The organism is Pseudomonas sp. KT_2_4 (genome assembly GCF_041410225.1).
Classification (GTDB): Bacteria; Pseudomonadota; Gammaproteobacteria; order Pseudomonadales; family Pseudomonadaceae; genus Aquipseudomonas; species Aquipseudomonas paracarnis.
Map to the genome: position 1 here is coordinate 5,783,821 of NZ_CP166962.1, position 53,834 is coordinate 5,837,654.

The following is a 53,834-nucleotide window of genomic DNA, read 5'->3' on the forward strand; positions in this document are numbered from 1 at the left end:
AAGGGAAAGGACGTTGATGGGGCAGTCGAGCACGGGCAGCAGTTCCAGTCGTGCGGCTACCTGCGCCACCTGGCTGCGTTTTTCCATCCCGCTCAAGCCGCGAATGGCGGCAATGAAATTGAGCATGTTTTTGACGGGCATCGTGTGATGGTCGAGGCCGTTTTGGAGCTGATAGCCAATGACCTTTTTGGCTTGAATTGAGTGGGTATGGGTATTGAAGCCTTGAATACTGATGTGCCCGGCCGTCGGCTTGATCGTCCCGGCGATCAGGCTCAACAGTGTTGTTTTTCCCGCCCCACTCTCTCCCAGCAAGCCCACACACTCCTGGCGCTGGGCACAGAAGGACAAGTTGCTGATTACGCGTGTTTTGCCCAGGTGTTTTGTGAGGTTGCTTATCTCGATCATGGTTTTACCGAATAAGTTTTGCAGGGCGTGTGAGAGAGGCCGGCGGTATGGAAAAGTGCTTTAAAAAGGGTACGTTCAATATGAAGACTTGGGAACGCGAAGTGTGATTAATAAGAAGAATCCTACGTTCGGCCCGATAATCCGCTGAAACAATTGTTTTGTTTTGAATACTTATTAATGTCCAGATGTTTATCTGATGTTTATATAAAGTTTTCTCCTTTGTAACGAGGCCAGATTGCCATGATGCTTCTACGTACTCTTGTTCTTGAGCGCAACGATGAAGGGACGCCCGTTAACGGCGCCTTGTTGTGCGGGTTTGCTGTGACGCAAACGGCGTCCAACTTTCTGGTGTATAGCCTGGATGAGGAGGCAGAACCCGGCCACTCCAGGGTCTATATCGCGGCACTGCGTAAAAAGATTGACCGGTATTTCCTGGGAGGCGTTGACTCCAAAGAGGACCTGCAATTAGCCATGCAAGTCTTCAAACAGATCCTGACGATGGCAGCGGCAGCCGGCTCGAAGACAACGCCGATTGCCGAACCCCAGGTGCCCTTTCATTTCGTTGATTTGAAAGGCTGCCGGTTGCCGCCTGCCAGGCCAGAGGATCATCACTCGGTGATCATCAAGAAAGCTTTGGTCATGAAGGTCATCACCTTGGGCATGTCGGCCCCGGCGTTGCCTGCGATCGAAAGCAGCGCAGTGATCGTGCCGTCCATTCGCTTCTCGTCGCAAATGGTTGCGCCGCCGCGAAATCCGCGCTCAGCCACGACTGCGCCGCAACCTATGGATGAAGGCACCCTTGAAGAACCGGCGCGGTCGCTGGTCGCGATACCGCAGGAGCAGGTTGAGCCCAGTGCGTCGTCTGTTCCTGTTGAACAAGATGACAGTCACTTTGAGTCAGACAACCTACGGTTGGCGCCACCCGAGCCTGAGCCTGAGCCTGAGCCCGAACCCTTGGACCCGCCTGCCCAGTTGGACCATACCTCTTTGCTCGAAATGGACAGCGCGCTGAGCAATCTGGCCAAAGTCGCCCAGGAACTGACGCAAAAAAAATGCGCGGTCCTAGAGAAGGAGCAAATGCTTGAACAGTGGCAGGCGCGATTGCAACAGCAGCAGAGCCAGTTGGAAGAAAAAGGCCGTGAACTCGAGCAGCGCCATACCTATTTGCAGGAGCAGGGCTTGGAGGTCAGCCAGAAGGCCGAAAAGCTGGCGATGATGATGTTGCAGTTGTCGGGTATGCGCCAGCGTATGCAAGGCACGTTGCTTGAATTGGACCAAGTGCTGGAGGGGCATGGGTGAGGTAATGGGGCGCCGGCCTGGATACTTTCCAGGGTTCATTTATCATCAGTCCCAGCCGGCCGCTGCCTGGGCATGATGCCCTGGCATAACGGCACCATTGGACATTGCCTGGGGATGCAAGCGTTTGAGTACCAAGCTGATTACCAAAGAAGGTCATGAAGCGCTGAAAAAAGAGCTGGATTACCTGTGGCGAGAGAAACGCCCGGATACCACACGCAAAGTGACCTGGGCCGCCTCCCTGGGAGATCGCAGTGAAAATGCGGATTACCAGTACAACAAGAAGCTGTTGCGGGAGATCGACCGACGGGTGCGTTACCTGCGCAAACGCCTGGAAGACATGCGGGTGGTGGAGTACATGCCCGAGCAGGAAGGAAAGGTATTTTTCGGTGCATGGGTCGAAATCGAAAACGAACAGGGCGAGACCAAGCGTTTTCGCATCGTCGGTTATGACGAGATCTACGATCGCATGGATTACATCTCCATCGACTCACCCATGGCACGGGCCCTGCTGCGCAAGGAGGTGGACGACGAGGCAATCGTACAGACCCCCGGCGGAGAGGTGTGCTGGTGGATCACCAAGATCGAATATGTGACGACCGCCTGATGGCACGTACCCTTGGCTGGGGGCGTGCCATCCAGGTCTCAGCCTTCGCGCAATACGGTCAGCGGGCTGGCATTCAGTGCACGGCGCGTGCCGAATACCCCGGCAGCGCCAATCAGCACGGCACCGATCACGGGCAGCAGTAACAACCACGGGTGGGGATGCCACGCCAGGTCAAAGGCATAGCGGTACAGCACCCAGGTCACCAGTTCGGTGCCCAGTGCTGCCAGCAAGCCACTGACCGCCCCCAACAGACCGAATTCGATGCGTCGGGCCTTGACCAGCAACTTGCGCTCGGCGCCCAAGGCTCGCAGCAATGCACCTTGGCGGATTCGTTCATCCAGGGTGGCCTGCAGGCCAGAGAACAACACTGCCATGCCCGCCGCGAGTACAAACAACAGCACGTATTCGACCGCCAACGTCACTTGGGCGAGGATGCTGCGCAACTGCTCCAGCAGGGCCTCGACCTGCAGGATAGTGACCGCCGGGAAGGCCCGTGACAGGTCGACGATCTGTTGGTCATGGCCGGGAGCCAGATAGAAGCTGGTGAGGTAGGTCGCGGGCAGATCCTTCAAGGTGCCCGGTTGGAAAATCATGAAGAAGTTGGGCTGGAAGTTATCCCAGTTGATGGTGCGCAGGCTGGTGACCCGTGCTTCACGGTTTTCCCCACCGATGGTGAACAATAAATGGTCGTTGAGCTTGAGCTTCAAGCTCTCGGCCACCTTGGCTTCCACCGACACGCCTGGAATCCCGTCGTTGGGTTGCGCCGACCACCACGTACCTGCCGTCAGGACGTTACCCGCTGGCAAGTCGGCTGCCCAGGTCAGGCTCAGGTCGCGTTGAGTGGCCCGGTCGCCACTGGAGTCCTTGCTGACAATCTCCTGCACGGGTTCGCCATTGATGCTGATCAGGCGCCCCGGCACCACCGGGTAGAGCGGCGCCGCTTGTGCCTGGACGTCCAGCAGACGGGCGCCAAAGGCGTCCTTGTCGGCTGGCAGGATATTCAGGGCGAAGTAGTTGGGCGCATCCTTGGGCAACTGGTTTTGCCAGGTGTCGAGCAATTCGCCTCGCAACAGCGCGATCAACCCCATGGACAACAGGATCAAGCCAAAGGCCAGGGATTGGCCTGCCGCCGCCAACGGGTGACGCAACAATTGGCCCAGGCCCAGGCGCCACGGCAGGGAGGCACGAGCCAGTAACCGCCGCAGGCTCTGTAGCAACAACAGCAGCAAGCCACCCAGGAGCAGCGCAGCGACTACACCGCCGCCGAGTAACGCGAAGGTCAATACCAGGTCCAGGCTCAGGCGCCACATGATCAGGCCCAAGGCAAACAGTGCCGCGCCGTAGACCATCCAAGTGCTTGAAGGAATAGGCAGCAAATCGCGGCGCAATACCCGCAGCGGCGGTACCCGGCCCAGTGCGGCCAGCGGCGGGAGGGCGAAGCCGGCGAGGGCGACCAGCCCGGTGCCAATCCCCGCGACGGCCGGTAGCAGCCCGCCTGGCGGTACGTCGGCGGGTAGCAGGTCGTGCAGGAAGTAGAACAGGCCAAATTGCGCCAGCCAGCCGAGCAGGGCGCCGGCCAGGCTCGCCAGCAAGCCCAGTACGCTCAGTTGCAGGCTGAACAGCAGCATGGCTTCACGGCGCGACAAGCCCAGGCAGCGCAACAACGCGCTGGCATCGAAACGTCGACTGGCGAAGCGGTTGGCTGACAGCGCCACGGCGACGCCAGCCAGCAGCACAGCCACTAGGCTGGCCATGTTCAGGTAACGTTCGGCCTTGCCCAGTGCGCCGCCGATTTGCTGGTTGCCATCGCGGGAGTCCTGCAGGCGCTGGTTGGCAGCCAGGCCCGGTTTGACCAGGTCGCGATAAGTTTGCAGCGCTGTGCTGCCTTGTGGCGCACGCCATAGTTCGCGGTAGCTGACACGGCTGCCTGGCTGGACGACACCGGTGGCGTCCAGGTCCGCCAGGTTGATCATGACCCTGGGCGTGAGGCTGTAAAAGTTGCCGGCGCGGTCGGGCTCATAGTTCAGGATGCGCGCCAGGCGCAGGGTCTTCATGCCGACATCGATGCTGTCGCCGACTTTCAGGTCCAGCGCCGTCAGCAACCGTGCTTCTACCCAGGCTTCACCAGGTTTGGGGCCACCGCCCGGGATTTGCGTACCGAAGGGCTCGGTGCTGCTTTTAAGCTCGCCGCGCAAGGGGTACTGCTCGTTGACCGCCTTGATGCTGGAGAGCTGGATGCCGTTATCGGTGGCGATAACGCTGGAGAACTCCACGATGCGAGCGTGATCCAGGCCCAATTCGGTCCCAGATTTGATTTGCTCGGCACGGGCCGGCGAGCTGCCTTCGAGCACCAGGTCGGCGCCGAGGAATTCGGTGGCGCGCAGCAGCATGGCGCCGTTGAGGCGCGCACCAAAGTAGCCGATAGCGGTGCTGGCGGCCACGGCCACCAGCAGGGCAAAGAACAGCACGCGCAATTCGCCGGCGCGGGCATCGCGCAGTAACTGACGCATGGCAAGACTGAACAGGCGCAACAGCGGCAAACGTGCCATCAAGGCTCCAGGGGCGCGACCATCAGGCCGGCTTCAAGGCGGATCAGGCGCCGGCAGCGGTGGGCCAGGCGCTCGTCGTGGGTGACCAGTACCAGGGTCGTACCGCTCTCTTTATTCAACTCGAACAACAGGTCGCTGATGCGCTCGCCAGTATGGCTGTCGAGGTTGCCGGTGGGCTCGTCGGCAAACAGCACGTCCGGTTCGGCGGCAAACGCGCGGGCAATCGCCACGCGTTGTTGTTCGCCACCGGACAGTTGGCGGGGCGAGTGGGTCAGGCGCTGGCCCAGGCCTACGCGCTCCAGCAGGTGTTTGGCTCGCTCGCGGGCGTCCTGGCGACCGTCCAGCTCCAGCGGCAGCATCACGTTTTCCAGAGCATTCAAGCTGTCGAGCAATTGGAAGGATTGGAATACGAAACCCACATGCTCGGCACGGATGCGCGCGCGCTGATCTTCGTCGAGGGTGCTCAGGGCTTGCCCGGCCAGGGTCACTTCGCCGCTGCTGGGCAGGTCGAGGCCGGCCAGCAGGCCCAGTAGTGTGGATTTACCGGAACCGGAGCTGCCGACGATAGCCAGGCTATCGCCCTTGTTCAGTTCCAGGCTCAGTTCGTGCAGGATAGTCAGTTCACCTTCCGCGCTGGGAACCACTTTGCTAAGGTTTCGCGCGGTGAGAATGCTTGCGCCCATGGAGAATCCGATGCGAGTGTGGTTTTTGAGTGCTGGCCTGGCCTTGATGTGCATGGCCCAGAACGCAGCGGCGGGTACAGTCCTGATCGTTGGCGATAGTATCAGTGCCGGTTTCGGCCTGGATACCCGCAAAGGGTGGGTCGCGTTGCTGGAGCAACGGCTCAAGCAGGAGGGTTTTGACGACAAAGTGGTCAATGCTTCCATCAGTGGCGACACCAGTGCAGGAGGCCTCGCGCGGCTGCCCGCGGCGCTTGCAACGCACAAACCGGACGTGGTGGTGATCGAGTTGGGTGGCAACGATGGCTTGCGCGGCCAGCCGCCTGCGCAATTGCAACAAAATCTTGCTTCGATGATTCAGCAGTCCCGGGACAGCGGCGCCAAGGTGCTGCTGTTGGGTATGCAGATTCCGCCCAATTACGGCAAGCGCTATGTCGAAGCTTTTGCCAAGGTATTCGGTGATGTGGCACAGAAAGAAAAGGTGCCGTTTGTGCCGTTTTTCCTCGAGGGCGTGGGTGGCCATCCGGAGTTGATGCAAGCTGACGGGCTGCACCCGGCGGTCGCGGCGCAAGACAAGTTGCTGGAAAATGTCTGGCCGGCGCTAAAACCGCTGCTATGACGCTTTTCTACCGGCAGGCTTTCGGCTAAGGTGGCGCCCCCCTGATTTGGAGCCCTCGATGTCGCGCCCTGCCTGGTCCCTGTTTAACTACCAACTGATCGAGCCGGACGAGCAGCTGGACCTGTTCGCCTGCCAGGAAGTGCGAGTGCATTTGGTGGCGCGTCAATTGGAACTGGGCGGCTCCATCGACCGCACGCTCTGCGGCACTTTATTGCCCGCACAGCCACGCTGGTCATCGGTCAACCGCTCGATTTTTCAAGACCAGCGACTCTGCCCGTTATGCCGGGCGATTCTAGAATCGCAAAAGCGCGGCACGCCGCCGATCTGGCCGGAGCTGCGCTTCGAGCTGTAAAACAGCTTGAAGCTTGGCGCTGCGAAGCCGTATACAATCAATTTTTCCCTACCCGTCGTCTTGCGAAGGATTTTCCGGATGTTGTCGCGCGTTTCCGTCGTCACCTGCTGCCTGTCTCTTGCTGCGCTTTGTGCGGCGGGTTCGGCGGCGGCCTTGCAGTTGCCCTTGCCACCGCCCGGTGAGGACATTGTTGGCCAGGTCCAAGTGATCAAGGCCAAGTACGAAGACACTTTTGCTGACCTTGGCACCACCTACGACCTGGGCTATTCGGAAATGGTCGCGGCCAACCCGGGTGTCGATGCCTGGTTGCCGGGTGCGGGCACTGAGATTGTGCTGCCGACACGCTTTATCCTGCCGCCCGGGCCGCGGGAAGGCATTGTGATCAATCTGGCGGAATACCGGCTCTACTACTATCCAAAAGGCCAAAACGTTGTCTATACCTTCCCTCTGGGCATTGGCCGGGAAGGCTGGGGTTCGCCGATCGCCCATACCAGTATCATCGCCAAGACGCCGAACCCGACCTGGACGCCACCGGCCTCGATCAAGGCCGAGCACGCCGCCAACGGTGACCCGCTCCCCAACGTGGTGCCTGCCGGCCCCGACAACCCACTGGGGCCGTTCAAGTTCACCCTGGGCACGCCGGGTTACCTGATTCACGGCTCCAACATGAAGTTTGGTATCGGCACGCGTACCAGCCACGGGTGCTTCCGCATGTTCAATAACAACGTGTTGGAAATGGCAGGCATGGTGCCGGTAGGCACGTCAGTGCGCATCATCAATGACGCGTACAAGTTCGGCAGCAGTGGTGGCAAGGTCTACCTTGAGGCCCACACGCCGTTGAATGATGACGGTACGCCATCGGTGGTCGACAAGCACACCGCGGTCATCAATGCGTTGCTCAAGCGCGAAGACCTGTCCAATAACCTACGCGTCAACTGGGACCAGGTGCGTGATGTGGTCGCCGCCGAGGATGGCTTGCCGACCGAAATTGGTGTGCCAGGCGGCGCACCTGTGGCGTCCAGCACCCCGCTCGATCTTCAATAATAAGCCTGAGCGAACATCCCTGTGTGAGCGGGCTTGCTCGCGAAGACGTCGGCCCGGCAAACATTGATGTTGACTGATCCACCGCTTTCGCGAGCAAGCCCGCTCCCACATGCCAAATCATAGGCAAAAAAAAGCCGACCCATAAATGGATCGGCTTGATAACAACCCCGAAGGATTATTACTTGCGGCTTGCTTTTTCAAGCATGCGTAGAGCGCGCTCGTTAGCTTCGTCAGCAGTCTGTTGTGCTTTTTGAGCAGCAGCCAGAGCTTCATCAGCTTTACGGTAGGCTTCGTCTGCACGGGCCTGGGAGCGAGCTGCTGCGTCTTCAGTTGCAGTCAGACGAGCTTCGGTTTCTTTGGAGACGCTGCTGCAACCGGTAGCCAGAACTGCGGCCAGAGCCAGAGCAGAGAATTTCAGAACGTTGTTCATCGTGTTCCCCTTCAAGGACTTTCAATTTAATGGCTACTTTCTCAGAGTGAGCTAATAGCCGGCGTACATACTACCCATTACTTGTAGTAAGTAAACTGACGTTGCGCAAGAAGCAAAAAAATTTCTTGTGCCGAATCTATTTTGGCTAATCTTTTGGCGGTTTGTATGAAAACTGTCCAATTTTTTGCACCTGGACGCACATTGGATCCAGGCTGAAAGGGCCGGCCCGCATGTGTTAAGCCTTGTAAATAGATGAAATTTTATATAACGAAGCGGGGCACTTTGGTTACGCTTGGCTTTACTGCGGCGGGCATCTTTTGCGCATCTAGAGGTGACTTTAAGAGCGCCAGTTCGTCTCAAGGTTCAACTGCCGGCAATGTTCAGGCTATCGGTCACCGGTTGATCGAGGCCCTTTCTATATCCACCAGCGGCGGGGAATGACGAGTGCGCCTTGAGCAATTTCAGGATTGGTGCCTACTATTCCCTATGTGCTGGTTGTGAGCGCTCACGGTTTTCTCGCTGTCGAAACCGGCACGGGGTGGCGTAGATGTTCCTTCGCCGGAAAAACATCGGTAAGGTAGGGTCGTTAATTCAGACCCGCGAGGAGTAGTGATGAGCGAGGCGTTGTCCATCCACCATGACCAGGCTGGTCATCAGTTCGAGACCAATGTGGACGGTCATCGTGCCTACCTGACCTACATGGACCTCGGGAAGCAGACCCTGGATATCTATCGCACCTTCGTGCCCAACGCACTGCGGGGGCGAGGCATTGCGGCTGCGTTGACCGAGGAAGCCTTGAAGTTTGCCGAAGAGGCTGGCTACACGGTGATCCCGTCGTGCTCCTATGTCGAACGCTATATGGAGCGCCACCAGCGCCATGCTGCGAAGCTGTAACTGACCAGTTGCCAATAAAAAACGCCGGGCTTAGCCCGGCGTTTTTGGGTGCGCGAAACCGGTACGGACTCAGGTGCGCTTGCGCTGGGGCAACACGTCCTTGAGCTTGGCGTGCATGCTGCGCAGGGTAGTTTCGGTGGCGGACCAATCGATACAGGCATCGGTGATCGACACGCCGTACTGCAAGTCGGCCAAGTCTTTTGGAATCGCCTGGCAACCCCAGTTCAAATGGCTCTCGACCATCAAACCGATGATCGACTGGTTACCTTCCAGAATCTGGTTGGCAACGTTCTCCATCACCAATGGCTGCAAGGCCGGGTCTTTGTTGGAGTTGGCGTGGCTGCAGTCGACCATGATGTTTGGCTTGATCTTGGCCTTGTTCAGCGCCTGTTCGCACAGCGCGACGCTGACCGAATCATAGTTGGGCTTGCCATTGCCGCCACGCAGCACCACGTGACCGTAGGCGTTGCCCTTGGTCGTCACGATGGACACGCCGCCTTCCTGGTTGATACCCAGGAAGCGATGAGGGCTGGAGACCGATTGCAGCGCATTGATCGCCACGGTCAGGCCGCCGTCAGTGCCGTTCTTGAAGCCTACGGCCGAAGACAGGCCGGACGCCATTTCGCGGTGGGTCTGGGATTCGGTGGTGCGTGCGCCGATAGCCGACCAGCTGATCAGGTCCTGCAGATATTGCGGGGAGATCGGGTCGAGGGCTTCGGTGGCGGTGGGCAGGCCCATTTCAGCCAGGTCCAGCAGCAGTTTGCGACCGATGTGCAAGCCATCCTGGATCTTGAAGGAGTCGTCCAGGTACGGGTCGTTGATCAAGCCTTTCCAGCCGACGGTGGTACGCGGTTTCTCGAAATACACGCGCATGACCAGGTACAAGGTGTCGGACACTTCAGCCGCCAGCACTTTGAGGCGCTCGGCATATTCGTGGGCGGCCTTGAGGTCGTGGATAGAGCAGGGCCCGATCACCACGAAGAGACGGTGGTCGGTGCCGTCGAGAATGTCACGGATGACTTCGCGGCCCTTGGTGACGGTCTGCAGGGCAGCGTCGCTCAGGGGGATTTCGCGCTTGAGCTGATCGGGGGTGATCAGGGTCTCGTTGGATTCAACGTTAAGGTCATTGATCGGTAAATCAGCCATCGTGTTACTCGCCAGGGTCACGGGTGCCGGCCGCCAGCTATCCCCGTGCGGCGGGCACAGCATGATTTGAATGCAGGGGGGAGGAACCTTAGCGCGTAACACGGGCCCGCGACAATGGGCAAAGCCCGGTTTAATCCAGCGCTGGCTGCACAACCGCCTCATGGGAGAACTCGCCGGCATGACGCGACACCCACTCACGGGCCATGGTTTCAAGTTGTGCAGGCGTTGGCTCGGCGTCTTCGTGCAGGCGGCAGTAACGCTCGATCTGGCACACTTGCTCGCCCATCCGTGCACCGAACAAGGCGTGTTCGTCGGTAAAGCAAATACCAATGCGATAGCCCTGTTCGACTTTGCGGCACCAGGCGACATAGCCTGGATAACGGGCGCTGGGCCCTAGGGAAGGGATATGCAGGTCTACCGCCGTGCCGGCGCGCCAGGCACGTGGCCAATTGCAGGCGACGCCGCCGCGGCCGATAGTGTGCAGGCGTTGGCGGGGAAGGGCGGGAGAGGGACGTTGGATCAACTCGACAGCGACATCATCAGGGTGAGGTAAAAAACGACCCATGTACACGGACTCCGAGCGCCGTCCAGTTGACGGCAATGGCAGCAGTATAGTGAAGGAACTGGAATTGACCGACCTGGATATTGACCAGCAATTGCTGGGATTGCCAGGTATTTCGCTGGTAGTGTTCACCAGTGTCGGTTGTGCCAGTTGCCGCTGGGCACGCCAGCAGTTGCCCAGCTGGCACTTGCCGGTGGACCGCGTGTGCTGGGTGGATGCCGGGCACAACGGCGGTGCGGTGGAACGCTACCGGATCTTTCATTTGCCGGCGTTGTTCCTGGTGTGCGAGGGTCAATTCTTTGGGCAATTACAGACACGTCTTACAGCATCCGACCTCGCCGAATGCCTAAACCAGGCGCTCAACCGAACACCAGAGGATTTGCCATGACAGCAGTTGCAGCCCCGTCGCCACGCATTGGCATTATTGGCACCGGTGCCATCGGCGGTTACTACGGACTGATGCTGGCGCGTGCCGGCTTCGATGTGCATTTCCTGTTGCGCAGCGAATATGCCGCGGTGAGCAGGCATGGCCTGCACGTCAACAGTACGGTGCATGGGCAACTGCACCTGCATCCGGTGCAGGCCTATGCCAGCGCCGCCGACATGCCGCCGTGCGACTGGCTATTGGTGGGCACCAAGTCCACCGGTAATGTGGACCTGGCGCCCACCATCGCCCAGGTGGCGGCGCCGGATGCCAAAGTGGTGCTCCTGCAAAACGGCCTCGATGTCGAAGACAGCCTGCGTGAACACCTGCCGCCGTCGCTGCATCTGTTGGGCGGCCTGTGCTACATCGGTGTGCACCGCTCGGCCCCCGGTGTGGTCGAGCATCAGGCGTTGGGCCGGGTCAACCTGGGCTATCACAGTGGCACGGCGGCCAACGATGAGGTGCAGCAACAGGCGATTGTCGAAGCCGGTGCCGGGCTGTTTCATCAAGCTGGCATCGAGTCCCAGGCCATGGCCAATGTGCATCTGGCGCGTTGGCACAAGCTGGTCTGGAACGTGCCGTTCAATGGCCTCTCTGTGTTGCTGGGCACGGGCACCACGGCCATGATGGCCGATGAGTCCAGCCGCGAGTTGATCCAGGCGCTGATGGCCGAGGTGGTGCAGGGCGCTCATGCCTGCGGGCATGAAATCCCTGCCAGTTACGCTGGGCAGATGTTCGCCATGACAGAAACCATGGACGACTACCTGCCCAGCATGTATCACGACCACCTGCACAAGCGGCCGCTGGAGCTGGCGGCCATCTATGCCCGTCCCTTGGCCGCTGCCAAAGCGGCCGGTTGCGAACTGCCACGCATGCAGGCGCTGTATCAGGCCTTGAGTTTTATTGATCGGCACAACCGCTGATTGGGGGGAACCACCATGGTGAAGGGATTGGCTGACAAACTGGTGCTGGCGATTTCCTCACGAGCGCTGTTCGACCTGAGTGACAGCCACAAGGTTTATCTGGCTGAAGGGGTCGAGGCTTACCGCAAATACCAGATCGAGCACGAGGAAGAAACCCTCGAGCCTGGCGATGCCTTCCCGCTGGTCAAGAAGCTGCTGAGCCTGAATGCCAGCCTGGGGCGTGCGCGGGTCGAGGTGGTGTTGGTGTCGCGCAACAGTGCCGATACCGGGCTGCGGGTGTTCAACTCGATCCAGCATTACGGCCTGGATATTTCCCGCGCCGCGTTCGTAGGCGGGCGTAGTCCCTATCCCTATTTGGCCGCCTTCGGTTGTCATCTGTTTCTCTCCACCCATGCTGAAGATGTGCGCAGCGCCCTCGATGCCGGGTTTGCGGCCGCGACGATTCTGTCGGGCGGCCCGCGCCGCGCTTCCAGCGAAGAGCTGCGCATCGCATTCGACGGCGATGCCGTGCTGTTCTCCGATGAGTCCGAGCGCGTCTACCAGGCCGGTGGGCTGGCAGCCTTCCAGGCCAGCGAGCGAGAGTCGGCGCGCCAGCCTTTGCACGGCGGTCCGTTCAAGGGCTTCCTGGCGGCACTGAACCTGTTGCAACGCGAGTTTGCCGATGAGGCCTGCCCGATTCGTACCGCGTTGGTCACCGCACGTTCGGCACCGTCCCATGAGCGCGTGATCCGCACCTTGCGCGAGTGGGATATCCGCCTGGACGAATCGCTGTTCCTCGGTGGCCTGGAAAAATCCGCGTTTCTGGAAGCCTTTGCCGCCGATGTGTTTTTCGATGACCAGGCCGGCCATTGCGAGAAAGCCAGGGAGGTAGTGGCCACCGGGCACGTGCCCCATGGCATCAGCAATGAGTTGAGAATCCAGACCGAGCGCTAGCTGCTAAGCTCATTCAATTCCCGCCATCCTGGCAGTCCAGGAGGTTTTATGATTCGCTCGATGCTGTTTGCCACGGACCTCGGTCTGTATGCACCCTATGTGATGCAACATGCAGTGGCGCTGGCGCGAACGTTCAAGGCTGACCTGTATGTGATCCACGTGGTCGAGCCCATTGGATTGTTCGCCGAATCGGTGTTGCAGAGCTACCTTGATGAAACCGCCTTGAGCGAATGGCAGAGCAAGGGGCTGAGCACGGTGATGGCGACGATTGAACAGCGTGTGCTGGACAGCTTTCGCGAGGAGTGGGAGGAAGGGGAGCAGGACCTGCAATGGATTCGCTCGGTCAAGGTGATCCAGGGGGATCCTTGCGAGGTGATTCTCGACCAGTTGCGAAAACTGTCCGTCGACTTACTGATCGTCGGGAGTCATAGCCAGGCAACCGGTGTGGCCGTCCCCCTTGGACGTACCGCCGCACGGGTGTTGCAGTTGTCCCCCGTGCCGGTTTACCTGGTGCCGTCGCTGCAGCGTCGGCGCAGTGACGATAGTTGATCGGCAAAAACGATAAAAAGTTCTAGATTTATCCGTCAAACCTTTAATATAGTTATATACCGTCGCTGATACCCGTGGCGTCTATCTGCTTTGAGGGATTCATATGAAGCTTCAACAACTGCGCTACATCTGGGAAGTGGCGCACCACGACCTCAACGTTTCCGCTACCGCTCAAAGCCTCTATACCTCGCAACCTGGTATCAGCAAGCAGATCCGCCTGCTCGAAGACGAGTTGGGCGTCGAAGTCTTCGCACGCAGTGGCAAACACTTGACCCGCGTCACTCCAGCTGGCGAGCGCATCATCACCACCGCCGGCGAGATCCTGCGTAAAGTCGAAAGCATCAAGCAGATCGCCCAGGAATTTTCCAACGAGAAGAAAGGCACCTTGTCGATCGCCACCACTCACACCCAGGCGCGCTATGCATTGCCGCCGGTGATCCGTGATTTCATCAAGCAATACCCGGACGTAGCCCTGCACATGCACCAGGGTTCGCCGATGCAGATTGCCGAGATGGCCGCTGACGGCACCGTCGATTTTGCCATCGCCACCGAGGCCCTGGAATTGTTCGGCGACCTGGTAATGATGCCCTGCTACCGTTGGAACCGCTGCGTGGTTGTGCCCCAGGGGCACCCTTTGGCCAAGCTGCCGAAGCTCACCCTGGAAGCCTTGGCTGAATACCCGATCGTGACCTACGTGTTCGGCTTTACCGGCCGTTCCAAGCTCGACGAAGCGTTCAGCCATCGCGGCCTCACGCCCAAGGTGGTGTTCACTGCTGCCGATGCCGACGTGATCAAGACCTACGTGCGCCTGGGCCTGGGCGTCGGGATCGTCGCCAAGATGGCGGTCGACACCAACCTCGACAAAGACCTGGTGGTGCTGGATGCCAGCGAACTGTTCGAGTCCAGCGTGACCAAGATCGGTTTCCGTCGCGGTACCTTCCTGCGCGGCTTCATGTGCGACTTCATCGAGAAGTTCGCACCGCACCTGACCCGTGAAGTGATGGCCAAGGCGATCCAGTGCCACAACAAGCAAGAGCTGGAAGAGTTGTTTGACGGCGTTGAATTGCCCGTCCACTGACCGCGATTACCCTGTAGGAGCGAGCAAGCTCGCTCCTACAGGGGTGTAGGTTATCGGGCCTCGGTCACCGTAAAGTGCTGCCGAGCGCCGGCCACCAGAATCTCTACCTCTTCATCGATACGCTTGCCCAGCAGGCCTTTGCCCAGGGGCGAGCGTGGCGTGATGACCGTCACCGGTTGCCCCACCACATCCACTTTCAAACCCGCCGCATCCGGCGCCAGGAACAGCCATTGCTGGCGACCGTCCTCGTCTTCCAGGCCCACCAGCGTGCCTATCTCTATCCCGCGTTGATCATCGTACGCACGTAGCTGCAGTTGCTGGCACAGCACCAGCGATTGCTTGATCTCCTCCACTCGTCGGGCCTGCCCGGTGGCCAGGTACGAAGCCTCCAGGCCGAGGGTGTCGTATTTGTTTTCGGCAATGTTTTCTTCGTGGGTCGCGGTTTCGTAGGCGGTCTGCGCGGCGCGTTGGACGACGTCGATGTCGACGGTGAGCTTTTCCAGGATCAGCTGGAGCACGGCGTGTTTATTCATGGCGGTATCTGGCATCAATCGCAGAATTGCAGGACATTGGCCCGCGTCTTTTCATTGGGGGCGTTCTGGTCTTGTTGCAGCCAGAACTGGCATTTGGGGTTGGACAGGTTACGCGCGTTGCTTCGGGCCTGGTCCAGGGCCTGTTGTTGTTCCTGTTTTTGCAGGTTCTGTTGGTACTGTTCGAACAGACGGTTCGGTGGCTGCGGCTCAACCATGGCCGGTTTGCCCAATTGCTCAACCGCCTGTGCCACCGGCGCCAGGCTCTGGGGGAACAGGTAGCGAGACGCCAGCCAGGCGGTCAGCGCAATGGCGATAAACCCTAGCCACACGCCGGCGGCAATCGCGATGCAGAGCTTGAACAGCGATAACGGACGGTCAGACATAAGGGCCTCCTGGCAGGCATTGACGGCATGACGGTGATTGTCGCACAGCCTCCGTGCAGAATAATCGCGATCAAGCCTTCTGCATCCACGCATTTATGCGGACAATCGAACCTTTGATCGATGGAGCCCGGAATGAAAGCCCGCTGGGATATTTTTTGCAGTGTCGTCGACAACTACGGCGACATCGGCGTGACCTGGCGCCTGGCCCGGCAGTTGGTGGTGGAGCATGGCTGTGACGTGCGCTTGTGGGTCGATGACCTGCGCGCCTTCGAACGCATGTGCCCGGACATTGATGTGCAGGTGGGCCAGCAATGGCAAGAGGGCGTCCAAGTGCGCCACTGGCCGGCCGAATGGCCAGGCGCACACCCGGCGGATGTGGTGATTGCTGCGTTCGCGTGCCAGCTACCGCCCGAGTACATGGACCGCATGGCCGAGTGTGAACGTGCGCCGTTGTGGATGAACCTGGATTACCTCAGCGCTGAAGACTGGGTGGTGGGCTGCCATCGCTTGCCTTCGGTGAAGTACAAGGGCGTGCAGAAGTACTTTTTCTTCCCCGGGTTTCGCCCTGGTACTGGCGGCCTGTTGCGCGAAGCCGGCTTGTTGGAGCGACGCCGGGCGTTTCAGCAGGACGCGGCCGCGCAACAACGGTTCCTGCAAAGCCTGGGCGTTGCTCCGACGGCCGGCGCGCGTTTGATGTCGCTGTTTGCCTATGAGAATGACGGGTTGGCCGGCTGGCTGGACGTATTGGCGGCCGATGGACGGGGGACGCACTTGCTGGTGCCGGAAGGGCGCATTCTGGGGGACGTGCAACGCTGGCTGGGGGTGAACAGCTTGTCGGCGGGAGACATCCAAGTACGTGGTGCGCTGACCGTACAGGTCATTGCATTCGTACGTCAGGAGCAATATGACCGATTGCTATGGTGCTGCGAATTTAACGCCGTACGTGGCGAAGACTCGTTCGTGCGTGCCCAGTGGGCGGGGAGGCCATTGCTGTGGCACATCTACCGCCAGGACGAAGACATCCACCTGGACAAGCTCGATGCCTTCCTGGAACTGTACACAGCCGCACTTTCACCGGCCGCCAAAGCTGCCGTCGTCACGCTCTGGCAAGCCTGGAACGCTGATGGCGATATGGCACAGTCCTGGAAAATGCTGCTGGAACATTGGCCCGAGGTCAGCCAGCACGCGCAGAACTGGTGTCTGGAACAAGGCTTGCAGGCCGATCTTGCGACGGCGCTGGTACAGTTTTATGAAAGTTGGATATGATACGCCACCTTGATTTTTGTCAATCCCATCCAAATTTCGGATATACGCAATGAAAACTGGTAAAGAACTGAAACCCGGTACAGTGATCCGTCTCGAAAACGACCCTTGGCTGGTTCAGAAAGCTGAGTTCACCAAGTCTGGTCGTAACAGCGCAATCATGAAGACCAAGCTGAAGAACCTGCTGACCGGTTACAAGACCGAAATCGTCTACAGCGCCGATGACAAACTGGACGACGTGATCCTCGACCGCAAAGAAGCGACCCTGTCCTTCATCAGCGGCGACACCTACACGTTCATGGACACCACTGACTACACCATGTACGAGCTGAACGCTGAAGATATCGAAGCCGTTCTGCCGTTCATTGAAGAAGGCATGGAAGACGTCTGCGAAGCTATCTTCTTCGAAGAGCGCCTGGTTTCCGTAGAGCTGCCGACGACCATCGTGCGTAAGGTTGCTTACACCGAAGGCTCCGCTCGCGGCGACACTTCCGGCAAGGTGATGAAGCCTGCCAAACTGAGCAACGGTACCGAACTGCAAGTGGCCGATTTCATCGAAATCGACGACCTGATCGAGATCGACACCCGTGAAGGTGGTTCGTACAAAGGCCGCGCCAAGAAGTAATTCTGGCCCCGGCTATACGAAAAAAGCCCGACCTTGAGTCGGGCTTTTTCATGGGCGTCTGTTTTTCAGACCGTTACATGCAAGCGCACCTCAACGTTGCCACGGGTGGCATTGGAGTACGGGCACACTTGGTGCGCAGCGTCGACCAGGCTTTGCGCCTCATCTTGGGCCAGGCCCGGCAGGCTGATATGCAGGTCGATATCCAGGCCGAAGCCGCCCGGGATCTGGCCGATGCCCACGTGGGCGGTGATCGAGGCGTCATCCGGGATTTTGCGTTTGGTCTGGCTGGCCACGAACTTCAGTGCGCCGATAAAGCAAGCGGAGTAGCCGGCAGCAAACAATTGCTCTGGGTTAGTGGCCTGGCCACCGGCGCCACCCAACTCCTTTGGAGTCGACAGTTTGACGTCGAGAATATTGTCGCTGGAAACGGCGCGACCATCACGGCCGCCAGTGGCGGTGGCTACTGCGGTATAGAGCGTTTGCATGGGGCGTTCCTCTGTGTGGTTAGCGCTAAACATTTGTGCGCTAAGTAGTTGGTGAGGTGAATGTATAACGCTAATGTTTAGTGCGCAAGTTAATTTTTCAGCGTTGAAGAATTTAAGGGTGTCGCAGAACAAAAAGTGGGAGCTGGCTTGCCTGCGATGACGGTGTATCAGTCACTGCATGGTTGACTGATGAATCGCAATCGCAGGCAAGCCAGCTCCCACTTTTGAGTATGTTTAGTGCTGGGGCCTAGCGTGTCAGATGCTGGTTTGCAGATTGGCGCGCAACGCGATCAGGTCGCCTTGCAGATTGCGCAATTGCTCCAGCGCCATCCCGCTGGCGCCCAGGATGCATTGCGGAACATCCTTGGCCTTCTCCTGCAAGGCGCGCCCGGCGTCGGTCAGTTTCACCACCACCACCCGCTCGTCTTCGCGGCTGCGCGTGCGGCTGAGCAGGCCCTCGGCTTCCAGGCGCTTGAGCAGTGGCGTCATGGAGCCTGGGTCCGTCAGCAGGCGGCTGCTGATTTCACTGACGGTCAACTCATCCTCTTCCCACAGCACCATCATGGCCAGGTACTGCGGGTAGGTCAGGCCGATGGCCTGGAGCAGGGGCTTATAGACCTTGGTCATTAGCAGTGAGGTGGAGTGCAGGGCGAAGCACAGCTGGTTGTCCAGCAACAGCGATTCGCAAGGATCAGGGTTTTTGCTCATGGTGGCGTCTCGAAAAAGCATGTCTGGGCTGGAATCTAGCGGGCAAATCTTTAATGCGCCAGGTAATTCTTGCCGTAGGCGTCAGACCAAGCCACTTTGCAATGCCAGATCCCAGGGCGGCACCGGGCTGAAACGGGATTTGAGGTATTCAAGCAACAATCGGCTGCGTGCATTGGGCTGTTGCTCCAGGCGCAGCGCATAAATGCCTGCGGTTTCCGGACTGGGCAAACCGTCTTCACAAAACAGCGGCAACAATTCGCCGCGCACCAGGTATTCACTGGCCAACCAGGTCGGCAAGTGAGCGATGCCCAGCCCGGCCAGTGCGCCCGAGAGCAGGGCTTCGGCGTTGTTGGCACTCATGCGGATGCGTCGCGGGCGATAGGTGGTGCGGCGCCCGTCCAGTTCGAAGCGCCAGGCGAACATTGGCGCCAGCCCGTCCCAGTCCAGGCCGTCATGTTCGCTCAGCTCTCGAGGATGGGCCGGCGTGCCACGGCTTTTCAGGTACGCGGGGCTGGCACAGGCGATACGCACGATACTCGCCAGCGGCGTAGCGACCAGTCGGGTGTCGACAATATGCCCTGCGCGCAGAACCAGGTCGACCTTGCCCAGATGCGCGCCCTGCATATCGACAAAGCTGTCGATCAAGTGCAGGTGCACGTCCAGGCCTGGATACAGGCTCAAAAAGTCCGCAATGACAGGCGCCAGGTGCCGGCGGCCGAATGCTGCGGGCGCATCGACCCGGATCAACCCCTCCGGCGCATGGCTCAGCGAGACCGCCTCTGCCCGTGCCAGCTGCAACTCGCTGACAATCCGTCGCGCCCGCTCGGCAAAGGCCAGGCCTGCGGAGGTGGGCACCACCGCATGGGTGCTGCGTTGGAACAGGCGGCTACCCACGGAGCTTTCCAGGCTGTCGATGCGCCGGGCCACGGCTGAAGGTGTCAGCGGATGGAGGCGCGCGGCGGCGGAAAAACTGCCGGCTTCCATTACGTCGAGAAACAGGCTCAGCTGGTCGGTCAGGGTGTTGGGGTTCATAGCTCAACGCTTATGCGAGATTGGCACAGCCATTGTGCGTTGCTGTGCGTTTCCGCGCCAGGGTCGACTGCGTAGCATGCCAAGCATGAAATTGCGGAGTACCGAGCGGTGTGGGATTTAGTGATGTACTTGGCATTGGGTGCGGCGTTGGGCACTGTAGGTGGGCTGTTTGGCATTGGTGGTGGGCTGATTGCCATCCCGGTGCTGGGCGTGTTGTTCGGCCTGGATCAGCAGATTGCCCAAGGTACCGCCTTGGTGATGGTCGTGCCGAATGTGATGCTCGCGCTGTGGCGCTATCATCAGCGTAACCGCATCGAGTTGCGTCACGCTTTACCCCTGGGTGTGACCGGCTTTTGCTTTGCCTGGCTGGGATCGATCTGGGCGGTGGGCCTGGATGCGGGCGCCATGCGCATCGGTTTTATTGCGTTCTTGGTGGCGTTGTCTGCCTACAACCTGCTGCGCATGTTCACTCGCAATGCGCCGCCCACCGCACAAATGCGTTATTCCTGGCCCTGGCTTGGCGTCTTGGGCGCGGCATCCGGTTCCATGGGCGGGCTGTTCGGGGTCGGCGGCGCGGTGGTCGCCACGCCGGTACTCACCAGTGTCTTCGGCACTACTCAAGTGGTCGCCCAAGGCTTGTCGTTGGCCTTGGCGTTGCCCAGCACCGGTGTGACCCTGGTCACCTATGCCTGGCACCACGAGGTGGACTGGATGATCGGCCTGCCACTGGCGGTGGGGGGCCTGCTGAGTATCAGTTGGGGCGTGAAAGTGGCGCATGCCTTGCCGGAACGTCTGTTGCGCGGCCTCTTCTGTGGCTTCTTGGTGGTGTGCGCGCTGATGCTGACCTTTAAAGTTTGAAGCCTTCGACGATGTAGTCCGCCAGGCATTCGGTGATCGGCGAGGTCATCTGCGGGTTACGCAGCAAGCGCAGGTTCATCGACGGTAAAGGCGGGAAGCCTTCGTCGCTGCCGAGCACTCGCAGGTCGTCGGTGACCAGGCTTTCCATGCTGACCATCGCCGCCAGGCCTGCACTGACCACTGCCAGGATCGCTGCTCCGTTAGAGCTGTGATAGGCCAGGCGATAATCTCGCCCGGCCGCCTCCAGTGCGGCCCGTGCCCAATGGGTGTACAGGCACTCGTCGCCGGACACCGCCAGGGGCAGGGCATCGTGCTCCTCCACACAAAAGCACGGTGATGCTGCCCACACCATGCGCTCGGTACGCAATAACTCACCCAGATCATTGCCGGGCTCGCGGCTGATTACGGTCAACGCCAGGTCCCGCCGTTGCATCAATACGGTCGATGCTTCGCAGTGCATTTCGATCTGGATCAGTGGGTAGGCTTTGGAAAATTGCTTGAGGATGCCTGGCAGAAAGCGCATCACGTAGTCATCCGGCGTGCCGATACGCACCAACCCCACCATATGCGGCTCGCGCAGGGTATTGAACACTTCGCTGTGCAATTTCAGGATGCGCCGCGCATAACCCAACAGCACCTGGCCTTCGGGCGTGAGCCGTACCTGGCGACCATCGCGCTCGAACAGTTTGCGCTGCAACACGTCTTCTTCCAGGCGCTTCATCTGCATGCTCACCGCCGATTGAGTGCGGTTGACCTGCTCGCCGGCGCGGGTGAAACCGCCCTGGTCGGCAATGGCGACGAAGGTGCGCAGCACATCAGTGTCGATGCTGGGATAGGCGGACAATTGATCAATCTCCGAGATGTAATGCATAAGAAACATTCGTTGGATTGATCATAATGCCGGGCACACACTGTCGTCATCCCCACTGGAGGGCGAGAAGATGAAAGGTCAAAAAGGTTTCATATCGACGGATAAATGGCCGTTTGCCGGGCTGTTTCACACATTCGCGCGTTGGCAGCTGTTGCATCAGGAGCGCCAGATGCTGGCGACCCTGAGCGATGACGCCCTCAAGGACATCGGGCTCAATCGCGCCGACGTCGCGCAGGAAAGCCATCGGCATTTCTGGGAAGACCCGCTGCGAAAATAAGCGCGGATGCAGTAGGGTAGGGGGCGAGCTTCTATGGAGATTGCCATGCCCGCCGACCTGTGTTTTTCACTCAAGCAAGCTCGACGCATGGCGCTGGCTGCCCAGGGATTTTCCGGGCGCCAGGCGCCTGCACAGATAAAGGCTGCGCACCTCAACCGCTTGATCGAACGCCTGGGCGTTTTACAGATCGACTCGGTCAATGCGCTGGTGCGTTCTCACTATCTGCCGGTGTTTTCCCGCCTTGGTTCTTATTCCCCGTCGATCCTTGAGCAGGCCGCCTGGAGCCAGGGGCGGCGACGCTCACTGTTCGAATACTGGGGGCATGAGGCATCGCTGCTGCCCATGGCGCTGTATCCGATGATGGGTTGGCGCATGGAGCGCGCCCGGCAAGGGCGGGGGATTTATGCGCAAATGGCACGTTTTGGCCGTGAACAGCAGGCGACGATCCAACGCGTGTTGCGCACCGTCGAACAGCAGGGCGCCTTGGGGGCGGGTAGCTTGTCGACCCGCGAGGAGCGTGCCGGACCCTGGTGGGATTGGAGTGATGAAAAGCACGCGCTGGAATGGCTGTTCGCCGCTGGCCTGGTCACGGTTGCCGGTCGTCGAGGGTTTGAGCGGCTTTATGATCTCCCCGAGCGTGTTATTCCCGCAGAGGTGCTCAGGGTCTCCATGAGTGAAGGTGAAGCGCAGCGTGGCTTGCTGTTGCACAGTGCGACTGCATTGGGTGTCGCCACCGAAAAAGACCTGCGCGATTATTTCCGCCTCGACCCCGCCGACAGCCGCAACCGCTTGGCCGAGCTGGTTGAGGATGGGCAACTGCTGGCGTGCCAGGTGCGGGGCTGGAAACAACCAGCGTATTGCCTGGCGGCGCCCAAACTGCCGCGCAACGTGCCGGCCAGTGCATTGTTGTCGCCGTTCGATTCGCTGATATGGGAGCGCAGCCGCACCGAGCGCTTGTTCGACTTTCGCTATCGCCTGGAGATCTACACGCCGCAAGAAAGACGCGTGTACGGCTATTACGTCCTGCCGTTTCTCCACAACGAACGCATTGCCGCACGCGTCGACCTGCGGGCCGAGCGTGCCCATGGGCGCCTGGCCGTGCATGCCGTGCACGAGGAAGAACCTGGGCTGGATGAGGAAGGTATGTTGGCGCTGGCCTTGAACCTGCGAAAGATGGCCGACTGGCTAGGGCTGGAACAGATCCAGCTCAATTGCCAGCGGCCCAGTGCTGCTCGGTTAAGGGCAGCGATGCCGAACCGGGATACCAACCTTTAAACCTCTATCGCGGGCAAGCCCGGCTCCCACAGAGAAACGCGTTCAAATGTGGGAGCCGGGCTTGCCCGCGATGGCGTCATCCCCGTCGCTAAAACGTCAGCGCTTTACCTGTTTCAAGGTCTCTGCAATCAGAAACGCCAACTCCAGCGATTGATCGGCATTCATCCGTGGGTCGCAATGGGTGTGATAACGGTCCGACAGGCCATCTTCGGTGATCGGCCGTGCGCCGCCGATGCATTCGGTGACGTTCTGCCCGGTCATCTCGATATGGATCCCGCCAGCATAGGTGCCTTCTGCCTGGTGCACTTGGAAGAAATCCTTCACTTCGCCAAGGATCTGCGCAAAGTCGCGGGTCTTGTAGCCGCTGCTGGCCTTGATGGTATTGCCGTGCATCGGGTCGCAGCTCCACAGCACTTGCTTGCCCTCGCGCTGCACGGCGCGGATCAGGTTGGGCAAATGGTCGCCGACCTTGCCTGCCCCCATACGGGCGATGAGGTTGAGGCGGCCAGGGTCGTTATCCGGGTTGAGGATGTCGATCAGGCGGGTCAGGTCGTCCGGGTTCATGCTAGGTCCGACTTTCACGCCGATCGGGTTGTTCACTCCGCGCAGGAACTCGACATGGGCGCCGTCCAACTGACGGGTGCGGTCGCCGATCCACAACATATGCGCCGAGCAGTCGTAGTAGTCGTTGGTCAGGCTATCGCGGCGCACGAAGGCCTGTTCGTAGTTGAGCAGCAACGCTTCGTGGGCGGTGAAGAAGCTGGTTTCGCGCAATTGCGGCGAGCTGTCCATGCCACAAGCGCGCATGAAGGCCAGGGTTTCGTCGATGCGGTCGGCCAGTTGGCTGTACTTCTCGGCGAGCGCGGAGTTGGCGATGAAATCCAGGTTCCACTTGTGCACCTGGTGCAGGTCAGCGAAACCGCCCTGGGCAAAGGCGCGCAGCAGGTTGAGGGTGGCGGTGGACTGGTGGTAGGACTGCAACAGGCGGTCCGGATCTGGCACGCGGCTTTTTTCGTCGAAGCCGATGCCGTTGACGATATCGCCCCGGTAGGCGGGGAGGGTGATGCCGTCGATGGTTTCATCGTTGGCCGAGCGTGGCTTGGCGAACTGGCCGGCCATGCGCCCGACTTTCACCACCGGGCAACCGGCAGCGAAGGTCATGACAATGGCCATCTGCAGCAGCACCTTGAAGGTGTCGCGAATCTTCGCGGCGGAAAACTCGGCAAAGCTCTCGGCGCAATCACCGCCTTGCAGCAGGAACGCACGACCTTGGGTCACTTCGGCAAATTGACGGCGCAATTCGCGGGCTTCCCCGGCAAACACCAGGGGCGGGTAGCTCGCCAGGCTCTGCTCCACTTGCAGCAAGTGTGCAGCGTCCGGGTATTGGGGTTGCTGCTGGATCGGCAGGGCTCGCCAGCTATCGGGGCTCCAGGGTTGGCTCATCATGAACTCGTTTGCGGGTGGATGTTCGGGCGTCAATGTTAGCAGCAATTAGTGCGTGACCTGTTGCTGCCGCTTGGCCGACAATCGCGCCTTTGCCGTGCAGCAGACCCTTTTAGGAGTAGTGATGAGCGAGGAGCGTGTCGAGCACCTGCTGGCCGAAGTCCATGATGAATTCGGCATGATCCGTGTGCTTGAAGTGGCTGATTACCGCTTTCTCGAATTTGGCGACGCCATCGAGCAAAGCTGTGTGTTCACTGCTGACCCGAGCTGGCTGGAGTACGACTACACCCGCGCCATGCTGATCGGCGCGTTGTGCCATGAACAGCCGGAGAGTGCATTGTTTCTCGGCCTGGGCGCGGGCACATTGACCCAGGCGTGCCTCAAGTTCCTGGCGCTGGAAGATGTCGAAGCCATTGAGCTGCGCCCTGATGTGCCGCGCCTGGCCATCGAATATCTGGGGCTGGATGACGACCCGCGCTTGTACATCCGCATTGGCGACGCGTTGCAATTGCTCGACAGTGCCGAATCGGCCGATCTGATTTTCGTCGACCTCTACACCGATGTCGGCCCGGGCGTGGGGCATCTGGCCTGGACCTTCCTGGAAAACTGTCAGAAGAAACTCAACCCCGGCGGCTGGCTGGTGATCAACCAATGGGCCACCGATGATGGCAAGCCGTTGGGGGCGGCGTTGTTGCGTGGGTTGTACCACCGGCATTACTGGGAGCTGCCGGTGAAGGAGGGCAATGTGATTCTGTTGGTGCCTTCGGAGCTGGATCAGGTGCTGGACCTGGAGGCGCTGTCAGCCCGCGCCGAAGCTTTGGCGCCGCGCTTGGGGTACTCGTTGCAGCCGTTGATCAAGGCGATTCGGCCGGCAACTTAGTTGCCAGTTCGGACGCTTTCGCGGGCAGGCCCGCTCCCACAGATTGCATTTCAACAGAGCATGCATTTCAACAGAGCATGCAATTCAACTGTGGGAGCGGGCTTGCCCGCGAAGAGGCCCTCACTGCCGACCGCTAATTCAGTTCGTTCAAATCCCCTTGAACACCCCCGGCCGCTTCTCGACCATCGCCCGAACACCCTCCTTGGCATCTTCACTGTTGAGCAGTTTATCCACCATGGGCGGCAGCGCGGCGGCTGCGACAGCCTCACCCTCCATACGCGCCAGCCGTGCCGACATCAACGTGGCCTGTACACCCAGCGGTGCCTGGCGCGCAATGCGGTTGGCCAACTCGATGGCGCGGGGCAACAGGTCTTCACTGGCCATCACTTCCTGCACCAACCCCAGGCGCAGGGCTTCATGGGCGTCGAACTCGTCGCCGGTGAGCAGCCAGCGCATTGCATTGCCCCAGCCGGCAATCTGATGAAAGCGCAATGTCGCGCCGCCAAACGGGAAGATCCCGCGTTGCACCTCCATCTGGGCAAAGCGGGTATTGCTGGCGCAGAGGTTGATATCCGCCGCCAGCATCAATTCGATACCGATCGTCAGGCAATAACCCTGGGCGGCGACGATCACCGGCTTGCTCACGCGCGGGCCTGCAAATACCCCCCACGGGTCGCACCCTCCCAGCGGCGGTTGCCAGCCACCCGCCATCACGCTGCTGACATTGGCCAGGTCCAGCCCGGCCGTGAAGTGGTCGCCATGGGCAAACACCACGGCCACCCGTGCGTCATCGTTTCGATCAAATTCGCCATAGGCCAGGCTCAGCGCATTGAGCAAATCCAGGTCGAAGGCGTTGCGCTTGGCCACACGGTCCAGGCCCAGCAATAGAACATGACCCTCAAGTGCGCGGCTGACACGGCTACTGCTGGCTTGATTCATGGGGTGTGCCCTCGGGGCGCGGGTAAGGTTTCAGACCAAAGGGTCTCAGCGGGTGGGTGAACCGTTTAAGCTCGATGACCAACAGGGCCGGGCCTTTGAAAAATAGACCCTGGCGCACGGATCTGCAAAGCGCGTGACGCAGTGCGGTTTATCGGTGCCTGGCGATAAAAAAAGCTCCCTTTTTCAGCTATTTCCGGTATAGTGCGCGCCGGCCTTTAACCGGGCCGCGTTTAGGTAGCGCAATTCCCCGAAGTCAGCTTCGGCTGCACGTCCGCACAGCGGACTCTTCCTTGACGAATCTTTTTCATTCATTCGTTTTCGCAAATCCCCGCCGACAAAGCAGCCAGGGCGACTCTTGAGTCTCAACACGGCATGCGCAGCTTTGGAGCATGGGTCTTTGCGGATGCACTTAGAGGCAGACCCATGACCCAGGAAACCGGCGGCTTCGCCGCTTTTAATCTTAACCCGAATATTCTTGCAGCCGTCGCAGCGACCGGCTACGAAGAACCTTCGGCGATTCAGCAGCAATCGATCCCGATCATCATGGCCGGTAAGGACATGATTGGCCAGGCGCAAACCGGTACCGGTAAAACCGCCGCGTTCGCCCTGCCTATTCTGCACTGCATCGATCCTGCCAAGCGCGAGCCGCAAGCCCTGATCCTGGCGCCAACCCGTGAGTTGGCGCTGCAAGTAGCAACCGCCTTTGAAACCTACGCCAAGCAAATGCCGGGTGTAACTGTTGTGGCCGTTTACGGCGGCGCGCCTATGGGCCCACAACTCAAGGCAATCCGTAATGGCGCACAGATCGTTGTCGCCACTCCGGGCCGTCTGTGCGACCACCTGCGTCGTGACGAAAAAGTCCTGTCGACCGTGAACCACCTGGTTCTGGACGAAGCTGACGAAATGTTGAAGCTGGGCTTCATGGATGACCTGGAAGTCATCTTCAAGGCGCTGCCAGCGACCCGTCAGACCGTACTGTTCTCGGCTACCCTGCCGCAGTCCATCCGTGCCATTGCCGAACGCCACCTGCGCGATCCGGAGCACGTGAAGATCCAGACCAAGACCCAGACCGTTACCGCGATCGAACAGGCTCACCTGTTGGTTCACGCTGACCAGAAGACCTCGGCTGTATTGAGCCTGCTGGAAGTCGAAGACTTCGACGCGCTGATCATGTTCGTGCGCACCAAGCAAGCGACCCTGGACCTGGCCAGCGCCCTGGAAGCCAAAGGCTACAAAGCCGCTGCGCTGAACGGTGACATTGCCCAGAACCAGCGTGAGCGCGTGATCGACTCCCTCAAGGATGGCCGTCTGGACATCGTTGTGGCGACCGACGTTGCCGCCCGTGGCCTCGACGTTCCACGTATCACCCACGTGTTCAACGTTGACATGCCTTACGATCCAGAGTCCTACGTTCACCGTATCGGCCGTACCGGCCGTGCCGGTCGCGAAGGCCGTGCATTGCTGCTGGTGACTCCACGTGAGCGTCGCATGCTGCAAGTGATCGAGCGTGTTACCGGCCAGAAAGTTGCCGAAGTCCGCCTGCCGGATGCCCAGGCCGTTCTCGATGCGCGCATCAAGAAACTGACCAACAGCCTGGCGCCACTGGTGGCTGACGCTGAATCGACCCACGGCGACCTGCTGGACCGCCTGACTGCCGATATCGGTTGCACCCCGCGTGCCCTGGCTGCAGCTCTGCTGCGCAAAGCTACCAATGGTCAGGCCCTGACCCTGGCAGCCATCGAAAAAGAACGTCCACTGGTTCCGAACAGCGCGCCACGCGGTGATCGTCCAGAGCGTTCCGGCGACCGTCCAGACCGTGGTGATCGCGAGCGTCGCGCTCCAGTGCCTTTGGCTGAAGGCCGTGCTCGTTGCCGTACCGCGCTGGGTGCGCGTGATGGTATCGCGGCCAAGAACCTGCTGGGTGCTATCCTCAACGAGGGTGGCCTGGCACGTGAAGCCATCGGTCGCATCCAGGTGCGTGACAGCTTCTCCCTGGTGGAGCTGCCGGAAGACGGCCTGGAAAAACTGCTGGCCAAGCTCAAAGACACTCGCGTTGCCGGTAAGCAGCTCAAGCTGCGTCGCTACCGCGAAGATTGATCTGCCCTTGGGCTGATTGATCGCACATAAAAAATCCCCGACTGGTTCGGGGATTTTTTTTGCCTCATGTTTTAGTCTCCGAGGCGATCAACTGTGGGAGCTGGCTTGCCTGCGATAACGGTGAGTCAGCAAGCCAGTGTGTGACTGATACACCGCTATCGCAGGCAAGCCAGCTCCCACAGATGTGGCGGTGTCAGCCAAAACGATAGATATCCATGCCAAGGGCGCCCAGAGTGAAGCCCTGATGCGCCACACTGAAATCACCCCCGGCACCCCGCGCAAAGTACAGCGGCAGCAAATGCTCATCGCTGGGATGGCTGCGCACGGCATGTGGCGCCTGGCGCCGATAGTCATGCAAGGCGGCGTCGTCATTGGTCGCCAGTTTGTCGACCACCCAGTCGCGAAACTCCCGCGCCCACGGGGTGATCGTTTCCGGCCCGGCGCGCCAATCCAGTTCGCCCAGGTTATGAGTGATGCTGCCGGAGCCGATCAACAGCACGCCCTGTTCGCGCAGGCTGGCGAGCGCATGCCCGACCCGGGTTTGCAGGGCGGGGCCCAGGCGGCTGGGCAAGGAAACTTGCACCACTGGAAGGTCTGCTGCCGGATACATCAGCGACAGCGGGACCCAGGTGCCGTGGTCGAAGGGACGTTGCTCGTCAATACGTGCAGCCAGACCGTCGGCGTGCAGCAGCTCGACGATCTCACTGGCCAGCTGTGGGTCACCCGGCGCGGGGTATTGCACCGCAAACAACTCGCGCGCAAAGCCGCCAAAGTCGTGCCAGGTTTCCGGTGCAGCACCGCCGCTGACCAGCAGTTCCGGGCTTTCCCAATGCGCCGACACCACCACAATGGCTTTGGGGCGGGGTAGCTCGGCAGCCAGGCGCTGTAGCGCGGGGCCACTGGCGCCGGGTTGCAAGGCCAGCATGGGCGAGCCGTGGGAGATAAACAGGCTGGGGAGCATGAGCGGGTCCTGAGGGTTAAGATAACGCCATCTTCAATCAGATCATTGATCTAAATCTAATATAAGTTTTAGCGCCTTTTGATCGAATTTTCGGAGTGATTCATGCAGCCTGAATTTTGGCAGGACCGCTGGGCGAGCAATCAGATCGGTTTCCATCAGCGCGAGGTTAATCCCTACTTGCGACGGCACTGGCCCGTGTTGGGGTTGCCCGAGGGGGCAAAGGTGCTGGTGCCGTTGTGTGGCAAAAGCCTGGACTTGGTATGGCTCGAGAGCCAGGGGTACCCGGTAATGGGCGTGGAGCTGTCGGAGCAGGCGGTTGAGGCGTTCTTCAGCGAGCAGGGGCTGGTGCCGCACGTCAGTCATAAGGGCGTCTTCAAGGTCTACCAGGCGGGCCAGATCGAACTGTGGTGTGGCGATTTCTTCAGCCTGGATGCGCAGGCGCTGGTCGGTTGCCGCAGCATATATGATCGCGCCGCGTTGATTGCATTGCCTCCGCTGATGCGTGCGCAATACGCCGAGCACCTGAATGCCTTGCTGCCGTCAGGCTGCCAGGGGTTGCTGGTTACCCTCGATTACGACCAGGCGCAGAAAGCCGGCCCACCCTTTGCTGTCTCGGACGAGGAAGTGCAGGTGCTGCTAGCACCGCATTGGGCGTTGGAGCGGCTGGAGGAGCGAGACATCCTGGGGGAGAGCTGGAAGTTCGTGCAGGACGGAGTGACTCGCCTTGAAGAGCGTGCTTATCGGCTGACCAGGCTCTAAAAGGCCTTTTCCTTTTGTAGGCGTGAGCGGGGAAATCAGCAGGCACAAAAAAGGGGCGATTAGATCGCCCCTTGTCGAGTCATCCGGCTATCAGCCGCGGCGACGCAATGCGTCAATCCGCTCTTCCAGCGGCGGGTGGCTCATGAACAGGCGAGCCAGGCCCTGCTTGATGCCGCCGTTAATGCCGAAGGCGGTCAGGCTGTCGGGCATATGCACCGGCAGGCCCTGTTCAGAGCGCAAGCGTTGCAGCGCGCCGATCATTGCGCTGGTGCCCGCCAGGCGTGCGCCGGCTTCGTCGGCGCGGAACTCGCGTTTGCGCGAGAACCACATCACGATGGCGCTGGCCAGGAAGCCCAGGACCAACTCGGCGAAAATGGTCGCCACGAAGTAGGCAATGCCGCGGCCTTCTTCGTTCTTGAAGATGACCTTGTCGACGAAGTTGCCGATGATCCGCGCGAAGAACATCACGAAGGTGTTCACCACGCCCTGTACCAGCGCCAGGGTGACCATGTCGCCGTTGGCCACGTGACCGATCTCGTGGGCCAGCACCGCCTTGACTTCATCGGGCGAAAACCGCTCCAGCAGGCCCTGGCTCACGGCCACCAGCGCGTCGTTCTTGTTCCAGCCGGTCGCAAAGGCGTTGGCCTCATAAGCCGGAAAGATCCCCACTTCGGGCATTTTGATGCCGGCTTCTTGAGACAACTGTTCCACGGTTTGCATCAGCCATTGTTCATGGCGAGTGCGGGGTTGAGTGATGATCTGGGTGCTGGTGCTCATCTTCGCCATCCACTTGGAGATGAACAGCGAAAACAGCGAACCGGCAAAACCAAAGACCGCACAGAAAATCAGCAGCTGATTGAGGTTCAGATCAACCCCATTGGCCGCCATGAACCCGTTGAAGCCAAAAAGGCTCAGGGTGACGCTGGCAATCAGTACGACCGCCAGGTTAGTGGCCAAGAACAGCAGGATGCGCATCATGGTTGTAGAATTCTCCTCATGCTTAATATGTCGCTCACTGCGGGGTATATAAGGTGCGGCATGGGGTGATTCAACCGGGGGACTATTTCAAACTGTGTCCTACGCCTCGGGCGTAGGGCCTTGAAGGGATTTTCCGACCTGTATCGTCAGCCCTTATCAACCCGATACTACCTCGCCGCCCCGTGATTATAAGGGGTACGTCCTCGGCAGGGGCCAAATGAAGTACAACCGCAAGTAAGTGACGCAGAAGTGTTGCCAGATAATCGCTGTACGACCCCAAGTGAGTCGTACAGCGTCAATGGCCTTACTGGCGATAGGACTTCAGGAAGTTGCCGATGCGACCAATGGCCATTTCCAGGTCATCCACGCGTGGCAAGGTCACTACGCGGAAGTGATCCGGCCATGGCCAGTTGAAGGCGGTACCTTGCACGACCAGCAGTTTTTCCGACAGCAGCAGGTCGAGCACGAACTTCTCATCGTTGAGGATCGGGCAGACTTTCGGGTCGATCCGCGGGAACGCATAGAGCGCACCCATGGGCTTCACACAGCTCACGCCGGGGATAGCGTTAAGCAACTCCCAGGTGCGGTTACGCTGCTCCAGCAGGCGGCCTTGAGGCAAGACCAGGTCATTGATGCTCTGGTAGCCGCCGAGGGCGGTCTGGATCGCGTGCTGGCTCGGTACGTTGGCGCACAGGCGCATGTTGGCCAGCATGTCGATGCCTTCTATATAGCTTTGCGCATTGTGCTTGGGCCCGGAGATGGCGATCCAGCCGGAGCGGAAACCCGCCACGCGGTAGGACTTGGACAGGCCATTGAAGGTCAGGCACAGCAGGTCCGGGGCCAGGGAGGCGGTGCAGATATGCACGGCGTCATCATAGAGGATCTTGTCGTAGATCTCGTCGGAGAACACCACCAGGTTGTGCTGACGCGCCAGTTCCAGCATGCCCAGCAATACTTCCCTGGAGTACACGGCGCCGGTGGGGTTGTTCGGGTTGATGATCACCAGAGCCTTGGTGTTGGGAGTGATCTTGGCCTTGATGTCGGCCAGGTCCGGGAACCAGTCGGCGCCCTCATCACACAGGTAATGCACCGGGTGGCCGCCCGCCAAGGTCACGGCGGCGGTCCACAGCGGGTAATCCGGGGCTGGCACCAGGACTTCATCGCCGTTGTTGAGCAATGCCTGCATGGACATCACGATCAGCTCGGACACGCCGTTGCCCAGGTAGATGTCCTCGATGCCGACACCTTCGACCTGCTTCTGCTGGTAGTACTGCATCACCGCCTTGCGCGCGCTGAACAGGCCTTTGGAGTCGCTGTAGCCCTGGGCGGTCGGCAGGTTGCGGATCACATCCTGGAGGATTTCGTCCGGCGCTTCGAAACCAAACGGCGCCGGGTTGCCAATGTTCAGCTTGAGGATGCGATGGCCTTCCTCTTCCAGGCGTTTGGCGTGCTTGAGCACCGGGCCGCGAATGTCATAGCAGACGTTGGCGAGCTTGTTCGATTTGCTGACCTGCATGGCGATGTGATCCTGAAAATGAACGATCCCGACGGCGTAGGCACTACCGTAGGGTGAAGCCTGCACGGCCCGCACCCATAAATACGTTTGAATGCCGATGGCGCGGGTGCCAGACTGGCGTTTTGAAGAGGCGCAATCATACGTGCCGTCTGATCCATGGAAAAGACACAGATCAGGGTTTTTCAGTTGCCGAGGTGTACCGATGGAAAAGTTGCAGAAAACTGTAGATGAATGGAAGGCGATGCTCGATCCGGAGCAGTACAACGTGTGCCGTCTCAAGGGTACCGAGCGACCGTTCAGCGGCAAGTACAACGCCACCAAGACCGACGGCGTCTACCACTGCATCTGCTGCAACGAGCCGCTGTTCGATTCCAAGGCCAAGTTTGATTCCGGCTGTGGCTGGCCCAGCTTCTATGAGCCGATTGCCGACAGCGCGATGGTCGAGATCCGCGATGTCAGCCACGGCATGATTCGTACCGAAGTCACCTGTGCCAAGTGTGACGCACACCTGGGGCATGTGTTCCCGGATGGTCCGCCGCCGACGGGCCTGCGCTACTGCATCAACTCGGTATGCCTGGAGCTGGTGCCGCGCTAGGCTTGCATGGTCCCTGCAGGAGCGAGCGTGCTCGCGAAAAACGTCAACAATAACGCGGGCTTCCTGAATGAACGCGGCGCCTGATGGTTTTTCGCGAGCAAGCTCGCTCCTAAAATAAGGCTCTTTTTTCCTGACTGAGGCATTGCCATGAGCGACTCCCTGCTGAGCATCCCTTGCACCACCATAAAGGGTGAACAAAAGACCTTGGCCGATTTTGCCGGCAAGGCCATTTTGGTGGTCAACACCGCCAGCAAATGCGGCTTCACCCCGCAGTACAAGGGCCTTGAGCAGCTTTGGCAGCAATACAAGGACCAGGGCCTGGTGGTGCTCGGCTTTCCCTGCAACCAGTTCGGCAAGCAGGAACCGGGCAACGAAGGCGCGATATCCGAGTTCTGCGAGCTGAATTTCGGCGTCAGTTTTCCGCTGTTCAAGAAAATCGACGTCAATGGCAGCGATGCCCACCCGCTGTTCGTGCAGTTGAAAAAACAGGCCCCGGGACTACTGGGTTCCAAGAACATCAAGTGGAACTTCACCAAGTTCCTCATCGGCCGTGATGGCCAGCAGGTCAAGCGCTTTGCGCCAACCACCAAGCCCCAGGACTTGACCCAGGAGATCGAAGCCCTGCTCAAATGACCTAAGCATTGCGGGTACCCCTCAGAGGCTGATGGTCTTCGGTACCCACAGCTCCAGCAAGGCGTTGAGTTCTTCCCGGCGAAACGGCTTGGCCAGGTAATCGTTCATTCCCGCGGCCCGGCAACGCTCGCGTTCTTCGGCCATCGCGTTGGCGGTCAAGGCCACGATGGGCAAGTCCGGCCACCGCCCGCTGCGACGAATCTGTCGGCTGGCCTCATAGCCATCCATCACGGGCATGTTGCAGTCCATCAACACCATATCGAAGCGCTGATCCTCCAGCAGCTTGAGGGCTTCGCCACCGTGGGCCGCGACGATCACCTCGCACCCGAGCTTGCTGAGCATGCCCTTGGCCACCAGTTGGTTGACCGCGTTGTCCTCCACCAGCAGGATGCGCGCGCGGTGCGCAAGCGGTGCGGCTTCTATCTGCACCGGATCGAGGACCAGTTGCGCGTCGCTGCGCAGGTTGCGTTGCAGGATCTGGTACAGCGCGTTGCGGCTCAACGGGCGGGCTTGTTGCTGCAGCGGCGCCAGGGCCGCGACTTCAGCGCTGGGCAAAAAGTTGCCGTAGGCGGTGACCAGCAGAATCGGCGCGCTGATGCCCGGGCGCAAGCGGAACAGGCATTCAGGGCAGTCGGTGATCAACAGGTCGGGCGCCAGCCCGCTCAGATCATCGTCCTGGGAATAGCAGCGCGGCGTCAGCCCCCAAGAGGGCAGCAGGGTGGTGAGCAGCTCCGTCAGCCCGCCGCCGGCGTTGGTGATGGCGATCACCTCGCCGGTGAGCGGTGCATAGCGTGTGGCAGGCAAATGCGCGGGCAGCGGGAGGTCGGCGCAGAACTGGCTGCCAAAGCCCACCTCCGAGCTGATACTCAAACGACCTTGCATGGCTTCGCACAGGTTATGGGTCAACGCCAGGCCCAATCCCGTTCCACCAAACTGGCGGGTGATGCCAGCGCCGGCCTGGGTGAATGGTTGGAAAATTTTCACTTGGGCTTCCTGAGCGATACCAATGCCGGTATCGCACACTTCGATGCTGACCCTGCCTGCCGAGGCGCGCAGGCGCACGTCGACGCGGCCAAAGCGGGTGAACTTCAAGGCATTGGAGAGCAAGTTGCTGACGATTTGCCGCACACGGGTTGGGTCGCCGATCACCTGGGCGGGAAATCGCGGGTCGATCAGGCAGGTCAACTCAACACTCGGCGCCGCGTTTTGCGACAGCAGGTTGGCGGTGTCCTCCACCAGGGAGCCCAGGTCGAACGGAATATGCTCCAGCTCCAGTTGCCCAGCGTCGAATTTGGACAGATCGAGGATATCGTTGAGCAACTCCACCAGCACTTTACCTGAGTCATGGGCAATGGACAGTTGCTGGCGCTGTTCGGCAGTCAGCGGGCTGTCCAGTGACAGGGCAATCATGCCCAGCAGCCCATTGAGTGGCGTGCGGATTTCATGGCTCATATTGGCCAGGAATGCCGCCCGCGCCTGGGCCATGCCCAACGCCGTCATTTTCGCTGCTTCCAGCTCATCGTTGGACTGGCTCAAGCGTTGGTTGCTGGCCTTGAGTTCAAGGGTGCGCGCCGAAACGATATTTTCCAGCTGCCCCAGGTACTCCGTGAGGCGGTCTTCGGCGTGGCGCCGTTGCTGGATCTCGGTTTCCATGTTTTCAAATTGCTGGTTAGCGACATTGACCAGCACGCCGATTTCATCGTGTTCATGCCCCGCGGGGCAATCCAGTCGCGCCTGTTTGCGTGTGCTCAGTTCGCGAATAATGCGCACCAGCGGTTGGGTGAGCATCACATAGAACAGGCCCAGCAAAATCCCGGTGAGCAGCAGGCTGCGGGCGAAGCCGTTGAGCAGGGTGATCTCGGCGCGATGCAGGAAACGGCTGCCAAAGGCATAGGTATCGACGTCCAGGCGTAGCACACCCAGGGAGTCGTTGGGCATATGGCTGAGAAACAGCCGGTCTTCAAACTGGCGATTGGCCCCAAACAGAAAATCGCTGACGGGCCGATAGTTGCTTTCTTTGCGCGGGCGGTTGACGTCGGCCAGCACCACGCCATTGTTGTCGATCAACTGCGCGCGGATGATGGCAGGGGAGTGCAGCAGGCCCAGGGTCAGTTCCTGGGCGAGTTCGGCATCGATGTTGTAGGCGATGCGTGACGCCGGGTTATGGCTGATTTCAATCAGTGAGCGTATTTCACGGTTGATGGATGCGTCTTCGCTGGCATAATCAATGCCGATTTGGATCAGGCTGAGCAAGGTTCCCAACACGAAACCGACCAGCACAGTCAATCTGGCTTGTTTATAAGACAAGCGGTGGGCGAACTTGATATCCATCGAGTGTTGAACCACTTAGCGTTTCCCTTCGCCCGGCAAGCATAGCTGAACATCCACAAGCTTTGGCTTGCCCGGCATGAATCGTTTGTTTGATGCAGCCCATGCAGTGTGCCGCAGGGTTGCCAATACGCCATCTTTTGCAAGAACTTGCCAGAGGAATAGCTGTGGATTCTCGATTGAATGCCTTTCTTGAGCGTGCCGATGCGGTGCTGGCTCGCCTGGAACCGTTGTTACCCGCACCGCGCCAAGCGATCGACTGGAACCAATGCCTCGCCGCCCGTTGGCAGCGCGAAGGCCGCAATGGCTTCCTGTTGCCGCTGGAGGTCAGCCTGGACATGCGCTTGTCGGACCTGATAGGTGTCGACAAGCAACGTGAACAACTGGCGCGCAACACCCAACAGTTCCTCGACGGTTTGCCCGCCAACCATGCGCTGTTGTGGGGTTCGCGTGGCACCGGCAAGTCTTCCATGGTCCGTGCCTTGCTCGCCCAGCACGCCAACGCGGGCCTGCGCTTGATCGAGATCGAGCGTGACCACCTGGCGGACCTGCCGCGGGTGGTCGAGCAACTGATCAAGCTACCACAACGCTTTATTTTGTTTTGCGATGACCTGTCGTTCGAGGCCGGCGAAGGTGACTATCGGGTGCTCAAGAGCGTGCTGGATGGCTCCCTGGAGCAGGCGCCGGAAAACGTGCTGCTGTATGCCACGTCCAACCGTCGCCATCTGGTGCCGGAAAACCAGAGCGACAATGACAACTGGAAACGCGTGGATGGCGAGTTGCACCCGAGCGAGGCGGTTGAAGACAAGATTGCCTTGTCGGATCGTTTTGGTTTGTGGTTGTCTTTCTACCCGTTTAGCCAGGAGCATTTCCTGGATGTGGTGGAGCACTGGATCGGTGAGCTGGCCAGCAAGGCCGGCTTGCAGTGGCAGCGCGATGAACAGCTTGATGTCCTCGCGGTACGCTGGGCCACTGGGCGCGGCAACCGCAATGGTCGGTGTGCCTATCAATTCGCCCGTTACTGGGTAGGTCTCAAATTGCTGGAACGTCAACCATGATCGATCTACAACAGGCCGGCAGCGGCCTTGATGGCTATGCCATGCTGTGCGCGCAACTGGAGTCGCTGTTGGCTGATGAACGCGATTTTATTGCCAACAGTGCGCAGTTTTCCGCGTTCCTGTTCAACCAGCTGGATGACTTGAACTGGGCGGGTTTTTACCTTAATCGCAATGAAGAGCTGGTGCTTGGGCCATTTCAGGGGCAAATCGCCTGTGTGCGCATTCCGTTCGGTCGTGGCGTGTGTGGTGCGGCTGCGGCAACGCGGCAAACCCAGCGCGTGGAAGATGTGCACGCATTCCCAGGCCATATTGCCTGCGACAGCGCTTCGAACAGTGAATTGGTGGTGCCCTTGGTCAAGGACGGTCAATTGATTGGCGTCCTTGACCTCGACAGCCCGTCCTTGGCCCGGTTTACCCCCCAGGACCAGGTGGGGATCGAGCGCTTGGCGGCGATTTTCCTGCGATTGACCGACTGCTGAAGCGGCGGGTGTTTATGCCGGTAGCGCAAGGAGCGCGTTTGCTCGTTCCTTGGGCTACCGGCTGTTGCACTTATTGGCCTGGCAGCTCATCCAGCTGAACCTGCAACATCTTTTCCAATTCCAGCATGAGTTGTTCCAGTGCCTTGATGCCGCTTTCGATCACCGCCCACTCCTCATTGCGAGAGCAGGTTTGCTCCAAGGCTTCGCATTGCCCCGCCAATGAGTGGGCTTGCACGATACGGGCCGCGCCTTTGATCTTGTGAGCTTGCTCAATGATGTCTGAGAGGGGCGCGTGTCGATCCAGCAGTTCGATAAGCAGCTGGCGGTCGTGAAGGCTGCTGCTCAGCAGTTCCTCCAGCAAGCGTCGACTCAAGTGGGGATCACCGCCGGTCAGCGCTTCCAGGCATTCGAGGTCCAGCCGTGGGTGCACGGCTTTAGGGACAATGTGTGTCAGTTGGCGCTCCAGCACGGTAAGGCTGATGGGCTTGAACAGGCAGTCATCCATGCCGGCTTGCACGCACCGTTGCCTTTCCTCTGGCTGGGCGTTGGCGGTAAAGCCCAGTACCACGCAGGGCACCAATTGCTCGCGCTGCTCATACTCACGGATTGAGCGACTCAGTTCATAGCCATTCATGATGGGCATATTGCAGTCGGCAATCACTAAGTCGAAATGCTCTTTACGCCAGGCCTGGAACCCCGCCGCACCGTGCTCGGCAGCGGTGAATTTATGGCCCAGGTAGCCCAGCTGCTGGCACATCAGCAGGCGGTTCGCCGGGTGATCGTCGACCACCAGTACATTAAGCATCAGTGCGGTAGCCGGCTTTTGCGGCGTTTGGTCACCTACCGGCTGGACCGCTTGCAAGCGGGGCATGCTCAGGTTGACGTGCACCTGGGTGCCCACCATGGGCACGCTGCTCAGGCTCAGTTGGCCGCCCATCATCGCGCACAGGCTGCGGCAGATCACCAGCCCCAGGCCCGCACCACTACGGGCCAGTTGCCCGGAATTGTCTGCTTGCGCAAAGGGTTCGAACAGGCGTAGTTGGTCCTCCCGACTGATGCCGATGCCGGTGTCTTCCACCACCAGTTTCAGCTCGATCTGCTCCGGTGCCTGGGTAGGCTGCAGTTCAACCTTGATCTTGACCTGTCCCTGTTCGGTGAACTTGATCGCGTTGCTCACAAGGTTCGAGAGCACCTGCTTGAAGCGCAGCGGGTCTATCAGCACCTCGATATCGTTAAGGTCGGGCTTGAACTCCAGCAGCAGGCTGAGGGTTTTTTGCCGTGCAAGACCGTCGAACACGCGCACCACTGATTCAATGACCTCCCGCAGGTTCACGCGCTCCGGCGCCAGGCTGAGGCGGCCCGACTCGATACGCGCGATGTCGAGGATGTCACCGATCAGTTCCAGCAGGTCTCTGGCCGAGTTGTACGCCACTTCGATTGCCGGACGGTCAAGATGCCCTTGATCGGCGCGCTTGAGCGTCAGTTCGAGCATGCCGATCACGGCGTTCATCGGGGTGCGAATCTCGTGGCTCATGGTGGCCAGGAACGTGCTCTTGGCGCGATTGGCCTCGTCGGCACGCTCCTTGGCGGCGCGCAGTTCATCGAATAGCTGGCGTCGGTCACTGATATCGATCCAGCCACCGATGATGCCTTGGACTTCACCCGTGGAGTCGCGGTAAGGCAGGATCCAGTGGTAGATGGTCAGTTTCCTGTCGTGGATATGCAGGCTGCGATCGAGGATCAGCGGGTTGCCCTCGGCCACCACGCGCAGATAGTCAGCATGGTACTGGGCCGCCTCCGACTCCAGGGCCATGCTCATCTGGGTCACGCTTTTGCCGATCACGTCTTCACGCTTGACGTCGAACACCTGCAGGTAGCTGTCGTTGCAGGTCTGCAGCAGGCCATTGCGGTCGCGCACGTAGATCGGATGCGGCGTCTCATTGACCAGCGCGCGCATGAACTCGAACTGATCGTTGAGGGCGCGTTCGGCCATTTTTCGATGCTTGATCTGGCGCCGCATGTAGGCGTTCCAGGCCAAGGAAATCAACAGCAACAGGCCGGTGCCGATGATGATGCGCGCGATCAACTGATGATAGTTTCGCCAGTAACTGTCGGACGCGGCGGTGTAGCCCCGCCAGCGGCTGTTGATCACGCCCATTTCATCCGGGGCAATGCTGAGCAGGGCCTTGTCGAGGATCGAGCTCAACTCCGTGGCTTGGCGCGAGGTGGCCAGGGTGAATGTTGCGGGGGTGGTGCCGATGCTGGCGCTGATTTGCAGGCGGTCCTGGAAAACCTGGGAAGACAGGAAGTAGTTGGCGATCACCAGGGTGTTCACGGCCCCATCTACTTGTCCCTGTGCGAGCAGCTCGGATGCTCTGAATGTATCACTGGTTTCCACCAGGTGAATCTCAGGAAAGTCCTTGGTCAAGGTTGCGGCCAAGGGGTTACCCTGGGTTATCGCCAGGCGCTTTCCGGCCATTTGCTCCATGTTCGACGGCGCTCCTGGCTCTTTGCGCGTCAACAGCACATAGGAGTTTTCGAGGTAAGGGCGGCTGAAATTAAGTTGTGGGTCTCGCTCGTTGCTGGGAACGATGGCCCCGATCATATCGACTTTCTGGGTCGCGACCTGGTCGATCATCGCGTTGACGTCGCGCCCACGTTGTACCGAAAAACGCAGGCCGGTGCGCAGGCGGATCAATTCCAGCAGGTCCGCGGTGATCCCGCGAAAGTTGCCGTCCGCATCGAAAAATGTCAGTGGCGCGAAGGTTTCGTTGACGATGACCGTCACCACCGGGTGGTCTTTGAGCCAACGCTCTTCGCGCTGGGTCAGTTGCAGTTTCTTGTCGGTCAGCAGGATATCGCTGCCGGCGCTCCAACGCTTGGCGATGCTCTCCCGTTCATTGATGGGCACCGAAGCCAGTGCTGAATCGACAATGCTCAAGAGCATCCGGTTGTCCTGACGCGTGGCAAAGCTGAAGCCATAAGCTTCATGCTTGCCGAAGTTGGTCATGCGAATGTTTTTGAGGTAGCCCTTGTTGATCATGTAATGGGTGGAAATGGTGTCACCGAGAAACACATCCGCCTGGTCGAAGGCCACTGCATTCAAGGCATTCTGATAAGAGGGGTAGGCGCGGATGATCGCCTTGGGGTACAGCTTTTCCACCTCATTAAGCGGCAGGTAGTGATAGACAAGGCTCAGGCGCAGCCCGTCGAGGCCTTCACTGAGGCTGCGGGTTTCTCCCTCGCGTGTGACCAAGACTGGCTGGTCTACCGCATAGGGTTCGGAGAGGATCAGATTCGGCGTTGCAGCCTCAAAGCCGTTGGAGGAGCCCAACAAGTCGATTTCCCCGGCTTCCAGGGCGCGAATGGCAGCCGCCCGGGACGGGTAGCGCATCACAGTGATGGGCAGGGAGAGTGCCTTGGCCAGCAATCCCGCGTAATCGGCGGTAAGGCCTTCATAATCATGTCCGCTGGACGTGAGGTCAAAGGGTGGATAGTCAGGACTGGATGTACCCAGCGTTAGTTCACGTTTGTTATGCAGCCACTGGCGCTGGGCCTTGTCAAAATGAGTGTCCAGTTGTACAGCTCCCGCACGACTCAAGAGGGTGAAGCGTTCCGGGCTGGTTTGGTGCTCTGCCAGCACAGTTGTGCTGAAGTACAAACCGGCACTTAATATAATCAGATAGTCCTTTATACGCCTGGGCATCCGCTTTCTCACACTAGCGCGTTTCGTTTTGCCAACTCGATGAGGTCGACCAAGGATTTGGCTTGGAGTTTTTGCATTAATCTTTTCTTATAAGTACTGACGGTCTTGTTACTCAGGAACATACCTTTGGCGATTTCCTTGTTAGTGCGACCTTGTGCAAACAGTTGCAGCACCATCAGCTCCCGGTCGTTGACGGTCTTGAACAGTTCCAGCTCCTGAGCATCCATGCCTTCCGTTCCGGGGCCATTCAAGGCCTGGCTGGGGAAGTAGTTGTAGCCGGATAGCACCGCGCGGATGGCGCTCAGCAACTCGCTCAGGTCACCCTCCTTGCACACATAGCCCTCTGCCCCCGAGCGCATGCACCGCGTGGCAAACAACGTCGGACATTGAGCCGTGAGGACCAGGGTTTTCATCGAGGTGTTCATGGCGTTGAACCGGCAGAGCACCTCAAGGCCATCAAGTTTCGGGATGCTGATGTCGAGAATCACCAAGTCTGGAAGGCATTCACGCACCATCTGTATGGCATCGCACCCGTTATCTGTTTCGCCGACGACTTTGTAACCTTCATGTTCCAGCAACATTCGAATGGCAAGCCGGATAACGGGATGGTCGTCGATAATAAAAACTGAGTTCATAGTCACATTCCATGCAGGTGCAGATAAAGCGGGCACATTAGCTCAGAAGGTGAGTCCGCAGTATGAAGCTCGCAAGGAGTAGATGCAGAACAGGAAAGTTCCTACATTTAAAAAGGTATAGACCTACAAGTTGTTAGGTAATCGTGACAGGGTATGTGAGCGTTTCGAGGTCGATCATGACAAGACGCAAGGCTGGGGAATTTACGGCGGGCCTCGTATCTATTTTCGTTGAAAGGAATGTTTAAAATCCTACATGAGGGGGTCAAAAGTTAAGCCGATTAATATTTCAAGATCATCTTTGTTCAAAGGTTTTGGCAAATAGCCAAGGAGGGGGAGATTTCGTTGCGCGGCTTGTGTCGTCAGGTTGACCAGTTCTGGCGTAGGTAAGCCGCTCAACAGGATGGCACTGCTGATGAAGCGTCGGCGGCTGGCGATTTCCACCAGTTCAAGCCCAGGCAGGTCTGGCAGGCATTGGTCGCATAACATCAGGTCGAAAGGGTGTTCGGACTGGCTCATCGCGCGTATGGCCTGCTCGGCATTTTCCACCGCGGTCAGTTGGTCGAAGCCGAAACTTCTGAGCAGGCATTGGGTGGCCAGGAGTTGAAAGGGGTGATCCTCCACCAAAAGAATACGGAGAGAATAGCTGGGCATAAAGAGCACACAGTAAGGCAAGCGTCGATGGGGGCAGTAGGAATGACTCGGCTGGTCCGTTGGGAGCGCGCGTGATTATTCTTCGAGTGTCTGTACGAATTCGATCAGGCCGCTCTGTTCCCGTCGTAGGGCAATTCGCTTCAGGGAACAGGTTGCCTGATGAAGTCGTTATTGGGGGCCGGAGCGCCCGGTCATTTCCCGTGCCATTTCGGTGGCGTAGCTGTCGGTCATACCGGCGATGAAGTCGATCATCCGCAGGAACGAGGCGTGCAGTGACCAGGCGGGGTCTGGCGCGCTATTGCCTAGCAGGTCGAGAATGCGCCGGTTCTTGAACGACGGGGTGCGCCCGCCATGTTGTTCAAGGGCCGCGCCGCAGAAGGCGTTCAGCAGGATTTCCAGGGTGGTGTAGGCCCCGATTTCATGCAACGTCTTGCGCTTGTCCTGGAAGATTTTCTTGCGCGCCATGTCCTTGGCATCCAGCACGCAGCGCTTTGCCGGGCCGTGCATGTGCTCCACCAGATCCCCCGGCAGCGTGCCGGCCAACAGGGCGTCCTGTTGTTCGACGAACGCCTGCGCCGCTGCGTTGGTCAGGTGCTCGATGGCTTTGCCGCGCAGGATCGCCAGCTTGCGGCGGCGCGAGTCCATTGGCCCCAGTTGGCGATAGGTTTGTGGCAGATCATCGCCGACCAGGTCCAGCAGCAATGACTCGACTTCGGCGTACTCCAGCAACTCCATTTCCAGGCCGTCTTCCAGGTCGATCAACGCATAGCAGATGTCGTCGGCGGCCTCCATCAGATACACGAGCGGGTGACGCGCCCAACGTTGTTCCTCCAACTGAGGCAACCCCAGCTTGTGGGCGATTTGCTCAAGAATCGGCAGCTCGCTCTGGTAACAGCCAAACTTGTGTTTCTTGTAGCCCAGCGAGTCGGCGTGGCGGGCGGTCCAGGGGTATTTAAGGTAAGTGCCCAAGGTGGCGTAGGTCAGCCGCGTACCGCCGTCGAACTGATGGTATTCAAGTTGGGTGAGCACCCGAAAACCCTGGGCATTGCCTTCGAAGTTAAGGAAGTCATTGCGTTCGGCGCTGCTCATGTCATCCAGCCAGCCGCGCCCGGCGGCCTGTTGGAACCAGTGGCGAATGGCGTCTTCGCCAGAGTGCCCGAACGGTGGGTTGCCGATGTCATGGGCCAGGCAGGCCGATTGCACCACCATGCCCAGGTCGCTCGGGTCGCACCAGTCGGGCAGGGCGCCGCGCAGGGTTTCGCCTACGCGCATGCCCAGGGAGCGCCCCACGCAGCTGACTTCCAGCGAGTGGGTCAAGCGTGTGTGGATATGGTCGTTGCTCGTCACCGGGTGTACTTGGGTCTTGCGCCCCAGGCGCCGGAACGCGCCAGAGAAAATAATGCGGTCGTGATCTTTGTGAAAGGGACTGCGGCCCAGTTCTTCAGGGCTGTGCAGGGGTTTTCCAAGACGTTCGCGGGTCAACAGGGTGGGCCAATCCAAGGCAGAGGCTCTCCGTAGGGTGAATGACAGCGCCAGCTTCCCGGTTCGGCCTTTATGGGGCAAGCGAATCCAGCGGTCGGCCGCGTCAGTATCAATTAACAGGCAGCGCAAAAAACCGCAATGACCAGCAGGTGTCTGGTCATTGCGGTCATTGGCTTTCGAAGGTCAGCTTTTGCGCGAAGCGCCTTGCATGGCCAACTTGATCAGTGGGATCAACCCGGCACCCAGCCGCACCAGGCGCGTGATGCTGCTGATACTGCCGCCCTTGGCGCCCTTGCCGGTAAAGAAGCCCATCAGCGTGACCGCCGCCACGCCCCACAACGGCGCGTGCTTGATGCCCAGGCTGTCCTGCCAGTTGTGGCGCATATTGCGCATTTTGTGCAGGGGGGCCATGAGTTGTTGGGACTCATGCCGGATTTCCTGGCGGTGCATTTCCATGCGCAGGCGGATCAAGGCTTTGCGCATTTCCCGGCGTGACGTATTTTGCGGGATCTCAGTCATGCTCATGGCAGCAGGCGCTCCCGGTCATTGGCCAGTTCTTCGAGCGTGGCATGGAAGGGCGTGGACTCATCGAATACCGCCGCCTTCAAGCGCACGCCGCAGAACGCAGCGGCCAGGCTATAGAACACGCAGAGGCAGATGATGCCGGTCAGGCGATAGCCCGTGTCCCACACCAGGATCATCACCAGCGTCGACAAGCCCACCAGCAACAGCAGGGCAAACACCAATGCCAGGCCGGCAAACAGCAACAGGCTGACGGTACGGGCCTTTTGCTCTTGTAATTCAATGCCGAACAACTCGACATGACTGTGCAGCAAGCCCAGCACAGCTGCGCCCAGGCGTCGGGAAGTTGAACCGCTTGCTGAGGAATGTGCGCTCGTGGATGAGCTGGATTCGCCGATAGACATGGTTAGCGCCTTGTAGCCAATAGACCGATCAAAAAACCTACGCCGGCAGCAATGCCGACTGACTGCCATGGGTTGGCTTGCACGTAGTCTTCAGTGGCAGTGATCGCCGCCTGGCCGCGCTCGCGCAATGAGTCTTCGGTCAGTTGCAGGGTCTGGCGGGCCTTGAGCAGGCTCTCGTGGATCTTGGTGCGCAGCTCGTCAGCCTGGTCACCGGCCAGCACGGCAGTGTCGTCCAGCAGCTTTTCGGTATCGCTGACCAGGGTTTGAAAATCCTCCATCAGTATCTCTTGAGCAGTCTTTGCTGTTTTACCGGCCATGGTTATCTCCGTGGGTAGCTGATCTGTACGTGTGGTTTCGAGTCGCGGCGTTCGCTGAAGGTTCACTGCAATTGTGTGGTACAGCTTTTGCTTTGCCTTGGTGCGCAGGCCCTGGAGCCTGCGCTGAATCCGGGCGGTCGAGGTGAAAACCTTGAAAAACCTTACCCTAAATCACTTAACTTCGCGGAAAAACCCTGTCGGCAACGGCCTGTTGTGTTGATCGCTGCGCTAAATCGGTTCACGCCCTCTGAAGAAGGGCGAGGCCGGCGGTGCCAATTTAGTGCGCGAAACCCTGGCTTGAACCGCTTTGGTGCTTTTTGCCTTGATGCAGGCCTGCCAACCTCCATGGAAAACTTGCAAAGCGCGGTGGACACCCTCGTCCACAGTTCCAACACCTTGTTCATTCTGATTGGCGCGGTCATGGTGCTGGCCATGCACGCCGGCTTTGCCTTCCTTGAGGTTGGCACGGTGCGCCAGAAAAACCAGGTCAACGCCTTGTCGAAAATCCTCAGTGATTTTGCGATTTCAACGCTGGCCTATTTCTTTATAGGCTATTGGATCTCCTACGGTGTGAGCTTCCTGCAACCGGCCGCCGTGATCAGCGCCGATCATGGCTACGGCCTGGTGAAGTTTTTCTTCCTGCTGACGTTTGCCGCGGCGATTCCGGCGATCATTTCCGGTGGGATTGCCGAGCGTGCCAAGTTTGCGCCGCAGCTGTGTGCCACCGCGTTGATCGTGGCGTTTATCTACCCGTTCTTCGAAGGTCTGGTGTGGAACGGCAACCTTGGCCTGCAAGCCTGGCTGCTCGCAACCTTTGGTGCCAGCTTCCACGACTTTGCCGGTTCCGTGGTGGTTCACGCCATGGGCGGCTGGCTGGCGCTGGCGGCGGTGTTGCTGCTGGGCCCGCGCAATGGGCGTTATCGTGAAGGGCGTCTGGTGGCGTTTGCGCCGTCGAGCATTCCTTTCCTGGCGCTGGGCTCGTGGATTTTGATCGTGGGCTGGTTCGGCTTTAACGTGATGAGCGCCCAAACCCTCAATGGCGTCAGTGGCCTGGTGGCCGTCAATTCGCTGATGGCCATGGTCGGTGGCACCGTGGCTGCCCTGGTAATTGGCCGTAACGATCCTGGGTTTCTGCACAACGGTCCTTTGGCCGGGTTGGTGGCAATCTGCGCCGGTTCCGACCTGATGCACCCGGTGGGCGCGCTGGTCACGGGCGTGGTGGCTGGTGGCTTGTTCGTATGGTGTTTTATCGCTGCCCAGTCGCGCTGGAAGATCGATGACGTGCTGGGCGTGTGGCCATTGCATGGCTTGTGCGGTGTGTGGGGCGGCATTGCCTGCGGTATTTTCGGGCAGGCCGCCCTCGGTGGGCTGGGCGGCGTGAGCCTGATCAGCCAGTTGATCGGCACCGGGTTGGGCGTGGCCGTGGCGTTTGGCGGCGGCTTGCTGGTGTACGGTGTGATCAAGCGTGTGCAAGGGCTGCGCTTGAGCCAGGAGCAGGAGTATTACGGCGCAGACCTGTCGATTCACAAAATCGGCGCGGTCAGTCAGGACTGATCGGCGCGTCTTCGTCAGTGTGTTCCGGTGGGTAGAAACCGTGCAGCAGGCGATAGTGGTTGCGCCGTACTTCGTTCACTCGCGCCTGCACCTGTTGGTCCGGCAGACCCAGCAGGATCAGGGCATGGGAGGCGAGCATCAGGCTCGACTCCAACAGCTCGGGCACCACTTCGCTGGCGCCCGCGGCCTTGAGCTCAGCCAACTGGCTGTCATCGCGGGTGCGCACCAAAATCGGCACGTCAGGGTTGATCTGCCGTGCCTCCTTGAGCACCACCAGCGCGACATCGCTGTTGTCCACCGCGATCACCACCAACCGCGACCGTTCCAGGCCGACGGCGCTGAGCAAAGCGCCACGGCGGCAGTCGCCGTAATGCACGCTGCTGTCCTCGGTGGCGGCTTCCTGCACCCGTTCGGGGTCATCATCCAGGGCGATAAACGCCTGTTGTTCGCGGCGCATAAAGCGCCCGATGGACTGGCCTACCCGGCCATACCCGCAAATCACCACGTGCCTATGCAGTTGGGCGTTGAGCGCGGTGATGTGTTCCAGTTGCACTTGCTGGTTGGGCTTGCGATGCAGGCGCAGGGCGATGGCCGGTGCCGCACGTAACAGCAGTGGTGTCAGCAGCATTGAGCAGAAGGTGGCAGCCAGTAGCGGGCCGTTGAACTCATCGGGAATCAACCGGCTCTGCTGCATTTGCGCCATCAGCGCAAAACAGAATTCGCCGCCCTGGGCCAGTGCCAGGCCGCTGCGCCAGGCCGTTTCGGTGTCGCTGTCACGCCACTTGACCAGCGCCGCGACGACCATGCCTTTGACCAGCATCAACGTGAGCGTCAGGCCGAGGATCAACAGGCTGTGGCTGACGAACAACTGCAGATCGATGAGCATGCCGATGCTGACAAAAAACAGCCCCAGCAGGATGTCGCGAAACGGGCGGATATCGGCTTCGATCTGGTGTCGGTAATGGCTCTCGCCCAGCAGCATGCCGGCCAGGAACGCGCCGAGGGCAGGGGACAGGCCCAGCAGGTGGGTGAGCCAGGCGGTGAGCAAGACAATCACCAGCGCCAGCAGCACAAACAGCTCCGCCGAATGAGACGCGGCGACTTCACGGAACAGGCGCGGGAGCAACCAGCGGCTGGCGAACAACAGGCCCACGAACAGCACCACGGTCTTAGCCAGCGTCAACGGCAGCGCCCAGTACCAGGCGTGGTCGCTGCTGCCGGCAAACACCGGCACCAGTGTCAGCAGCAACACCGCCACGACATCCTGGAACAGCAACACGCCTATCGCATTCTGGCCATGACTGCTGAAGATTTCCCCGAGGCTGGTCAATTCCTTGCTGACAATGGCCGTGGACGATAACGCCAGCCCTGCGCCCAGCAATAACGCGATGCCAGGCGCGAGGCCAAAGCTCATCAACAAAGCGCCCAGCAATGCCCCGCACCCCAGCACCTGCAGGCTGCCCAGGCCAAATACCACGCTGCGCAGCGCCAACATTTTCGACAGGGAAAACTCAAGCCCCAGGGAAAACAGCAGGAACACCACGCCCATCTCGGCCAGGTCCGGCAGGTCTTCGTTGTCATTGACCCAGTCCAGCGCGGTGGGCCCCACTGCCAGGCCCACGCACAGGTAGCCCAGCACGGGAGGCAACTGCAGCCGGCGAAACAACGCAATCACCACCAGGGATGAAGCCAGAATAATCAGCAGGTTGGCGAACACAGGCATCTCCGTTGCAGGGTGAGCGGCAAAAAGCCGCGAGAATCGCTGAATCAGTTATAGGCCATGGTGATCTGGGTCAGGCTTTTTGCACCGTAGGAGCGAGCAAGCTGAACTGGCCTAATGATTTTGGACACTTCAATCGGGCGTTATGATAGCGCCCAAATCTGAGGTGTTTGGATATGCGTAAATCTTATTCGAGTGAGTTCAAGCTCAAGGCTGCCAGCATGGTGCTGGATGAAGGCCAGCCGGTTACTGAGGTCTGTGCCAGCCTAGATATCGGCCCCACTGCTCTACGCCGCTGGGTCGATCAAGTGCAGAAAGAACGCCTGGGTTCGACCCCGGTAGGGGCCAAGGCAATTACCGCTGATCAGCGAGAAATCCAGAGGCTCAAAGCCCTACTCAGGGAGAAAGACCTGGACATTGAAATCCTAAAAAAGGCCAGTGCTCTCCTGCTTTTGGACGCCAAAGATCATTCACGCTGATCGATGAGCTGGACGAGCAATACGGCGTTAAAAGGTGTTGCCGGGCGTTTGGGATCAACCGTAGTAGTTTCTACGCCTGGCGCCAGCGCCAGGGCAGAGCAAATCCTGAACGGGACAAGCTCAAAGCCGCGCTGGTCAAGCACCACAGGGCGTCCAGAGAGTCGGCCGGCGCACGTACTTTGTCCAAGGAGCTAAAAGCCAAAGGGCATCGTATCGGACGTTATATGGCTCGCAGTTTGATGCGCGAAGCTGGCATCGCTAGTCGTCAGCGCAGGCGCCATAAGTACAAGTCGCCGGGCGTTGAGGCATTGGTTGCGCCGCACGTGCTCAAGCGAAAATTTGATGTAACGGCGGTTAACCAGGTGTGGTGTGGCGACGTAACTTACATCAAGGTCGGCAAGCGATGGATGTACTTCGCCGCCGTTCTGGATTTGTACGCTCGGAGGATCGTGGGTTGGTCGTTCTCGATGATTTCTGATGCCAATCTGACCTGCGAAGCGCTACGCATGGCGGTTGAGCTACGCGGCCGCCCCCAGGATGTGTTGTTTCATTCAGACCAAGGTTGTCAGTACACCAGTCATAAATTCCGAAACGAGCTTGTGAAACACGGATTTAGACAAAGTATGAGCCGTAAAGGCGAGTGCTGGGACAACGCCCCCATGGAGCGTTTCTTTGGTAGTTTGAAATCAGAGTGGGTTCCTGAAACGGGCTACAAACTGGAACATGAGGCCCGGGCAGACGTGCAGCGCTATGTCTCGCGCTACAACATCAGCAGGCCTCACAGCTACAACGACTACCGGTCGCCGGTCGCGAAGGAAAGGTTGGTGGCGTGAACCTTAATCGGTGTCCAAGATTACTTGACCAGTTCAAGCTCGCTCCTACAAGGGGCTTGTTGGGCTTAGAATGGAGATTCGTTTTGTGACCGAGTCCTTTCATCATGCTTCCTGAATGCCAGCTTTTCGGCACCCTGGGTTGCCATTTGTGTGAGATCGCCGAAGCCGAAGTCATGCCGCTCGTCGAACACGGGCTGTTGGTGGAGTTGGTGGATATCACCGATCCGCAGGACCTGACAGATGTCTACGGCCTGCGGATTCCGGTGCTTCGCCGCACGGACACCGGGGCGGAACTGGACTGGCCGTTCGACACCGAGCAGGTGGTTGCCTTCCTGCGCTGAGATTTATGCGATGGCGGCTTTTCAAATATTCAGTTACTGTATATTCGTACAGCGATTGAATAGAGGGAACGCCCGTGGTGAATGTTGAACAACTTAAAAGCAGCGTCAATCGCATGTCCGCCGATGTGGTGCGTGACGCGGTGAACGAACTGCGCCTCGATGGCTTGGTCACGGAAGGCAAGACGCCGTTTAACAAAGTGCATTTCAACACCTGCTTCGCGGAAATCGAGGCGCTGTTCCAGCGCGCCGGTTATCACAAGCAGCTGGATGTGGTGGGTTATCAGGGCTTGCTCTACGCGCTGTATGACCCAGGCCGTTGGGAAGCGGTGGACGTGCTGCGCTGGCTCAAGGAATTCACCGAGGCGGCGAGCGCCTCGCCGGTGCTGCGGGCTCAACTGGCCAAGGCCTGAGATAGGCCCTAGGCAATCGCGCGCCATGGGCGATAATGCCCGCCTGTTTTCCAGGCTTTGAGCGTCGGCATGTCCACTTTGGTTTTTTCCCCCTCCCAGCACCAAGCCAGCACCCTGTACTTGCCGCCGGGCTCCTGGGTGACGGTGCTCGATTGCCTGTGCGCACACTTCCCGGCCATTGGCCGCGAACAGTGGCTGGACCGCATTGCCCGCGGCCGGGTGCTGGATGTCAATGGCAACCCGATCAGCCTGGGCCTGGGCTACAAGGAAGGCCTGTGCATCTATTACTTTCGCGAAGTGCTCAACGAGAAAGTGATTCCGGTGCAGGAAAACATCCTGTACGCCGATGAACACCTGGTGGTGGCGGACAAACCGCATTTCCTGCCAGTGACACCCGCTGGCGAGTACGTCGAGCACACCTTGTTGCGACGCTTGATCCGGCGCCTGGACAATCCCGCCCTGGTGCCTCTGCACCGCATCGACCGGCATACGGCGGGGTTGGTGCTGTTCTCCGCCAATCCGCACAGCCGTTCGGCCTATCAGCAATTGTTTCCCACACGGCGTATCGACAAATTCTACGAAGCCATCGCACCGGCCTTGCCGCACCTCAGCTTCCCGTTGGTGCACAAAAGCCGTTTGGTGGATGGCGAGCCTTTCTTTCGCATGCAGGAAGGGCCGGGGGCCAGCAACACCGAGACGGCGGTAGAGGTGCGCGAGAAAAACGCTGATCTATGGCGCTACGGCCTGTTCCCGGTGACCGGTAAGAAGCACCAGCTGCGCGTGCATATGACGGCGCTGGGGGCAAGCATCTGTAATGACCCGTTTTACCCCGAAGTAATCAAGGATGCCGAGGACGATTACGCCAAGCCACTTAAGCTGCTGGCCCAGGGCGTGCGCTTTATCGACCCGGTGAGCGGTGAACAACGCAGCTTCCGCAGCCAGATCACCCTGGACTGGTAAACCCCAGGAACAACAAGGCCCGCGCTAGGCGGGCCTTGTGTGCAAGCGCTGAGGCTTACAGGTCTTTAACGGTGCGAACCTGATCTTTGTTGATACGGGTGTGCTTGCCGTCCAGTTGTTCGAATTCGTAGAAGCCCGAATCTTCATCGTATTTCGGGGTGTCGACGGCCTGGATTTCGCGACCGTCATTCAGGGTGATCACTGTTGGCGAGGCGCAACCGGCGAGGGTGGCGAGGCCCAGTGCAAGCATGAGAGCGGCGATGGTCCGTTGAGTCATGAGTTTGTCTCCGAGAGAATACTTTTAAATTGCTGACCTTGTGACGTACGGGACGCCGGCAAAGTTCCTTGTGCAGGGTTCATTCTGACATGCCAGCCCCGGGGTGCAACAGCTCGGGCGTATTAAGATTGGCCAGGCGTGGGTCATCGGCCGGGCATTCCACGGCCACCGCGCCCAGTTGCAGCCAGAGCTTGCGCGGGCTGCGCTCACCCGCTTGCCATGCCTGTTCCACCTGGTTTTTCAGGCTTGTGGGAATGATGCACAGCAAGGGTTCCCAGCATTCACCCTGGCGCACCATCACCGGTATCTGCGGGTTGCGTCGTGCGGTCGCACGCAGGTCGGCCAGCAGTCGCGCATCGACCTGCGGCACATCGCAAGGCAATATCAGCAGATGCGCATGGCGTGCGGCGAAGAGTCCCGCACGGATACCGGCCAGCGGGCCGGGGAAGTCCGGGTTGTCGTCACTCACCTGCTGGTCGGCATAGGGCGCGTAGCGTTCATGGTTGCGGTTGCACGAGATGATCAGGTCATCGGTGAGCGGCCGGGCCAACTGGTGCAGGTGGGCGATCAAGGGCTGGCCTTGCCATGCCAGCAGCCCTTTGTCCTGGCCGCCCATGCGTTGGCCGCGACCACCGGCGAGCAATAGGATCGAACACGGCAGTGAGGAAAATTCAAACGTCATGGTGGTTGCGCTGCGGCAGGGAAACAGGGGCCTGTGATATAACACCGGGCTGTTCCTTCGACAACCGGACCGTGCCATGAAAGCCAAGGCCGATGCGCCCTTTGTACCCCTGAATATTGCTGTATTGACCGTCAGCGACACCCGCACCCTGGAGACTGACACCTCCGGCCAGGTCTTCGTCGACCGCCTCACCGCCGCCGGCCACCGCCTGGCCGAGCGCGTGCTGCTCAAGGACGACCTCTACAAGATTCGCGCCCAGGTGGCCCACTGGATCGCTGAAGACGTGGTGCAGGTGGTGCTGATTACCGGCGGCACCGGCTTCACCGGTCGCGACAGTACCCCTGAAGCAGTGAGCTGCCTGCTCGACAAGCAGGTCGATGGTTTTGGCGAGCTGTTCCGCCAGATATCCGTGGCCGATATCGGCACCTCCACCGTACAATCGCGCGCCTTGGCGGGGTTGGCCAACGGCACCCTGGTGTGCTGCCTGCCAGGCTCCACCAATGCCGTGCGCACCGGTTGGGACGGCATCCTCGCCGAGCAGTTGGATAACCGTCACCGCCCGTGCAATTTCGTCCCGCATCTGAAGCAGGCCGAACCTTGTGAATCCCGTGGATAAGCCCGGCAAGACCGGCGCCCTGATGCCGGTGGAAGCAGCCCTGCAACGTTTGCTCGACATGGCCGCCGCCGCGCCGATCCGCGAGGAGGAAGTACTGTCCCTGGCTGAGTGTGATGGCCGGGTATTGGCCCAGGATCTGATCTCCACACTCGACCTGCCACCGTGGCCCAACAGTGCCATGGACGGCTACGCCGTGCGCCTGGCGGACTGGACCGGCGAACCCTTGGTGGTGAGCCAGCGGATTTTCGCCGGCACTGCCCCTGAACCCTTGGCGGCCGGCACCTGCGCACGCATCTTTACCGGCGCGCCGGTGCCCCAAGGCGCTGACTGCGTGCAAATGCAGGAAAACGCCGTGGTGCATGCCGACCAGCGCGTGAGTTTCACCGAACCATTGCAGATGGGCGACAACATCCGGCCTCAGGGCCAAGAGACCACGGTCGGCGAGACCGTACTCAGTGCCGGTACCCGCCTGGGCCCTATCGAACTCGGTTTGGCCGCGTCTCTTGGACGTGATCGACTCGAGGTGGTGCGGCGCGTGCGCGTGGCCGTGTTGTCGACCGGCGATGAACTGATTGAGCCAGGGTTGCCGCTCGGCCCTGGGCAGATCTACAACAGCAACCGCCGCGTGCTGTGCAGTTGGCTTGGGCGCATGGGCTGCGAAGTGATTGATGCCGGGATTCTACCGGATGATCTGGAACAGACCCGCGCGCGTCTGGCGGGGCTGGGCAACGTTGACCTGATCCTCTCGACCGGCGGTGTGTCGGTGGGCGAAGCGGAC

General features: G+C 59.7%; 60 protein-coding genes and 1 pseudogene (2 of these 61 only partly in view). 31 read left to right on the forward strand and 30 right to left on the reverse strand.

Annotated features, from left to right (window positions below):
• Nucleotides 1–405: the beginning of an ABC transporter ATP-binding protein gene (locus AB9N64_RS26680; RefSeq protein WP_032874084.1), read on the reverse strand. The gene continues 522 nt to the left of window position 1, outside the view; 405 of the gene's 927 nt are visible here — the first part of the coding sequence; the start codon lies at nt 403–405; the stop codon falls past the left edge of the window.
• A gap of 240 nt (nt 406–645) precedes the next feature.
• On the opposite strand from AB9N64_RS26680, the gene AB9N64_RS26685 reads away from it, so the two are divergent.
• Together AB9N64_RS26685 and greB are read left to right on the forward strand one after the other, a co-directional pair.
• Entirely contained in the window at nt 646–1,704 is a 1,059-nt protein-coding gene (locus AB9N64_RS26685; RefSeq protein ID WP_032874087.1) for a hypothetical protein, read from the forward strand.
• 124 nt (nt 1,705–1,828) lie between these two features.
• Nucleotides 1,829–2,308 carry a transcription elongation factor GreB gene (greB, locus tag AB9N64_RS26690; protein WP_371359793.1) on the forward strand — a complete coding sequence of 160 codons (480 nt, stop codon included), beginning with the start codon at nt 1,829–1,831 and terminating at the stop codon, nt 2,306–2,308.
• Between the two features lie 38 nt (nt 2,309–2,346).
• On the opposite strand, the gene AB9N64_RS26695 is transcribed toward greB, so the two are convergent.
• Complete coding sequence (locus tag AB9N64_RS26695; protein WP_122301461.1) at nt 2,347–4,857, reverse strand: ABC transporter permease; 2,511 nt, start codon at nt 4,855–4,857, stop codon at nt 2,347–2,349.
• Nucleotides 4,857–5,540 carry an ABC transporter ATP-binding protein gene (locus tag AB9N64_RS26700; protein WP_003189864.1) on the reverse strand — a complete coding sequence of 228 codons (684 nt, stop codon included), beginning with the start codon at nt 5,538–5,540 and terminating at the stop codon, nt 4,857–4,859. Before AB9N64_RS26700 ends, AB9N64_RS26695 begins: the two co-directional genes overlap by 1 nt.
• A 10-nt stretch (nt 5,541–5,550) precedes the next feature.
• On the opposite strand from AB9N64_RS26700, the gene AB9N64_RS26705 reads away from it, so the two are divergent.
• The 3 genes from AB9N64_RS26705 (at nt 5,551) to AB9N64_RS26715 (ending at nt 7,552) form a co-directional block, all read left to right on the forward strand.
• Complete coding sequence (locus AB9N64_RS26705) at nt 5,551–6,156, forward strand: arylesterase (RefSeq protein WP_014717658.1); 606 nt, start codon at nt 5,551–5,553, stop codon at nt 6,154–6,156.
• A gap of 58 nt (nt 6,157–6,214) precedes the next feature.
• Complete coding sequence (locus AB9N64_RS26710) at nt 6,215–6,508, forward strand: hypothetical protein (RefSeq protein WP_003189866.1); 294 nt, start codon at nt 6,215–6,217, stop codon at nt 6,506–6,508.
• A gap of 78 nt (nt 6,509–6,586) precedes the next feature.
• Complete coding sequence (locus AB9N64_RS26715; protein ID WP_371359794.1) at nt 6,587–7,552, forward strand: L,D-transpeptidase family protein; 966 nt, start codon at nt 6,587–6,589, stop codon at nt 7,550–7,552.
• A 178-nt stretch (nt 7,553–7,730) separates the two neighbouring features.
• On the opposite strand, the gene oprI is transcribed toward AB9N64_RS26715, so the two are convergent.
• The gene (oprI, locus tag AB9N64_RS26720) at nt 7,731–7,982 is read right to left on the reverse strand and encodes an outer membrane lipoprotei OprI (protein ID WP_003172710.1); all 252 of its coding nucleotides are present in this window, start codon (nt 7,980–7,982) and stop codon (nt 7,731–7,733) included.
• 612 nt (nt 7,983–8,594) lie between these two features.
• On the opposite strand from oprI, the gene AB9N64_RS26725 reads away from it, so the two are divergent.
• Nucleotides 8,595–8,876, forward strand: coding sequence for a GNAT family N-acetyltransferase (locus AB9N64_RS26725; protein WP_003189869.1), 282 nt, complete (start codon nt 8,595–8,597; stop codon nt 8,874–8,876).
• Nucleotides 8,877–8,945: 69 nt separating this feature from the next.
• Here AB9N64_RS26725 and AB9N64_RS26730 read toward each other — a convergent pair whose 3' ends face one another.
• Nucleotides 8,946–10,022, reverse strand: a complete 1,077-nt coding sequence (locus tag AB9N64_RS26730) for a 3-deoxy-7-phosphoheptulonate synthase (protein ID WP_003189871.1) — start codon at nt 10,020–10,022, stop codon at nt 8,946–8,948.
• Nucleotides 10,023–10,152: 130 nt separating this feature from the next.
• Nucleotides 10,153–10,587, reverse strand: coding sequence for a pilus assembly protein PilZ (locus AB9N64_RS26735; protein ID WP_014717660.1), 435 nt, complete (start codon nt 10,585–10,587; stop codon nt 10,153–10,155).
• Between AB9N64_RS26735 and AB9N64_RS26740 the strand changes: the two genes are divergently transcribed.
• The 5 genes from AB9N64_RS26740 (at nt 10,586) to cysB (ending at nt 14,491) form a co-directional block, all read left to right on the forward strand.
• On the forward strand, nt 10,586–10,972 hold the full coding sequence (locus tag AB9N64_RS26740) for a hypothetical protein (RefSeq protein WP_014717661.1): 387 nt from the start codon (nt 10,586–10,588) through the stop codon (nt 10,970–10,972). The genes AB9N64_RS26735 and AB9N64_RS26740 overlap by 2 nt on opposite strands.
• Entirely contained in the window at nt 10,969–11,931 is a 963-nt protein-coding gene (locus AB9N64_RS26745; protein WP_014717662.1) for a putative 2-dehydropantoate 2-reductase, read from the forward strand. Before AB9N64_RS26740 ends, AB9N64_RS26745 begins: the two co-directional genes overlap by 4 nt.
• Nucleotides 11,932–11,946: 15 nt before the next feature.
• Nucleotides 11,947–12,864, forward strand: a complete 918-nt coding sequence (locus AB9N64_RS26750; RefSeq protein WP_019820334.1) for a 5'-nucleotidase — start codon at nt 11,947–11,949, stop codon at nt 12,862–12,864.
• A 48-nt stretch (nt 12,865–12,912) separates the two neighbouring features.
• Nucleotides 12,913–13,413 carry a universal stress protein gene (locus AB9N64_RS26755; RefSeq protein WP_371359795.1) on the forward strand — a complete coding sequence of 167 codons (501 nt, stop codon included), beginning with the start codon at nt 12,913–12,915 and terminating at the stop codon, nt 13,411–13,413.
• Between the two features lie 103 nt (nt 13,414–13,516).
• Entirely contained in the window at nt 13,517–14,491 is a 975-nt protein-coding gene (gene cysB / locus AB9N64_RS26760; RefSeq protein ID WP_003189876.1) for an HTH-type transcriptional regulator CysB, read from the forward strand.
• Nucleotides 14,492–14,541: 50 nt separating this feature from the next.
• Here cysB and AB9N64_RS26765 read toward each other — a convergent pair whose 3' ends face one another.
• Nucleotides 14,542–15,024, reverse strand: a complete 483-nt coding sequence (locus AB9N64_RS26765) for a GreA/GreB family elongation factor (RefSeq protein ID WP_014717665.1) — start codon at nt 15,022–15,024, stop codon at nt 14,542–14,544.
• Between the two features lie 14 nt (nt 15,025–15,038).
• Complete coding sequence (locus AB9N64_RS26770; RefSeq protein ID WP_019820337.1) at nt 15,039–15,407, reverse strand: hypothetical protein; 369 nt, start codon at nt 15,405–15,407, stop codon at nt 15,039–15,041.
• 132 nt (nt 15,408–15,539) lie between these two features.
• On the opposite strand from AB9N64_RS26770, the gene earP reads away from it, so the two are divergent.
• Nucleotides 15,540–16,673 carry an elongation factor P maturation arginine rhamnosyltransferase EarP gene (gene earP, locus AB9N64_RS26775; protein ID WP_020302803.1) on the forward strand — a complete coding sequence of 378 codons (1,134 nt, stop codon included), beginning with the start codon at nt 15,540–15,542 and terminating at the stop codon, nt 16,671–16,673.
• Nucleotides 16,674–16,722: 49 nt separating this feature from the next.
• The gene (locus AB9N64_RS26780) at nt 16,723–17,295 is read left to right on the forward strand and encodes an elongation factor P (RefSeq protein ID WP_003172723.1); all 573 of its coding nucleotides are present in this window, start codon (nt 16,723–16,725) and stop codon (nt 17,293–17,295) included.
• A 65-nt stretch (nt 17,296–17,360) separates the two neighbouring features.
• Here the strand turns inward: AB9N64_RS26780 and AB9N64_RS26785 are convergent, their stop codons facing one another.
• The 3 genes from AB9N64_RS26785 to AB9N64_RS26795 all read right to left on the reverse strand — a co-directional run bounded on the left by AB9N64_RS26785 (nt 17,361) and on the right by AB9N64_RS26795 (nt 19,520).
• A complete protein-coding gene (locus tag AB9N64_RS26785; RefSeq protein WP_014717668.1) occupies nt 17,361–17,780 on the reverse strand; it encodes an organic hydroperoxide resistance protein in 420 nt (139 codons plus the stop codon).
• A 255-nt stretch (nt 17,781–18,035) separates the two neighbouring features.
• Nucleotides 18,036–18,488 (reverse strand): MarR family winged helix-turn-helix transcriptional regulator, encoded by a 453-nt coding sequence (locus AB9N64_RS26790; protein ID WP_032902963.1) that lies wholly within the window; start codon nt 18,486–18,488, stop codon nt 18,036–18,038.
• Nucleotides 18,489–18,569: 81 nt separating this feature from the next.
• Nucleotides 18,570–19,520 carry a LysR family transcriptional regulator gene (locus AB9N64_RS26795; protein WP_014717670.1) on the reverse strand — a complete coding sequence of 317 codons (951 nt, stop codon included), beginning with the start codon at nt 19,518–19,520 and terminating at the stop codon, nt 18,570–18,572.
• Nucleotides 19,521–19,628: 108 nt separating this feature from the next.
• On the opposite strand from AB9N64_RS26795, the gene AB9N64_RS26800 reads away from it, so the two are divergent.
• On the forward strand, nt 19,629–20,378 hold the full coding sequence (locus AB9N64_RS26800) for a sulfite exporter TauE/SafE family protein (protein ID WP_032902966.1): 750 nt from the start codon (nt 19,629–19,631) through the stop codon (nt 20,376–20,378).
• On the opposite strand, the gene AB9N64_RS26805 is transcribed toward AB9N64_RS26800, so the two are convergent.
• A complete protein-coding gene (locus AB9N64_RS26805) occupies nt 20,368–21,249 on the reverse strand; it encodes a LysR family transcriptional regulator (RefSeq protein WP_014717672.1) in 882 nt (293 codons plus the stop codon). The genes AB9N64_RS26800 and AB9N64_RS26805 overlap by 11 nt on opposite strands.
• Nucleotides 21,250–21,319: 70 nt before the next feature.
• Between AB9N64_RS26805 and AB9N64_RS26810 the strand changes: the two genes are divergently transcribed.
• Nucleotides 21,320–21,526, forward strand: coding sequence for a DUF1127 domain-containing protein (locus tag AB9N64_RS26810; RefSeq protein ID WP_014717673.1), 207 nt, complete (start codon nt 21,320–21,322; stop codon nt 21,524–21,526).
• Between the two features lie 45 nt (nt 21,527–21,571).
• Complete coding sequence (locus AB9N64_RS26815; RefSeq protein ID WP_019820345.1) at nt 21,572–22,801, forward strand: winged helix-turn-helix domain-containing protein; 1,230 nt, start codon at nt 21,572–21,574, stop codon at nt 22,799–22,801.
• A gap of 96 nt (nt 22,802–22,897) precedes the next feature.
• On the opposite strand, the gene AB9N64_RS26820 is transcribed toward AB9N64_RS26815, so the two are convergent.
• A complete protein-coding gene (locus tag AB9N64_RS26820) occupies nt 22,898–24,244 on the reverse strand; it encodes a class II 3-deoxy-7-phosphoheptulonate synthase (RefSeq protein ID WP_019820346.1) in 1,347 nt (448 codons plus the stop codon).
• A gap of 124 nt (nt 24,245–24,368) precedes the next feature.
• Between AB9N64_RS26820 and AB9N64_RS26825 the strand changes: the two genes are divergently transcribed.
• Complete coding sequence (locus tag AB9N64_RS26825; protein WP_014717675.1) at nt 24,369–25,124, forward strand: spermidine synthase; 756 nt, start codon at nt 24,369–24,371, stop codon at nt 25,122–25,124.
• 147 nt (nt 25,125–25,271) lie between these two features.
• On the opposite strand, the gene AB9N64_RS26830 is transcribed toward AB9N64_RS26825, so the two are convergent.
• Complete coding sequence (locus AB9N64_RS26830; protein WP_014717676.1) at nt 25,272–26,063, reverse strand: crotonase/enoyl-CoA hydratase family protein; 792 nt, start codon at nt 26,061–26,063, stop codon at nt 25,272–25,274.
• 423 nt (nt 26,064–26,486) lie between these two features.
• Here AB9N64_RS26830 and AB9N64_RS26835 point away from each other — a divergent pair, with 423 nt between their 5' ends.
• Nucleotides 26,487–28,160: a DEAD/DEAH box helicase gene (locus AB9N64_RS26835; protein WP_014717677.1), complete on the forward strand. Its 1,674-nt coding sequence runs from the start codon at nt 26,487–26,489 to the stop codon at nt 28,158–28,160.
• Between the two features lie 193 nt (nt 28,161–28,353).
• Here AB9N64_RS26835 and AB9N64_RS26840 read toward each other — a convergent pair whose 3' ends face one another.
• Nucleotides 28,354–29,121 (reverse strand): class III extradiol ring-cleavage dioxygenase, encoded by a 768-nt coding sequence (locus AB9N64_RS26840; RefSeq protein ID WP_032902968.1) that lies wholly within the window; start codon nt 29,119–29,121, stop codon nt 28,354–28,356.
• Between the two features lie 102 nt (nt 29,122–29,223).
• Between AB9N64_RS26840 and AB9N64_RS26845 the strand changes: the two genes are divergently transcribed.
• Entirely contained in the window at nt 29,224–29,880 is a 657-nt protein-coding gene (locus tag AB9N64_RS26845) for a thiopurine S-methyltransferase (RefSeq protein WP_371359796.1), read from the forward strand.
• A gap of 90 nt (nt 29,881–29,970) precedes the next feature.
• On the opposite strand, the gene htpX is transcribed toward AB9N64_RS26845, so the two are convergent.
• Both htpX and AB9N64_RS26855 read right to left on the reverse strand, forming a co-directional pair.
• The gene (gene htpX, locus AB9N64_RS26850; RefSeq protein ID WP_003189904.1) at nt 29,971–30,858 is read right to left on the reverse strand and encodes a protease HtpX; all 888 of its coding nucleotides are present in this window, start codon (nt 30,856–30,858) and stop codon (nt 29,971–29,973) included.
• A gap of 304 nt (nt 30,859–31,162) precedes the next feature.
• Nucleotides 31,163–32,374 (reverse strand): pyridoxal phosphate-dependent aminotransferase, encoded by a 1,212-nt coding sequence (locus AB9N64_RS26855; protein ID WP_003209058.1) that lies wholly within the window; start codon nt 32,372–32,374, stop codon nt 31,163–31,165.
• A gap of 202 nt (nt 32,375–32,576) precedes the next feature.
• On the opposite strand from AB9N64_RS26855, the gene msrB reads away from it, so the two are divergent.
• Both msrB and AB9N64_RS26865 read left to right on the forward strand, forming a co-directional pair.
• Nucleotides 32,577–32,969, forward strand: a complete 393-nt coding sequence (gene msrB / locus AB9N64_RS26860; protein ID WP_014717680.1) for a peptide-methionine (R)-S-oxide reductase MsrB — start codon at nt 32,577–32,579, stop codon at nt 32,967–32,969.
• 147 nt (nt 32,970–33,116) lie between these two features.
• Nucleotides 33,117–33,602: a glutathione peroxidase gene (locus AB9N64_RS26865; RefSeq protein WP_014717681.1), complete on the forward strand. Its 486-nt coding sequence runs from the start codon at nt 33,117–33,119 to the stop codon at nt 33,600–33,602.
• Nucleotides 33,603–33,623: 21 nt separating this feature from the next.
• Here AB9N64_RS26865 and AB9N64_RS26870 read toward each other — a convergent pair whose 3' ends face one another.
• The 3 genes and pseudogenes from AB9N64_RS26870 to AB9N64_RS26880 all read right to left on the reverse strand — a co-directional run.
• Nucleotides 33,624–33,944, reverse strand: coding sequence for a response regulator (locus AB9N64_RS26870; protein ID WP_371360400.1), 321 nt, complete (start codon nt 33,942–33,944; stop codon nt 33,624–33,626).
• 325 nt (nt 33,945–34,269) lie between these two features.
• The gene (locus AB9N64_RS26875; RefSeq protein WP_371360401.1) at nt 34,270–34,494 is read right to left on the reverse strand and encodes a DUF2486 family protein; all 225 of its coding nucleotides are present in this window, start codon (nt 34,492–34,494) and stop codon (nt 34,270–34,272) included.
• Nucleotides 34,473–35,933 (reverse strand): annotated as a pseudogene (locus AB9N64_RS26880) (ATP-binding protein); the annotation flags it as partial. The pseudogene AB9N64_RS26880 and the gene AB9N64_RS26875, both read right to left, overlap by 22 nt.
• 164 nt (nt 35,934–36,097) lie before the next feature.
• On the opposite strand from AB9N64_RS26880, the gene AB9N64_RS26885 reads away from it, so the two are divergent.
• Nucleotides 36,098–36,988, forward strand: a complete 891-nt coding sequence (locus AB9N64_RS26885) for an ATP-binding protein (protein WP_019820351.1) — start codon at nt 36,098–36,100, stop codon at nt 36,986–36,988.
• Entirely contained in the window at nt 36,985–37,467 is a 483-nt protein-coding gene (locus tag AB9N64_RS26890) for a GAF domain-containing protein (RefSeq protein WP_014717684.1), read from the forward strand. The genes AB9N64_RS26885 and AB9N64_RS26890 overlap by 4 nt, the downstream gene beginning before the upstream one ends.
• A 70-nt stretch (nt 37,468–37,537) precedes the next feature.
• Here the strand turns inward: AB9N64_RS26890 and AB9N64_RS26895 are convergent, their stop codons facing one another.
• The 7 genes from AB9N64_RS26895 to AB9N64_RS26925 form a co-directional block, all read right to left on the reverse strand.
• Entirely contained in the window at nt 37,538–41,173 is a 3,636-nt protein-coding gene (locus AB9N64_RS26895; RefSeq protein WP_371359797.1) for a transporter substrate-binding domain-containing protein, read from the reverse strand.
• An 8-nt stretch (nt 41,174–41,181) separates the two neighbouring features.
• Complete coding sequence (locus AB9N64_RS26900; protein WP_014717686.1) at nt 41,182–41,808, reverse strand: response regulator transcription factor; 627 nt, start codon at nt 41,806–41,808, stop codon at nt 41,182–41,184.
• Nucleotides 41,809–42,057: 249 nt separating this feature from the next.
• The gene (locus AB9N64_RS26905) at nt 42,058–42,459 is read right to left on the reverse strand and encodes a response regulator (RefSeq protein ID WP_014717687.1); all 402 of its coding nucleotides are present in this window, start codon (nt 42,457–42,459) and stop codon (nt 42,058–42,060) included.
• 168 nt (nt 42,460–42,627) lie between these two features.
• Nucleotides 42,628–43,959 carry a deoxyguanosinetriphosphate triphosphohydrolase gene (locus tag AB9N64_RS26910; RefSeq protein WP_014717688.1) on the reverse strand — a complete coding sequence of 444 codons (1,332 nt, stop codon included), beginning with the start codon at nt 43,957–43,959 and terminating at the stop codon, nt 42,628–42,630.
• A gap of 165 nt (nt 43,960–44,124) precedes the next feature.
• The gene (locus AB9N64_RS26915; protein ID WP_014717689.1) at nt 44,125–44,466 is read right to left on the reverse strand and encodes a hypothetical protein; all 342 of its coding nucleotides are present in this window, start codon (nt 44,464–44,466) and stop codon (nt 44,125–44,127) included.
• Complete coding sequence (locus AB9N64_RS26920) at nt 44,463–44,867, reverse strand: phage holin family protein (RefSeq protein ID WP_005786473.1); 405 nt, start codon at nt 44,865–44,867, stop codon at nt 44,463–44,465. Before AB9N64_RS26920 ends, AB9N64_RS26915 begins: the two co-directional genes overlap by 4 nt.
• A 2-nt stretch (nt 44,868–44,869) precedes the next feature.
• Nucleotides 44,870–45,184: a YqjD family protein gene (locus tag AB9N64_RS26925; protein WP_019820355.1), complete on the reverse strand. Its 315-nt coding sequence runs from the start codon at nt 45,182–45,184 to the stop codon at nt 44,870–44,872.
• A 345-nt stretch (nt 45,185–45,529) separates the two neighbouring features.
• Between AB9N64_RS26925 and AB9N64_RS26930 the strand changes: the two genes are divergently transcribed.
• The gene (locus AB9N64_RS26930) at nt 45,530–46,738 is read left to right on the forward strand and encodes an ammonium transporter (protein WP_014717690.1); all 1,209 of its coding nucleotides are present in this window, start codon (nt 45,530–45,532) and stop codon (nt 46,736–46,738) included.
• Here the strand turns inward: AB9N64_RS26930 and AB9N64_RS26935 are convergent.
• Nucleotides 46,725–48,461, reverse strand: a complete 1,737-nt coding sequence (locus AB9N64_RS26935; RefSeq protein WP_038449551.1) for a monovalent cation:proton antiporter-2 (CPA2) family protein — start codon at nt 48,459–48,461, stop codon at nt 46,725–46,727. The two genes, AB9N64_RS26930 and AB9N64_RS26935, sit on opposite strands and share 14 nt — an antisense overlap.
• A 173-nt stretch (nt 48,462–48,634) precedes the next feature.
• Between AB9N64_RS26935 and AB9N64_RS26940 the strand changes: the two genes are divergently transcribed.
• The 5 genes from AB9N64_RS26940 to AB9N64_RS26960 all read left to right on the forward strand — a co-directional run bounded on the left by AB9N64_RS26940 (nt 48,635) and on the right by AB9N64_RS26960 (nt 51,481).
• Nucleotides 48,635–48,937, forward strand: a complete 303-nt coding sequence (locus tag AB9N64_RS26940; RefSeq protein WP_014717988.1) for a transposase — start codon at nt 48,635–48,637, stop codon at nt 48,935–48,937.
• An 8-nt stretch (nt 48,938–48,945) separates the two neighbouring features.
• Complete coding sequence (locus AB9N64_RS26945; protein ID WP_032901718.1) at nt 48,946–49,770, forward strand: IS3 family transposase; 825 nt, start codon at nt 48,946–48,948, stop codon at nt 49,768–49,770.
• 104 nt (nt 49,771–49,874) lie between these two features.
• The gene (locus AB9N64_RS26950) at nt 49,875–50,111 is read left to right on the forward strand and encodes a glutaredoxin family protein (protein ID WP_014717692.1); all 237 of its coding nucleotides are present in this window, start codon (nt 49,875–49,877) and stop codon (nt 50,109–50,111) included.
• A gap of 74 nt (nt 50,112–50,185) precedes the next feature.
• Nucleotides 50,186–50,521: a hypothetical protein gene (locus AB9N64_RS26955; protein WP_003189932.1), complete on the forward strand. Its 336-nt coding sequence runs from the start codon at nt 50,186–50,188 to the stop codon at nt 50,519–50,521.
• A gap of 69 nt (nt 50,522–50,590) precedes the next feature.
• On the forward strand, nt 50,591–51,481 hold the full coding sequence (locus AB9N64_RS26960; RefSeq protein WP_014717693.1) for a pseudouridine synthase: 891 nt from the start codon (nt 50,591–50,593) through the stop codon (nt 51,479–51,481).
• A gap of 55 nt (nt 51,482–51,536) precedes the next feature.
• Here the strand turns inward: AB9N64_RS26960 and AB9N64_RS26965 are convergent, their stop codons facing one another.
• The gene (locus AB9N64_RS26965) at nt 51,537–51,758 is read right to left on the reverse strand and encodes a YgdI/YgdR family lipoprotein (RefSeq protein ID WP_003189935.1); all 222 of its coding nucleotides are present in this window, start codon (nt 51,756–51,758) and stop codon (nt 51,537–51,539) included.
• Between the two features lie 79 nt (nt 51,759–51,837).
• A complete protein-coding gene (gene mobA / locus AB9N64_RS26970) occupies nt 51,838–52,440 on the reverse strand; it encodes a molybdenum cofactor guanylyltransferase MobA (protein ID WP_288855799.1) in 603 nt (200 codons plus the stop codon).
• Nucleotides 52,441–52,516: 76 nt separating this feature from the next.
• Between mobA and moaB the strand changes: the two genes are divergently transcribed.
• Nucleotides 52,517–53,056 (forward strand): molybdenum cofactor biosynthesis protein B, encoded by a 540-nt coding sequence (gene moaB / locus AB9N64_RS26975; protein WP_014717696.1) that lies wholly within the window; start codon nt 52,517–52,519, stop codon nt 53,054–53,056.
• On the forward strand, nt 53,040–53,834 hold the 5' portion of the coding sequence (gene glp, locus AB9N64_RS26980; RefSeq protein ID WP_191949245.1) for a gephyrin-like molybdotransferase Glp. Its footprint extends 432 nt past the window's final position; only the first 795 of its 1,227 coding nucleotides appear in the window; the start codon lies at nt 53,040–53,042; its stop codon lies beyond the right edge, outside the window. The genes moaB and glp overlap by 17 nt, the downstream gene beginning before the upstream one ends.

Bases quoted from the DNA above. Each gene is read 5' to 3' on its own strand.
- AB9N64_RS26685 (WP_032874087.1), top strand. From the start codon at position 646: ATGATGCTTCTACGTACTCTTGTTCTTGAGCGCAACGATGAAGGGACG.
- AB9N64_RS26695 (WP_122301461.1), bottom strand. From the start codon at position 4,857: ATGGCACGTTTGCCGCTGTTGCGCCTGTTCAGTCTTGCCATGCGTCAG.
- AB9N64_RS26700 (WP_003189864.1), bottom strand. From the start codon at position 5,540: ATGGGCGCAAGCATTCTCACCGCGCGAAACCTTAGCAAAGTGGTTCCC.
- AB9N64_RS26705 (WP_014717658.1), top strand. From the start codon at position 5,551: ATGCGAGTGTGGTTTTTGAGTGCTGGCCTGGCCTTGATGTGCATGGCC.
- AB9N64_RS26710 (WP_003189866.1), top strand. From the start codon at position 6,215: ATGTCGCGCCCTGCCTGGTCCCTGTTTAACTACCAACTGATCGAGCCG.
- AB9N64_RS26715 (WP_371359794.1), top strand. From the start codon at position 6,587: ATGTTGTCGCGCGTTTCCGTCGTCACCTGCTGCCTGTCTCTTGCTGCG.
- oprI (WP_003172710.1), bottom strand. From the start codon at position 7,982: ATGAACAACGTTCTGAAATTCTCTGCTCTGGCTCTGGCCGCAGTTCTG.
- AB9N64_RS26725 (WP_003189869.1), top strand. From the start codon at position 8,595: ATGAGCGAGGCGTTGTCCATCCACCATGACCAGGCTGGTCATCAGTTC.
- AB9N64_RS26730 (WP_003189871.1), bottom strand. From the start codon at position 10,022: ATGGCTGATTTACCGATCAATGACCTTAACGTTGAATCCAACGAGACC.
- AB9N64_RS26740 (WP_014717661.1), top strand. From the start codon at position 10,586: ATGTACACGGACTCCGAGCGCCGTCCAGTTGACGGCAATGGCAGCAGT.
- AB9N64_RS26735 (WP_014717660.1), bottom strand. From the start codon at position 10,587: ATGGGTCGTTTTTTACCTCACCCTGATGATGTCGCTGTCGAGTTGATC.
- AB9N64_RS26745 (WP_014717662.1), top strand. From the start codon at position 10,969: ATGACAGCAGTTGCAGCCCCGTCGCCACGCATTGGCATTATTGGCACC.
- AB9N64_RS26750 (WP_019820334.1), top strand. From the start codon at position 11,947: ATGGTGAAGGGATTGGCTGACAAACTGGTGCTGGCGATTTCCTCACGA.
- AB9N64_RS26755 (WP_371359795.1), top strand. From the start codon at position 12,913: ATGATTCGCTCGATGCTGTTTGCCACGGACCTCGGTCTGTATGCACCC.
- cysB (WP_003189876.1), top strand. From the start codon at position 13,517: ATGAAGCTTCAACAACTGCGCTACATCTGGGAAGTGGCGCACCACGAC.
- AB9N64_RS26765 (WP_014717665.1), bottom strand. From the start codon at position 15,024: ATGAATAAACACGCCGTGCTCCAGCTGATCCTGGAAAAGCTCACCGTC.
- AB9N64_RS26770 (WP_019820337.1), bottom strand. From the start codon at position 15,407: ATGTCTGACCGTCCGTTATCGCTGTTCAAGCTCTGCATCGCGATTGCC.
- earP (WP_020302803.1), top strand. From the start codon at position 15,540: ATGAAAGCCCGCTGGGATATTTTTTGCAGTGTCGTCGACAACTACGGC.
- AB9N64_RS26780 (WP_003172723.1), top strand. From the start codon at position 16,723: ATGAAAACTGGTAAAGAACTGAAACCCGGTACAGTGATCCGTCTCGAA.
- AB9N64_RS26785 (WP_014717668.1), bottom strand. From the start codon at position 17,780: ATGCAAACGCTCTATACCGCAGTAGCCACCGCCACTGGCGGCCGTGAT.
- AB9N64_RS26790 (WP_032902963.1), bottom strand. From the start codon at position 18,488: ATGAGCAAAAACCCTGATCCTTGCGAATCGCTGTTGCTGGACAACCAG.
- AB9N64_RS26795 (WP_014717670.1), bottom strand. From the start codon at position 19,520: ATGAACCCCAACACCCTGACCGACCAGCTGAGCCTGTTTCTCGACGTA.
- AB9N64_RS26805 (WP_014717672.1), bottom strand. From the start codon at position 21,249: ATGCATTACATCTCGGAGATTGATCAATTGTCCGCCTATCCCAGCATC.
- AB9N64_RS26810 (WP_014717673.1), top strand. From the start codon at position 21,320: ATGAAAGGTCAAAAAGGTTTCATATCGACGGATAAATGGCCGTTTGCC.
- AB9N64_RS26815 (WP_019820345.1), top strand. From the start codon at position 21,572: ATGCCCGCCGACCTGTGTTTTTCACTCAAGCAAGCTCGACGCATGGCG.
- AB9N64_RS26820 (WP_019820346.1), bottom strand. From the start codon at position 24,244: ATGAGCCAACCCTGGAGCCCCGATAGCTGGCGAGCCCTGCCGATCCAG.
- AB9N64_RS26825 (WP_014717675.1), top strand. From the start codon at position 24,369: ATGAGCGAGGAGCGTGTCGAGCACCTGCTGGCCGAAGTCCATGATGAA.
- AB9N64_RS26830 (WP_014717676.1), bottom strand. From the start codon at position 26,063: ATGAATCAAGCCAGCAGTAGCCGTGTCAGCCGCGCACTTGAGGGTCAT.
- AB9N64_RS26835 (WP_014717677.1), top strand. From the start codon at position 26,487: ATGACCCAGGAAACCGGCGGCTTCGCCGCTTTTAATCTTAACCCGAAT.
- AB9N64_RS26840 (WP_032902968.1), bottom strand. From the start codon at position 29,121: ATGCTCCCCAGCCTGTTTATCTCCCACGGCTCGCCCATGCTGGCCTTG.
- AB9N64_RS26845 (WP_371359796.1), top strand. From the start codon at position 29,224: ATGCAGCCTGAATTTTGGCAGGACCGCTGGGCGAGCAATCAGATCGGT.
- htpX (WP_003189904.1), bottom strand. From the start codon at position 30,858: ATGATGCGCATCCTGCTGTTCTTGGCCACTAACCTGGCGGTCGTACTG.
- AB9N64_RS26855 (WP_003209058.1), bottom strand. From the start codon at position 32,374: ATGCAGGTCAGCAAATCGAACAAGCTCGCCAACGTCTGCTATGACATT.
- msrB (WP_014717680.1), top strand. From the start codon at position 32,577: ATGGAAAAGTTGCAGAAAACTGTAGATGAATGGAAGGCGATGCTCGAT.
- AB9N64_RS26865 (WP_014717681.1), top strand. From the start codon at position 33,117: ATGAGCGACTCCCTGCTGAGCATCCCTTGCACCACCATAAAGGGTGAA.
- AB9N64_RS26870 (WP_371360400.1), bottom strand. From the start codon at position 33,944: ATGCTCAGCAAGCTCGGGTGCGAGGTGATCGTCGCGGCCCACGGTGGC.
- AB9N64_RS26890 (WP_014717684.1), top strand. From the start codon at position 36,985: ATGATCGATCTACAACAGGCCGGCAGCGGCCTTGATGGCTATGCCATG.
- AB9N64_RS26895 (WP_371359797.1), bottom strand. From the start codon at position 41,173: ATGCCCAGGCGTATAAAGGACTATCTGATTATATTAAGTGCCGGTTTG.
- AB9N64_RS26900 (WP_014717686.1), bottom strand. From the start codon at position 41,808: ATGAACTCAGTTTTTATTATCGACGACCATCCCGTTATCCGGCTTGCC.
- AB9N64_RS26905 (WP_014717687.1), bottom strand. From the start codon at position 42,459: ATGCCCAGCTATTCTCTCCGTATTCTTTTGGTGGAGGATCACCCCTTT.
- AB9N64_RS26915 (WP_014717689.1), bottom strand. From the start codon at position 44,466: ATGAGCATGACTGAGATCCCGCAAAATACGTCACGCCGGGAAATGCGC.
- AB9N64_RS26920 (WP_005786473.1), bottom strand. From the start codon at position 44,867: ATGTCTATCGGCGAATCCAGCTCATCCACGAGCGCACATTCCTCAGCA.
- AB9N64_RS26925 (WP_019820355.1), bottom strand. From the start codon at position 45,184: ATGGCCGGTAAAACAGCAAAGACTGCTCAAGAGATACTGATGGAGGAT.
- AB9N64_RS26930 (WP_014717690.1), top strand. From the start codon at position 45,530: ATGGAAAACTTGCAAAGCGCGGTGGACACCCTCGTCCACAGTTCCAAC.
- AB9N64_RS26935 (WP_038449551.1), bottom strand. From the start codon at position 48,461: ATGCCTGTGTTCGCCAACCTGCTGATTATTCTGGCTTCATCCCTGGTG.
- AB9N64_RS26940 (WP_014717988.1), top strand. From the start codon at position 48,635: ATGCGTAAATCTTATTCGAGTGAGTTCAAGCTCAAGGCTGCCAGCATG.
- AB9N64_RS26950 (WP_014717692.1), top strand. From the start codon at position 49,875: ATGCTTCCTGAATGCCAGCTTTTCGGCACCCTGGGTTGCCATTTGTGT.
- AB9N64_RS26960 (WP_014717693.1), top strand. From the start codon at position 50,591: ATGTCCACTTTGGTTTTTTCCCCCTCCCAGCACCAAGCCAGCACCCTG.
- AB9N64_RS26965 (WP_003189935.1), bottom strand. From the start codon at position 51,758: ATGACTCAACGGACCATCGCCGCTCTCATGCTTGCACTGGGCCTCGCC.
- mobA (WP_288855799.1), bottom strand. From the start codon at position 52,440: ATGACGTTTGAATTTTCCTCACTGCCGTGTTCGATCCTATTGCTCGCC.
- moaB (WP_014717696.1), top strand. From the start codon at position 52,517: ATGAAAGCCAAGGCCGATGCGCCCTTTGTACCCCTGAATATTGCTGTA.